The following is a 56973-nucleotide window of genomic DNA, read 5'->3' on the forward strand; positions in this document are numbered from 1 at the left end:
TCAGCACTCATCTTCAAACGCCCACGCTTATCGGCTGTTAATTTTTAAAGAACCAAGAGAACCGAAGCTCATCTTGCCGCCATCAACTTGCGTCAACAGCACAGAAGCGAGATTATGACTGATTTTCTTAATACTCGTCAAGCAGTTTGCTTGATTTGTTTTGAATCTCAATTCCAATCGAATCGCTTCGATCCCCACCGCACACAGCAGCGAGACTCTTTCGAATCCAGCAGCACAACCACCAGAAGCAGTCTTTGCGAGCAGCGAAGCCCTCTACTGTAGCACAGGAATTTTCGGCTCTGCAAAGAAAATCTGAAGCGGAAGTGAGGCCGCCTGAACTCGGCGGCCGCCAGTTCGCGCTGGCCTTGGTCAGGCGAAGCGCTCCTGAGCCCTCTTCAGTCAGTCTTCCTGAAAGGCCTCTTCGCGCTTGCTCTTGATCGACGGCAACATCACCACAACGACCATCAGCAGCGCCGCAATCAACAGCCCCGCTGAAAGTGGACGCGACATGAAGGTGGTCCAGTCCCCTCGTGAAAGGAGCAAGGCCCGGCGCAGGTTCTCTTCCATCATGGGACCCAAGATGAAACCCAGCAGCAGAGGCGCCGGTTCACAGCTGAGCTTGTAGAAGAGATAGCCCACGACGGCGAATCCTGCGGTCACAAAAACGTCAAAGCTGTTGTTGTTCAGCGTGTAGGAGCCGATGCAGCAGAAGGTGACGATGGCCGGAAACAGGAATCGATAGGGCACGGTCAGCAGCTTGATCCAGATGCCGATCAGGGGTAAGTTCAAGATGATCAGCATCAGATTGCCGACCCACATGGAGGCAATCAAACCCCAGAAGAGCTCCGGATTGCTGCTCATCACTTGTGGGCCTGGCTGAATGCCCTTGATGGTCATGGCGCCGACCATCAAGGCCATCACGGCATTCGGAGGAATGCCCAAAGTCAGCATGGGAATGAAACTGGTCTGAGCGCCGGCATTGTTGGCAGCCTCAGGGCCGGCCACGCCTTGAATGGCTCCACGGCCAAACGGAACCCGGGGATTGCGAGCGACCTTCTTTTCCAGGGTGTAGGCGGCAAACGATGCCAGCAAAGCACCGCCGCCTGGCAGCACGCCAAGAATTGAACCAAGTGCAGTGCCACGGATCACCGAAGGCCAAGCTTCCTGGAAGTCCTGTTTGGTGGGCCACAGGCCTTTCACGTCCTTGGTGAACACTTCACGGTGCTCGGCCGGCTTGCCGAGGTTAGAGATGATTTCTCCGAAGCCGAAGATGCCCATGGCAATGACCACGAAGCCCAGCCCGTCGGTCAGTTCCGGAATATCGAATGAGAACCGGGGCGTACCTGAAATCACGTCGGTGTTGATCTGGCCAAGCAGCAGGCCCAGCAAGATCATGGCGATTGCTTTCAGCAGAGAGCCCGATGCCAGTACCACCGCACCGATCAAGCCGAGCACCATCAGCGAGAAGTACTCTGCCGGCCCGAACTTGAAGGCCAATTCGGTCAATGGCGGAGCGAAGGCAGCAATGATGACGGTGCCAACGCAACCGGCGAAGAATGAACCGAGGCCAGCTGCCGCCAAGGCCGCGCCCGCCCTGCCCTGCCGGGCCATTTGGTAGCCGTCGATGGCGGTGACCACCGAGCTGGACTCACCGGGCACATTGATCAAAATCGCTGTGGTCGAGCCACCGTACTGAGCGCCGTAGTAGATACCGGCCAGCATGATCAGAGCCGGTGTCGCGTCCAAGGCATAGATGGAGGGCAGCAACATGGCAATGGTGGCCACCGGGCCGAGGCCAGGCAAGACGCCAATCAAGGTGCCCAGCAAGGCGCCACCAAAGGCGTAGAGCAGATTCTGCAGAGTCAGGGCCGTGTGAAAGCCGAGCGCGAGATTGTTGAGCAAGTCCATGCGTCAGCCCTCAGTTGCCGAAAATGACGGGCCACACCGGAATCACCAGCTTCAAGCCCCAGACAAAAATCACCCAGCTTCCCAGGGTCAGCACCACGCTATTCAGAAGGGCATCGCGCCAACGAAACTCATCACCGGCCGCCGCAGCGAGGGTCACGACCATGGGCAAGGTCATGGCCAGACCCAGTCTCGGCAAGCACAGGCCGAACAAGACAATCGCTGCCGTGATGACCAGCAAGGGGCGCCAGGCGATCGCACCGATGGGGTCGCCCCCTTCGGATTCAATCGTCAAAGCCTTGAACAGGACCAAGGCACCCAGCAAGGCAAGCAGCACGCCCAGCCCAAACGGGAAGTAGCCCGGCCCAGGCCGCGCGGAGGAGCCAAAGCTGTATTCCGTGGAAGCCCAGGCGAACGTCAGCCCGAGCAACACGAACATCAAGCCGGAGAAGAAGTCTCTTTGACTCTTGATCTTCATGGGTGCGCCCTCTATTGATTCTGTCGATGACGGGCGATTCTAGGCAGCGCCATCCCGGCTCGGCCTGTGGGTTACACGTAATCTCGACAGACTGTGCCGCTGCGCGATTCAAGCGCGCGGCTGGCTCAGGTCTGCCACTGCGGCGTGCTGCGCAGGATTTCTTCCAGCGTGGTCACACCTTCTGCCACCTTCATCGCCCCAGCCAGTCGCAGGGGTCGCAGGCCCTCTTGCATGGCCTGGCGCCGCAGCGCCGAGATATCGGGGGTCGGGTGAAGATGGGCCTTGACCGCTTCTCCCACCGTCAAGAGCTCGTACAGACCCGCCCGGCCTCGGTAGCCCGTGTTCCGGCATTCCAGGCAACCGACCGGCTTGTAGGGCTTGACGCCGCCATTCATGCGCCAGTGCTTGAGCATGTCATTCAAGGTGTCGCGGGTGACACTGGGGTCGGGCACCTTGCAGTGATTGCACAAGGTGCGCACCAGGCGCTGGGCCAGCACGCCGATCACCGTGGCGCTGATCAAATAGGAAGGCACGCCCAGATCCGTCAAGCGCGTGATGGCTGCGGCGGCGTCGTTGGTGTGCAGGGTGCTGAACACCAAGTGCCCCGTCAGCGCCGCCTGAATCGCCATCTCGGCCGTGGCCAGATCGCGGATTTCGCCGACCATGATGATGTCCGGGTCCTGGCGCATCAAGGCCCGCAAGCCCTCGGAAAAACCGAAATCCAGTGCGCTTTGCACCTGGGTCTGGTTGAAGGCGGGCTCGATCATTTCGATCGGATCCTCAATCGTGCAGACATTCACCTCCTCCGTCGCCAGGCGCTTGAGTGTGGAGTACAGGGTCGTGGTCTTGCCGCTGCCGGTCGGGCCGGTCACCAAGATGATGCCGTGCGGCTGGGTCACCAGCTTTTCCCAGCGCTCGTTGTCGTGGCTGGAAAAACCCAGCATGGACAAGTCCTTGACCGCGGTGTCCGGGTCGAAGATCCGCATCACCATCTTTTCGCCAAAGGCCGTGGGCAGCGTCGACAGACGCATTTCCACCTCATCGCCCGCCGGGTTGCGCGTCTTGATGCGGCCGTCCAGCGGCCGGCGGCGCTCCACCACGTCCATGCGACCGAGCAGCTTGATGCGCGAGGTCATCGCGCTCATCACCGTGGGCGGTAGCTGGTAAACGGTGTGCAGCACCCCATCGATGCGGAAACGAATCACGCCCATCTCGCGGCGCGGCTCCAGATGGATGTCACTGGCGCGCTGGTCGAAGGCGTACTGCCAGAGCCAGTCCACCACCTGCACAACGCCCTGGTCGTTGGCATCGAGCTGCTTGTTGCTGCGGCCTAGTTCTACCAGCTGCTCGAAGCTAGCCACTTGGCTGGACTCGCCTGCCTTGGCCGCGGCGCGCACCGAACGGGCCAGCGTGAAGAACTCGGTCGTGTAGCGCGCAATCTCCAGCGGGTTGGCCACCACCAGCTTGATGGGCTTGCGCACATGGGCCTCGATCTGCGCCACCCAGCTGGTGTCGAAAGGCTCCGAGGTCGCGATGGTCACATCATTGATACCCACCAACAAAGGCAGACAGCGCTTGGCCTCGGCATAGCCGACCGACATCACATCGGACACCCGGCCCACATCGACCTTGAGCGGGTCGATGCGCAGGTAAGGCAGCTTGGCACGCTCGGCCAGCCACTCGGACAGCGCGTCGACATCGAGCGGCTTGCCATTGCTGAGCCGACTCAAACCGCCATGCCCCAAGCGCACCAGCGGGTGCAGGGAGCTGTCCCCGGCTGCGAAACGGGCCTCGGTGCGCAGCACCTGTTCGTCATCGATCAAGCCATCGTCGCGCAGCCAATGCAGCAAGGCACGCCACTCGAGCCGTCCTTCGGCAGGAAGAGCGGCCGAGGCAGCGGCGGCAGAAGCAGAAGTAGAGGATGCGCTGGTCTTGGACTTGGCACTCATGGCGATGGGTCGCTCCGCGCTCATTGGGGGTTGAGAATGCTCAAAGGCAGGGGCCGCACCATGCGCAGCCATTTGCGCGCCGGCAGCTCGAACAGCGACTCGATATTAGCCGCTCGGCACTCCAATTCCTCACGATCCGGCACCACCACGCCGCGCGCCGCCACCAGCACAGTGTTGCCCTCCTTGGTCGGCGTCAGGCTCCAGACCTGGTCCGAGCCGAAGATGGCCGCCACACGCCGCGCGCTGGCGGCAAAGCTGGCGTCGCGGCCGAAGAGATTCACCGTCATCAGGCCACCGTCGACCAGCAGGCCATGGCAATGGCGGTAGAAGTCTTCATCGTCCAGCACCGGGCCGGCGGCCTCGTGGTCGTAGAGGTCAATGTTGAGCACATCGACCGTTTGCAAATGCTCCGGGTTCGCCACCCACTGACCGGCGTCCTCATTGATCACCGTCAGGCGCTTGTCGTCCTCGGGCAGGTGGAACCACATGCGGCAGGCCTGGATCACCGTGGGATTCAGCTCCACGGCCGTGGTCTTCATGCGCAGCACCTTGTGGCAAAAGCGGGTGATGGCCCCCGCCCCCAGGCCCAGCTGCAGGGCGTGGCCGCTGCGCAGCTCGGCGCTCGGGCGCCAGAGCATCCAGGCCATCATGCGCTGGATGTACTCCAGCTCCAGATGCTGGGGCTTGCGGATGCGCATCGCGCCCTGCACCCAGATGGAATCGAGGTGCAGAAAACGCACTCCGTCGAACTCCGACATGGTGGCTGGCGCCCAGGGCATGGCGCCGGTCTTGGATTTGCTGTTGGTCTTGGACTTGTTGGAAAGGCTCATGCCTCAAGTGTCGCCCATGGCCGCCTGCAGCGAAGGCCCGAGCTGGGCCCAGACGGCCAGCTTCTTCGCATAGCTCAGGGTGTAGGCCGGACTGGACGAGGGCAAGGCATGGATGCGCCAGCGCCCCGCTTGATCACCCAGCTGGCGCAGGCCCAAGCGCGCGGCCGTGCCGCCGTTGAAGGCGATGGCGCGCAGGCGTGGCAGGCGCGCCGCGATCAAGCCCAGCAGATCGCTGGCCTCTGGGTTGCGAATGTCGCTGTCCAAGCTGCCGCGCCGCTGCGTCGTCTGGATCACATCCCACAGCCCCACGCCAGCCTGCTGCAAGAGCGCCAGCCGCTCGGCATAACCGGCCGACGCCAGGGCCAGGCCCAGCGATTCGCCGAGCAGGCGCCAGAATTGGTTCTGCGGGTGGCCGTAATAGGCCTGCGCCTGCAGCGAGGCCACGCCGGGAAAGCTGCCCAACACCAGCAGCCGGGTGTCGGCGAACACATGGGGTGCCAGGCCTTGCAGGCGCGGCACTGACTTGCTGTCCATCTCAGCCATGCGCGGGCAAAGCCAAGCGCGGCAAGGCTGCGCGCACATTGGCGCTGGTGATGGCCGCCGTCTCGGCCAGGCTCCAGCCGCGCAGCGCGGCCAAGCTCTCGGCGATACGTGGCAGCTCGGCCGGCTCGTTGCGACCCGTGGCCTCGCCGGCCGCGCGCTGCTCCGCCGTCTTGTAGAGCCAGTGTGGCGGGATGTCGGGCGCGTCGGTCTCCAGCACCAGGCTGTCGGCCGGCAGCTCGGCCGCCAGGCGGCGGATCTGCTGTGAGCGCTCGAAAGTCAGCGTGCCGCCAAAGCCCAGCTTGAAGCCCAGATCCACGAAAGCCTGGGCCTGCTGCGCGCTGCCGTTGAAGGCATGGGCGATACCGCCGGATACCGGCAGGCGCCGCAGCCCGGCAAGCAACTGGTCGGCACTGCGACGCACATGCAGCAGCACCGGCAGCTCAAAACGCCGCGCCAGCTTGAGCTGCTCCAGATAGAAAAAGCGCTGCCGCTCGGCATCCAGGCCGGGCACAAAGAAATCCAGGCCGATCTCGCCGATGGCCACCAGGCGCGGGTCGCCGTGGTGACGCGCCAATTGCTCGGCCAGCAGGGTCAGGTCTTGCTCGCTGGCTTTTTGCATCACATACAGCGGATGGATGCCCAGGGCGTAGACAAAACCGTGGGCATGGGCCAGTTCGCGCACCGTGTCGAAATCAAAGGCGGCCACCGCCGGCAGCACGATCTGCTGCACACCGGCCGCGCGAGCACGCGCCACCACGGCGGCACGGTCGCCATCAAACTCGGGCGCGTCGAGGTGGCAGTGGCTGTCAATCCACATGCCAAGGTCTCCGCGAACGGTGAACGATCAGCGGAACACCACCGTGCGGCGGCCGTTCAGCAAGATGCGGTGCTCGGCATGCCACTGGATAGCGCGCGCCAGGGTCACGCACTCGGTGTCGCGGCCGATGGCCACCAGCTGCTCGGGCGGCAGGCTGTGGTCGATGCGAGCGACCTCTTGCTCGATGATGGGGCCTTCGTCCAGGTCCGAGGTCACGTAATGCGCGGTCGCGCCGATCAGCTTGACGCCGCGCTCATAGGCCTGGTGGTAGGGCTTGGCGCCCTTGAAGCTGGGCAGGAAGCTGTGGTGAATGTTGATGGCCCGGCCCGACAAATCACGGCAGAGCTCGGGCGAGAGGATCTGCATATAGCGAGCCAGCACCACCAGATCGATCTGGTTCTCGGCCATCACCTCGCGGATCTTGCGCTCCTGGGCCTGCTTCTGCTCCGCGCTCGAGTTCAGCAGCGGGAAGTGGTGAAAAGGAATGTTGTGCGAGGCCGCGAGTTGGTAGAAATCGCGGTGGTTGGAGACGATGGCCGGAATCTCGATCGGCAGATGCCCGGTCTGCACACGGAACAGCAGGTCGTTGAGGCAGTGGCCCAGTTTGGACACCAGCAGCAGCACGCGGGTCTTGGCCGAGCGCGCCACCAGCTCCCAGTCCATCTGCAGGCGTTCGGCCAGGGGCTGGAAAGCCGCTTGCAGCACCGCAGCTTCGGTCAGCGCCGCGCACTCGAACTCGATGCGCATGAAAAAGCGCTGGTGGTCGGCATCGCCATGCTGGGCCGAGGTCAGGATGTTGCCGCCCTGCTCCAGCAGAAAACCGGTCACGGCATGGACGATGCCGGCGCGGTCCGGGCAGCTGAGCTTGAGGATGAAGCGGTTGTCTTGGCTCATGGTCACTCGTGAGAACAGGGAAACAAGGGAAAAGGAGAAGGGTCAGGCCAAGGCCGGCTGCATGGTGCCGCCGACCAGGCTCAGCTGCTGCTGGCATTGCGCGGCGAGCGTCTGATCATGGGTCACCAGCACAAAGGCCGTGCCCAGCTCGCGGGCCGTGGCCAGCATCAGCTCGAACACCGCTTGTGCGGTGCTGCGGTCGAGGTTGCCGGTGGGCTCATCGGCCAGCACACAGGCCGGCTCGGTCACCAAGGCGCGGGCAATCGCCACGCGCTGGCGCTCGCCGCCCGAAAGCTCCGCCGGCCGGTGCGCCAGGCGTGCGCCCAGGCCCACACGCTGCAGCATGGCCGCCGCGCGGGCCCGCGCCTGCTCCTGGGTCTGGCGGCGGATGCGCAAGGGCATGGCCACATTGTCCAGGGCGCTGAACTCGGGCAGCAGATGGTGGAACTGGTAGACAAAGCCCAGATGCTGGTTGCGCCAGCGGCCCAGCTCGGGCTCGCCCATCTCGGCCAGGTTGCGGCCCATCAGGCTCACGCGGCCGGTGCTGGGTTTGTCCAGGCCACCGAGCAAATGCAGCAAGGTGGACTTGCCCGAGCCCGAGGCACCGACGATGGCCAGGGTCTGGCCGCGGCGCACCTGCAGGTCCACGCCTGAAAGCACCTGCACATCGAGATCGCCTTCGCTGAAGCGGCGGCTCAGGCCCCGCCCTTCCAGAATCAAGGACGATGAAGGATCACTCATAGCGCAGCGCCTCAGCGGGTTGAACGCGGCTGGCGCGCCAGCTCGGATACAAGGTGGCCAGGAAGGCCAGGATCAAGGACGTCACGCCAATGGGCACGATATCGCCCCACTGCGGGTCGCTGGGCATGCGGCTGATCAGATAAATGCTGCCGGGCAAGAAGCTGACATTGAGCAAGCGCTCGATGGCCGGCACGATCACATCGATATTGAAAGCCACCAGCAGGCCCAGGCCGACACCGGACAGGGTGCCGATCACGCCCGAGGCGGCGCCCTGCACCATGAAGATACCCATGATGGAACGCGGGCTGGCGCCCAGGGTGCGCAGGATGGCGATGTCGGCCTGCTTGTCGGTCACCGTCATCACCAGGGTCGAGACCAGGTTGAAGGCCGCCACCGCGACGATCAGTGTGAGGATGATGCTCATCATGCGTTTCTCGACCACGACCGCATCAAAGTAATTGGCGTTGGTCCGTGTCCAATCCCTCACGTAATACTCCGGGCCCAAATTTCGGCCGAGTTCTGCAGCGACTTCGCGCGCCTGCAAAGCGTCTCGGATTTTCAACTGCACGCCCGTCGGGCCTTCGACCTGGAAGAAGCGCGCCGCATCGTCGACATGGATCAGCGCCATGCCGGTGTCGTACTCGTAGTGCCCGGCATGAAAGGTGCCGACCAGGGTGAACTGTTTGAGCCGCGGCGCTACACCGGCAGGCGTGACCTGGCCGTTGGGCGCCACCAAGGTGATCTTGTCGCCCTCGCGCACGCCCAGGGCACGCGCCAGCTCGGAGCCGAGCAAGATGCCCCACTCGCCCGCGCGCAGGCGCGCCAGCGGCCCGTCCTTCAGCTCGGCCGCCAGCGGCGTGACCGTGGCCTCCTCGGCCGGCGAGATGCCGCGCACCATGGCACCGCGCATGTCCGCGCCACGGGCGATCAAGGCCTGGGCGGCAATGAAGGGAGCCGCGCCGATCACGGCCGGGTTCTGTTTCGCCTGTGCGGCGGTGGCCTGCCAGTCGGGCAAGGCCTGACCCTGGTAAGACTGCAGCTCAATATGGGCGATCACCGAGAGCATGCGGTCGCGCACTTCCTTCTGGAAGCCGTTCATCACCGAGAGCACGATGATCAACGCCGCCACCCCAAGCGCAATGCCCAGCATGGACACCCCGGAGATGAAGGAAATGAAGCGGTTGCGCCGCCCTCCCCGCCCGGCCCGCGTGTAACGCCAGCCGATTTGCAATTCATAAGGCCAATTCATGGCCGCGATGCTAACCGAGGGCCTGAGCCGCTCCGGCGCCGGCAAAGAAAAACCCGCCGGGCTGCAAAGCCGGGCGGGTCAGATCGAAGCCGAGAAGAACGATCAGGCGCTCTTGCGGCGGCGGGCCACGGCGGCCACGCCCAGCAGGCCCAGGGCCATCATGCCGTAGGTGCTGGGTTCCGGAACGGGGACGGCGACACCGAAAGTGAGGCTGCCCGAGTTCCAGACGCCGTCGGGGTTGACGCCGGTGTCATCAAAGCCTTCGTGGAACTCCAGGCGCAGGATGCCATCGGCGCCGACCTGGAAGGACAGACCCAGATCCTCCAAACTGGCCGAACCGCTGTAGGTATTGGTGCCGAAATCGTCATCACCATAACCGGGGCTGAACACAACACCATCACCGCCGGCCGAGCTGCCAAAGGCCACGGTCATTTCCGACAACCAGCTGGGGTTGTTGGCGGTCAGGTTGACGTTCCAGTCCACGGTGGTGATGGTGGCATTCGCGCCAACGAAGAAGCTCAGCACCACATTGCCAGCGGCGCCGTACTGGCCCAAGCTCTGAATGCCGGTCACGTCCACCAATTGGGAGGACAGGGAATTGACGCTGGACTCAAAAGCTGCGCCGCTGATCGGAATCGCACGGTTGGCGAATTGGCTGAGTGCCGAGCTGTTGGCCTTGACATCAGCGTGAGCGGCGCCGGTCATGGCCAGGGCGGCTGCGGCCACGGCACCGAGAACCAGCTTGCGTGCGGTTTGCATCGTTGTCATCTTGAATTCCTTGGATGAGAGATAAATCGTGCCCACAACTCCCCGGGCTGTGAACAATTTCTCATATCCACCGGCGCTGACCTAGAGGGCGCACCCTGAGTGCGGCGGCCTTCGCTCATCCAGATGATAGGGATTTTCCCTGGGCAAGCTGTTCAGTCTGAGCCAATCAGCTGCGCCCCAGCCCCGCTTCAAGCCGCACTCAATGCGCCTGTTCCCAATTCGGCCCCACACCCACCTCGGCCAGCAGCGGCACCTTGAGCTGGGCCACTCCAGCCATCAGACGCGGCACCTCACGGCGCACCCAGTCCAGCTCGGCCTCGGGCACTTCAAACACCAGTTCATCGTGCACCTGCATGACGATGCGGGTGGACTTGCCCTGGGCGTCCAGCTCGGCTTGCACGGCGATCATGGCCAGCTTGATCAGGTCGGCCGCCGTGCCCTGCATGGGCGCGTTGATGGACTGGCGCTCGGCACCGGCCTTGCGCGGGCCGTTGCCGCCCTTGATCTCGGGCAGATAGATGCGCCGGCCGAACAAGGTCTCGACATAGCCCAGCTCGCCAGCACTCGCCTTGGTGCTGTCCATATAGTGCTTCACGCCGGCGAAGCGGTGGAAGTAGAGCTCGATGTAATCGCGTGCGGCTTTTTGCTCGATGCCCAGAGACTGGGCCAGGCCAAAAGCGCCCATACCGTAGATCAGGCCGAAGTTGATGGTCTTGGCATAACGGCGCTGCTCGCTGGTGACATCGGCCAGCGGGGTGGAGAACACCTCGGAGGCGGTGGCGCGGTGCACGTCGAGGCCCTCGCCGAAGGCGCGCAACAGGCCCGGGTCTTCGCTGATGTGCGCCATGATGCGCAGCTCGATCTGCGAATAGTCAGCGCTGACCAAGCAGCAGCCCGGTGGCGCCACAAAGGCCTCACGCACGCGCCGGCCTTCCGCCGTGCGCACGGGAATGTTCTGCAGATTGGGCTCGTTGCTGGACAGGCGCCCGGTCACCGCTACCGCCTGCGCGTAGTTGGTGTGCACCCGGTGCGTGCGGGCGTTCACCATCAAGGGCAGCTTGTCGGTGTAGGTGCTCTTGAGCTTGGCCAGGCCGCGGTATTCCAGCAGCTTGGCCGGCAGCGGGTAATCCAGGGACAGCTTTTCCAGCACCTCTTCGTCGGTGGACGGCGCGCCCGTGGCCGTCTTCTTCACGACCGGCAGGCCCAGCTTGGTGAACAGAATCTCGCCGATCTGCTTGGGCGAGCCCAGATTGAAAGGCTGGCCGGCGATGTCGTAGGCCTCCTGCTCCAGGGCCAGCAGGCGCTGGCCCAGCTCATGGCTTTGCGCCTGCAGCAGCTCCGGGTCGATCAGCACGCCGGTGCGCTCGATCCGCGCCAGCAAGGCGCTGGTTGGCATCTCGATGTCGCGGTAGACCTTGAGCAGGCCAGGCTCGGCCTCGATCTGCGGCCAGAGGATCTGGTGCAGCTGCAAGCACATGTCCGAGTCCTCGCAGGAATACTCGGAGGCCTTGGCCACATCGACCTGAGCGAAAGGAATCTGGTGCACGCCCTTGCCGCAGAGCTCCTCATAGCTCACGCCCGCGCGGCCGAGATAGCGCTCGCCCAGAGCGCCCAGGCCATGGGTCTTGTGCGCTTCCAGCACATAGCTTTGCAGCATGGTGTCGTGCTGCACGCCGCGCAGGGCGATGCCGTGGTTGGCCAGCACATGGGTGTCGTACTTGAGGTTCTGGCCCAGCTTGGGCGCAGCCGCGTCCTCCAGCCAGGGCTGCAGCGCGGCCAGCACCTCGGCCAGGTCCAGCTGGGCGGGCGCATCGGGGCCTTCATGAGCCAGCGGCACATAGGCCGCCTCGCCCGGCGCCACCGCGAAGGAGATGCCGACGATGCGGGCCTGCATCGGGTCCAGGGAATCGGTCTCGGTGTCCAGGGCCACCAAGGGCGCGGCGGCGATGCGGGCGATCCAGCCCTGCAGCTGCGCCATGTCCAGCACCGTCTCGTAGCGACGTTCCACCTCAAGCGCCGAGACAGGCGCCTCGGCAAACAGATCACCGCTGACCGGCGCAGCGGCGCCGGCCCTGGTCGACGTGGCCGTGGCCGTGCCGCCACTGATCTCCTTCAGCCAGGTCTTGAAGCCATAGCGGGTGTAGAAATCCTGCAAGCCGACGCGGTCCACCTCGCGCAAGGCCAAGGCCTCCAGCGCCGGCCAGTCCGGCACATGGCCGCTGAGGTCGCAGTCCAGCTTGACGGTCACCAGCTTGCGGCCCATGGGCAGCCAGTCCAGGGCCTTGCGCAGGTTCTCGCCGGCCACGCCCTTGATCTTGTCGGCGCTGGCGATCACGCCGTCCAGCGAGCCGTACTCGGCAATCCACTTGGCCGCCGTCTTGGGGCCGACCTTCTCGACCCCGGGCACGTTGTCCACGGTGTCGCCCATCAAGGTCAGGTAGTCAATGATGCGATCGGGCGGCACGCCGAACTTGAGGCCCACCGCCGCCGGGTCCAGCACCTCGCAGTCGATCGCCGGCCCGCCCCAGGGCGCCAGGGTGCCGGGCGCAGCGGCGGCCTTGTTCATGGTGTTGATCAAGGTGGTGTCGCTCGTCACCAGCTGGGCCAGGTCCTTGTCACCGGTGGACACCACCACCGCGTGCCCGGCCTCGGCCGCCACCCGGGCCAGGGTGCCGATGGCGTCGTCCGCCTCGATGCCCGGCACTTCCAAAATGGGCCAGCCGAGCAGGCGCACCACCTCGTGGATGGGCGTGATCTGTTCGCGCAGCGCGTCGGGCATGGGTGCGCGCTGCGCCTTGTACTCGGGGTACCACTCGTCGCGGAAGGTCGGGCCCTTGGCGTCGAAGACGCACACCGCATGCTCGGCCGCCACCTGCTCGCGCAAGCGCTTCATCATGGCCACCATGCCGTGGATGGCGCCAGTGGCCACGCCCTCGGGGCCGCGCAGATCGGGCATGGCGTGGTAGGCGCGGTAGAGGTAGCTGGAGCCATCAACCAGCAGCAGGACGGGCTTTTTCGATTCTTCGCTCATGCGCGGCATTGTCGTGCACAAGCCCAGGGCCTCAGCCCGGCTGAAGAGCGGGCGCGACATAGAATCCGCCCATGACCCACACCGCCTCCGCCACCTCCCCGAGCCGCCCGCAAAACCGGGCACTGGCTGCCACCTTGCTGGCTCTGGCGCTCGGCATCTGCTGCCCGGCCAGCCAGGCCCAAAGCGCCAGCCCACGGGAGGAGTCACGCCAGGAGATCCGCCGCGCCGCCGTGGCCGAGGCCCTGGTGGAAGAGGCGGTGATCGAAGACGACAGCACCCGCATCGAAGAGACGCGCGTGCGCGGCCAGACCCAAAAGGTCACGGTCCAGCCCAAGAACAGCAAGCTGCCCGGCTACGAAATCCTCATGGTCGATGGCGGCCGCGACCTCTCAGCCGGCCCGGGCTCGACCCGCGGCGGCGGCGGCAAGCGCGTCTGGAACCTCTTCAACTTCTGAAGACTGCGCGCCGGCCGGCCTCCGAGGCACCGGCCCGGCGCTGCGGCTTCACCCTTCCTGCTCCGGCAGTGCTGACATGGCTGTATTTACTGAAGTGACGCTGGATCAGGCCCAAGCCCTGAGCACGCGCCTGAACCTGGGTGCGGTGCTGGGCTTGCGCGGCATCGGCGCCGGCATCGAGAACACCAACTATTTCCTGAGCACCGAGCGCGGTGAGTTTGTGCTGACCCTGTTCGAGCGACTGAGCTTCGAGCAGCTGCCCTTCTACCTGCAGCTGATGAAACACCTGGCCACGCGCGGCCTGGCCGTGCCGGACCCGCAGGCCGATGCCGGCGGCACCATCCTCTTCGAGCTGCAAGGCAAGCCGGCCGCCGTGGTCAACAAGCTGCGCGGCGGCCACCAGCTGGCGCCCGACCTGCACCACTGCCAGCAAGTCGGCGCCGAGCTGGCCCGCATGCACCTGGCCGGCCAGGATTTCCCCCTGCAGCAAGCCAATCTTCGCGGCCTCGCCTGGTGGAATGAAACCGTGCCCGTGATCCTGCCCTTTCTGGCGCCGGAACAAGCGGAGCTGCTCAGCAGCGAGCTGGCCTACCAGCAGCAGCTGGCGGCCTCGGCCGGCTATGCGGACTTGCCGCGCGGCCCCATCCACGCCGATCTGTTCCGCGACAACGTGATGTTCGAGCCGGTGCCGCACGATGCCGGTGTCCAGACCCTGCCCGGGCGCGAGCGCTTGAGCGGCTTCTTCGATTTCTACTTTGCCGGCGTCGACACCTGGCTCTTCGACCTGGCCGTGTGCCTGAACGACTGGTGCATCGACCTGGCCAGCGGCCGCCTCGACGAAGCCCGCGCCCAGGCCTTTGTGAAGGCCTATGAAACCGTGCGCCCCTTGAGCGGCACCGAGCACCGCCTGCTGCCGGGCCTGCTGCGTGCCGCGGCCCTGCGCTTCTGGATCTCGCGGCTCTGGGATGTGTACCTGCCGCGCCAAGCCAGCATGCTCAAGCCCCACGACCCCGCCCATTTCGAGCGCGTGCTGCGCGAACGCATCGCGCGTGCCTGGCATGCGCTGCCGGCCTGAGGCCGCCTCCCCCACCCAACATCGAGTGATCTGACGGAATGAGCGAAGCCAGTCGCCCCACCAACCCCATGGTCCTGCACCTGCAGACCGTGCCCGCCCGCAATGGCCAGCTGTGGATACGCCATGGCATGAAGGTCTTCCAGCGCCGGCCCATGGCCCTGGCCAGCCTGTTCGCCACCTTTGTGTTCCTGGCCTTCGCCTTGCTGCTGCTGCCCGGCGTCGGCATCGTGATGGTGCTGATGGCCGTGCCTTTGCTGTCCCTGGGCTTCATGTTGGCCACCCACCTGGTTCTGCAGGAAAAAACACCAACGGCCGCGGTCTTCCTGGCGCCGCTGCGCCTGACCCGGGAGCGGCGCAACACCCAGCTGATGTTGGGCGCCCTCTATGCCCTGGCCACGGTCGGCATCAGCCTGCTGTCCGAATGGGTGGACGGCGGCACACTGGAGCAGTTGCAGGTGCTGATGAGCAAGGGAGCACCGGCCGCCGAGATCGAAGCCGTCACGTCCGACCCGCGCCTGTTCTGGGGCGCCGTCACACGTCTGGGCCTGGCCGGCCTGGTGTCGGTGCCCTTCTGGCACGCGCCGGCTCTGGTGCACTGGGGCGGCCAAGGTCTGCTGCAGGCGCTGTTCTCCAGCACCCTGGGCGTCTGGCGCAACAAGGGCGCTTTTGCCTACAACGCCTTGCTCTGGGCCAGCGCGGTCCTGGGTTTGTCGGGTGTCTTGAGCGTCTTGCTCGGCATCCTGGGTCTGGGCCAGTACGTCGCCCTGCTGGCCATGCCGGCAGGCCTGCTGCTGACGACGGTGTTCTACGCATCGCTCTACTTCAGCTTCATCGACTGCTTCATGTTCGGCGCGCCCAAGGATCTGCCGGCCGCCAAGAACGAATAAGCCCGCACGGGGCCCCAGGCCAACTGGCGGCCCTGGCGGCCCTGGCGGCCCTGGCGACAACCCTAGCTTTGCGTCTCGCGCAAACTGTTAACGTTCACCTCAAATAACAGGCCTGCAACATACCCGCAGGCCATCACTGAGGAGACGAGACCATGACGCCGACAATTCCGCACCCGAGCTTCTGGCGCCCCACGCTTTTGGCCCTGGCCTGCAGCCTGGCCTTGCAGGGCGCGCAAGCCCAGGACAGCAGCAGCTATGCCGAGCTGCGCACGCGCTGGCAGCAGCAACTCACCGGCGCCGGCCGCGCCGCGCCCACCTTGCCCGAATGGCAGGCCGCGGCGACGGAGCTGGCCGACAAGGCCGAGCTGCACTGGCAAAGCATGAACCCGGCCAGCACCACGCCGGGCATGTGGCCCGATCTGCAAAGCAGCAGCGACGCCTCGGTGCTGACCAGCCACTACGCGCGCCTGCTGCTGATGGCGCGCGCTTACGCCTCGCCGGGCTCGCGGCTCCAAGGCCGCACAGACCTGGCCGCGGCCATCCAGGGCGGCCTGGCATGGATGCATGCGAACCGCTACCGCCCCGGCCTCGCCCGCTACGGCAACTGGTGGGATTGGGAGATCGGCGCGCCTCAGGCCCTGACCAGCATCCTGACGGTCATGCACGCCGCGCTGAGCGCCACCGAGCGCGAACGCGACCTGGCCAGCGTGGACTTCTACGTGCCCGACGCCACCTACCGCGGCAACCAGCCCAGCCTGGAAGAGACCGGCGCCAACCGCCTGGACAAGGCCTTGATCATCGGCGTGCGCGGCGCGCTGGGCGACTCGGACGAGCGCCTGCGCCACGCCCGCGATGCCATCAGCCAGACCCTGCCCGATGTCACCCAGGGCGATGGCTTCTACGCCGACGGCTCCTTCATCCAGCACAACTATGTGGCCTACACCGGCAGCTACGGCCTGGTGATGCTGGACAGCCTGTCGCGCCTGCTGCTGCTCTTGAACGGCAGCCTCTGGGCGCCGGACGACCCGGAGCTCAGCCATGTCTACGACTGGACCGAGCGCGCCTTCCGCCCCCTGGTGCGCGACGGCGCCATGGCCGATTCGGTGCGCGGCCGCGCCATTGCCCGCCGCAGTTCCAGCAACCACTCCGCCGGCCGCAGCCTGATGGGCTCGCTGCTGCGCCTGGCCGAGGGCGCGCCTGCGGCCCAGGCGCTGCCGCTCAAGGAAATGGTCAAGGGCTGGCTGCAGCGCAACCGCTATCTGGGCCCGAGCTGCTACAGCGGCCAGACCCTGAGCCCGGAAAGCGCCTGCGCCAAGTTCTCGCTCCATGAAATCAGCCTGCTGCACAGCCTGCAAGCCGACACCGGCATCACGCCAGCGCCGGAGCGCGCCGGCGCCCAGGTCTTCGCCAGCATGGACCGCGCCGTGCTGCGCCATGCCGATTTCAGCTTTGATTTGAGCCTGTTCTCCAACCGCATCAGCGCCTACGAATCGGGCAATGGCGAGAACCTGCGGCCCTGGTGGACCGGCATGGGCATAAGCAGCCTGCACAACGCCGACCAGCAAGCCTTTGATGGCGACTACTGGGCCACGGTCGACCTGCTGCGCCTGGCCGGCACCACCACCGACCGCAGCAGCGCCGCCCTCAAGAACTGGGCCCTGATCAAGAACACCAGCAACTGGGTCGGCGGCGCCCAGCTCGAAGGCCGCTACGCCATCGCCACGCTGGACTTCGGTGCGCTCAACGTGACCGGCAGCTCGCTCAAGGGCAAGAAAGCCTGGTTCCTGTTCGGCGACAAGATCTTCGCCCTGGGCGCTGCCATCAGCAGCGGCAACAGCCTGGCCGTGGAGACCGTGGTCGAGAACCGCAAGCTCAACCCGGCCGGCAGCAATGCGCTGACCATGGGGGGCCAGCTGCAGCCGAGCACACCGGGCTGGTCGCAGAGCTTCAGCGCCGCCGCCTGGGCCCATCTGGCCGGCAGCCAGGCGGGCGCGGACATCGGCTATGTCTTCCCCGACCGGCCCACCGTGCAGGCCCTGCGCGAGACGCGCAGCGGCAACTGGAAGGCCATCAAATCGCAAGAGGCGGCCGACACGGTCAGCGCCAACTACCTGAGCCTGGCCATCCCGCACGGCCTCAAGCCCACAGCCGCCAACTACAGCTATGTCATCCTGCCCGGCCGCAGCGCCGCGCAGACCGCCGCCTTCGCGGCCCAGCCCGCGCTCAAGATCCTGGCGCGCAGCACCGACCTGCTGGCCGTGCAAGACAGCAGCCTCGGCCTGGTCGGCGCCAACTTCCTGACCAATGGCAGCAAAACGCTGAACCTCGACGGCAAGGCCCTGCTGACCAGCAGCGCCAAGGCCTCGGTGCTGATGCGCGAGAGCGGCGACGAGCTGGCCCTGAGCGTGGCCGACCCCACCCAGGTCAACACCGGCAGCATCACTCTGGATCTTCAGCGCGCCGCCAGCGCCGTGCTGGCCAGCAGCCCCGGCATCACTGTGCTGCGCCTGGCGCCCACCGTGCAGCTGCAGGTCAATGTGGCGCAATCGGCGGGGCGCTCCTTCGAGGCGCGCTTCCGGCTGCAGCGCTGAGCTCAGCCCTTGGCAGCGCTGGCCGCCGGCACCTGCGCGGCCAGCAGCTGGCGCCAGCGGTAAAAGGTCGTGTCCGAGAAACGGCCGTGGCGGCAGGCCTGGGTGACGCTCATGCCGGCCTCTACCTGCTGCACATAGAAACGCATCACCGCTTCAGGCAGGGGCAGGCTGGGCCGGCCGCGTGCGGGCGTGACGAACAGCTCGTCCATCACCACAGCTCCGCCAGCGTCGGCGCCATGTCCACCACCTCACCCGCTTGCGGCAGGCGGGCGCAGAAGTCGGCGCTCAAGGCCTGACCGGCCTCGGGCTGCAGCTCCAGCACGGTCAGTGTGTTGCGGCCTCGGCGCAGCAGCGGCCAGGGCAGATAGAGCGCCAGCTGCGGGCCGCGCACCCAGTGCCGGCCGAGGTTGAAGCCGTTGATCCAGACCTGACCCTTGTGGCCACCGTTCAGGCGCACAAAGCAGTCACCCGGCGCGCCCACCTCAAAGTCGGCGCTGAAGAACTGCGGCAGGCCGCTCTGCACCGAGGCCGCTGCGCGCACCTGCGTGGCGCCCGCCGGCAGCTCGGCCAGGGGCAAAGCAAAGTGCTCCCAGCGCTGCAGCACATTGATGCCCAGGCGCACCCAGCCCAGCAAACCCTTGCGGTCATGCAGCTGCGGGCCGTAGTTGACCCGGCCCTGGTTCTCGACCAGCAGCTCCAGCGTGGCCTCGCCGCCGGGCCATTCCAGCGCCAGGCTCAAAGCCCCGTTGCGCTCCAGCAAGCCCACGGGCCGGCCGTCCACAAACACCTGGGCGCGGTCATACACCGCTTGCACCGACAGCGTCACCGGGCCTTTCGGGTGGCGCACGCGGCAGCGGTAGAGCGTGAAGCCGTAGTCCTGCCCCAGCTGCTCCATGCTGCGCGGGCACACGTCGGTGCGCGTCGGTGCCAGGCCTTGCAAGGCCTCGAACCAGGGCTGGCAAGGCACCAGGGCCAGGCCTTGCAGATCGAAGCGCGGCACCTCGGGCGGCAGCGGCGGCAGCTCGGGCGCAGGCAGGCCGCGGGCCTGCGCCTGCTGGCGCAGATGGGCCAGGATCACCGCCTTCATGGCGATGAATTTGGGCGTCACGCTGCCGTCCTCGGCCAGGGGCGCGTCGTAGTCGTAGCTGTTGACCGTGGGCTGGTAGGCCCCGGTCTTGAGATCGGTGTTGGCCCCGTTCATGAAGCCGAAGCTGGTGCCACCGTGCACCATGAAGATGTTGACCGAGGCACCCGCCTCCAGGATCTGGCCCAGGCAGCGGGCGGCGTCTTCGCCGTCGCGGGTGTGGTGGGGCTCGCCCCAGTGGTCGAACCAGCCGTTCCAGAACTCCATGCACATCAGCGGGCCGCGGGGCTGGTGCTCGCGCAGCTTGGCCAACTCCGAGGGCACGCGCGAACCGAAGTTGCCGGTCTTGAGCAGATGCGGCAAGCTGCCGTGGGTCAGCATGTGATCGGTCGGGCCGTCCGAGGTGAAGAGCAGCACGCGCACGCCGTGACGGCGCAGGCTGGCCTCGGTCCAGGCCAGGTAGTCCTTGTCGCTGCCGTAGCTGCCGTATTCGTTCTCCACCTGCATCGCGAGGATGGGGCCGCCTTCGGCGATCTGCAGCGGCGTGAGAAGCGGCAACAGCGCGGCAAAGAAGCGGTCCACCGCCGCCAGATAGGGCGGATAGCTGCAGCGCAAAGCCATATCACTGTCCGCCAGCAGCCAGGCCGGCAGGCCGCCGAACTCCCATTCGGCGCAGATATAGGGCCCTGGCCGCACGATCACCCACAGGCCCAGGCGCTGGGCCAGTTGCACAAAGGCCACCAGGTCCAGCCCGCCCTCGAAACAGAACTCGCCCGGCCGCGGCTCGTGCAGGTTCCAGGCCACGTACGTCTCCACCGTGTTCAGGCCCAAGGCCTTGAGCTTGAGCAGGCGGTCTTCCCACTGCTCGGGCAGCACGCGGAAGTAATGCAGCGCGCCGGACAGCAGCTGCACGGGCTGGCCGTTCAGCACGAAGTCATCGCCGCAGACGGCAAAGGTCGAGGGGGAAGGGGATTCGCTGGGGGACTGCATGGCATGAACGCAGCGCCAATCGATCGAACGAAAGAACGATCACACGCTGGAAAAGGAAAGGAACAAGCAAAGACAAAAAAGGCGCCGCCGCCGGCCTGATGCACCGACGGCAGCGCCCGCACCCACCATCAATACTTCAGGCGCAAACCGACGTAGAACTGGCGGCCGCTGCTGTACAGCGCGGTGGTCGCATCAAAAGGCACGGTGGCATTGGCCGCGTTGTAGAAGCGGGTCACCGGCTTGTTGAGGTTCAGGCCTTCAAAGGTCAGGGTCACCGTGTCGTTGAGCTTGTAGTTGGCCGAAGCGGCCAGCGTGCCCGAAGCCGCCAGGTAGTTCTGCGACAGGCCGTACAGGCCCACACGCGAAGCGCTGCGGTGCGCATACGCCAGGCGGGCGCTGAAGGCCTCGTCTTCGTAGTAGGCGCCCAGGTTGTAGCTGTTCTTGGACGCACCCAGCATCGCGTTGCCGTTGGCTTCCTTGGCATTGGCGTAGGTGTAGTTGGCCGTCACGCCAAAGCCGCCCCACACCGGCTGCTCATAGCCCAGCTCCAGGCCGCGCGAACGGCCAGTGGTGGCCGCCGGCGAGCTGACCAGGGTGGGCACCACGGCCGGGCCGCCCAGGGCCAGGGGGATGGCCGTGTTCAGCTGCTGCTGCATGGAGCTGCCCGCGCCGATCAGCGAGTCGAAGTCCATCATGAACACTTGCGCCGACAGCACCGAGCGGCGCGCGAAGTACCACTCCAGGCCGAGGTTGTAGTTCTTGGCCACCACGGGCTTCAGCTCGGCGTTGCCACCGGCCGCGGTGGACGGCGGGTTGTTGGCCGGGTTGTAGGCAAAGGCGCTGAGCGTCGAGCCCAGGGCGCTGTAGTCCGGGCGGGCCATCACCTTGGCCGCCGCCACGCGCAGCAGCAGCTTGTCGCTCAGGTCGTAGCTCAGGCTGGCGCTGGGCAGGGCCTGGGTGTCGCTGCTCTCGGTGCTCTTGATGTAGAAGTTGCCGAAGCGCGAGCCGGTCACCAGGCTGGCGCCCTCGGGCACAAAGCCCTTGCAGGCCTCGGCCTGGGCCGGGCTGCCGTAGCTCAGGCCATTGCTGGCGGTGACGGCGCCGCAGGGCACGCCGGTGTTGGTGGTGACTTGCGTGCGGGTGCGCACCAGGCGCAGGCCGAACTCGGCGCGCCAGTCCTCACGCGCCAGCTTGGCCAGGCCGTAGGCCGCGCTGACGTTTTCCTTCACCGTGAACACGCCGGACACCGGGCGGTTGAACACCGGGTCGGCCGAGAAGTTGGCGTCCGACCAGGCCACCACCGCCGCCGGGTCGATCAGGGGCACGCCCACGCCGCCGGGGTTGCCGCCCAGGCCGTTGCCAAAGTTGCCGGGGAAGCTGGCGCCGCCCCAGGCCGGCAGGCTGGTCAGTGCAACCTGGCCGTTCTTGGTGGCGTTCATCGCAGCGGCGCCCTTGACCGGGCGGCTGCCCTCGCGCTCATGCTCGGCCATGCGGGCACCGAACTTGAGGGCCGAGATCAGGCTGCTCTCAGCAAAACGGTACTCGCCGTCGATCTGGCCGTAGTTCTCGCGGTCCTTGCTGCGCTGCTGGCTGAAGCTGTTGTCTGCCCCCGAGTTGCCGGGCAGATAGCTGAGCTTGCTGCCGTCAAAGCCATTGGGCAGGCTCACCTGCACCGGCTTGTCCATGCCCTGGAAGCTGTAGCCCGTGGCCGTGTTGGGCAGGAAGGCGTAGTTCCAGTACAGGAAGGTATCGCCCTGCGCGCGGGTGTGGCCCACCTGGCCCTTGAAGCTCAGCGCCTCGCTGGCGCGGTAGTTGAAGTCGGCATTCAGGTACTGGGTCTTGGAAGCAGCCAACGGGTTGGCCTGCGTCTCCAGCTGGGCGCCCATGGCATTGCCGGTGTTGTTGAAGCGCGCGGCGTTGATGCGCTCGCCGTCCAGGCTCACTTCGCTGGGCACCACGCCGCCGCTGGCCGCCACCGAATTGCCGGGGCGCACAAAGAAGCGGGTGTTGGTATAGCTGGCCTTGAGCTCGCTGTGGAAAGCGTCAAGGTTGACCGTCAGGTCCGGCGAGACCTTGAACTCCGCGCCCAGCACCGCGCCCTGGCGCTGGCGCTTTTGCTCGAACAGGCTGTTGATCAGGCCGCTGATGTAGAGCTTGTTGCCCAGCTGGCCGCCATTGGCCTGGCCGGCCGGTGTGGCGGGCGAGAGGCGGGCCCAGGTGATCTCGGACTGGCCGTCGCGGCGGATGTGGCGGGTCTGGTCAAACACCTGCAGCATCACACCCGCGTCGTTGGCCTCGTTCTTCCAGTTGAACAAGGCATTGAACTGCGGGTCGGTCTTGCCGGCCTGGTCGGCGTACACGCCTTGCAAGCCGATCTCGGCCGAGAAGCGCTTTTTGAACTCCAGCGGGCGGCGGGTGATGATGTCCACCGAGCCGGCCACGCCGCCCTCGAGCTGGTCGGCCGAGGCGCTCTTGCGCACCACCACCTGGCTGACGATTTCCGATGGCAGCAGCAGGAAGCTGACGCTGCGGGCCGCGCCCGAGCTGTTGGAGCCCGTGCCACCGGCGATCTGGTCGCCCGGGTCCCAATCGGCCGACGCCACGCTGTGGCCGTTGATGGTGGTCAGCGACAGGCTGGGGTTGGTGCCGCGCATGCTGACCCGGTCGTTCTCGTCATAGCCGCCCTGGCCGCCGCTGCCGGCGGTGGTGGTCACGCCCGGCAGCTTCTGCAGCGCATCGGCCACGTTCTTGTCCGGCATCTTGCCGATGTCTTCGGCGCTCACCACCTCGGTCACGCCATCGGCAAAACGCTTGGCGTTGAGCGACTTTTCCTTGGACGCGCGGATGCCGCTGATCACCACCGTGTCCAGCTGGTTCTGCACCGGCTTGGCCTCAGGCGACGCTGCTGCAGGCGCCGTGCCACCTTGCGCCGCTGCAGCGGGCGCTGTGTTTTGCGCAGCGGCGCTGCCGGCGGCCAGGGCCAGGAAGCTGGCGGCGGCGATCGCCACGGCGTGCGGCACGGTCGGAAAAGCAGAAGCGGAACGAGGGGCAAACAAAGTCTGAGTCGAGGGTCGCATGGTCGTGTCTCCAGTGTAGGTTTTGATCTGATCTGCGCAGCGAAACGAGGGACGGTGGAAGGAGAAAGGTCGAACGGGAAGCAGGGAAAGGGAGAAGAAAAGAACGAAAAACTAGCGGGCGCTTGCTTGCAGCTCAGTTCACGGGGTGGTGCTTGGGGGTGCCAAAACGGGGTGCCAGAACGGTGTCCAGTGCCGGGCGCGGCGGGCCAGGGCTTCGAGGAAGAAGAAGTCGCCCCACAGGCTGGCTTCGTCCACGCCCAAGCCATCGGGCTTGCTGTAGACGCCGTGGCGCAGCAAGGCATTGCCGGGCGCGTCCCAGCCGGCGCAGTGGCGCAGCAGGCCGTCGAGGATGCGGTCGGCCGCCTGGCGGTAGGCTTGGGCGCGCTCGGCCTCGGCCGCGGGCAGCTGCTCGGCAATGTCCATCAGGCCGCAGGCCGCAATCGCGCTGGCCGAGCTGTCCCAGGGCTCACCCGCCTCGGGCGGGAAGCTCATGTCCCAGCAGGCGATGCCATGCTCGGGCAAGAGGGCCAGGAAGTGGTCGGCCAACTGGCAGGCCGTTTGCAAAAAGCCCTGCTCCGGCACCCAGCGGTGGTTGAGCGAGAAGCCGTACAAGCCCCAGGCCTGGCCACGCGCCCAGCAGGATTGGTCCGAAGCGCCTTGGGCCGTGGTGCCATGCCGAGGCGCGCCGGTCTCGGGGTCGAAGTGGAAGGTGTGGAAGCTGCTGTGGTCGGGCCGCACCAGGTATTCACGCGAGCGCTGGGCGTGGCTGATGGCGGCCTCGCGCATCTCGGCCGCGCCGCCCTGCCCCGCGGCCCAGTGCAGCAGGGGCAGGTTGAGCAGGCAGTCGATGATGATGCGGCCGCGCTGAGCCGGGTCTTCCAGCCGGCCCCAGGCCTGCACCACACCGGCGCGCGGCAGGTAGCGCGTCATCAGCAAGGCCGCCGCTTGCAAAGCCGTGGCGTGCGCCAGCGGCTGTGGCCCCTGGCGCAACGCCGCCACGCAGGAGGGCATAAAGAGAAAGCCCAGGTCGTGGTGGTCCACCACAAAACGCCGCTCCAGTCTGCGCGAGTAACCCTCCAGCTGGGCGGCTGAGGCCGTGCCAAAGCGGGCATCGCCGCTCAGCTCATGCGCCATCCAGAGCAGGCCGGTCCAAAAACCCGCTGTCCAGCTGCTGTTGACGCCGTCCGGCTCATCGGGCCAGACCGCCGGCGCAAACACATTGCCGCTGCTGGTGTCGCCCGGGAACTGCGGGCCCAGCTGCTGCAGGCAGCGGCCCAGCTGGGCGCAAGCGGCCACGATGGCCTGCTCGGCGCGCACCACCATGGAGGGCTGCGCCGTGCTGGCCGCGCTGGCCTCGGGGTTTTCAACAACAGAAGCGTTGGTCGTCATGTCTCGATCAGGCATGGGGCGCCGCAGCGCAGCGGCTGCGGGCATGGGTATGGGTTTGGATTCGGGGGCTTTGCGGTCGCTGCTTAGCGGGCCATCCAGCCGCCATCGACGACCAGCAACTGGCCGTGCATGTATGCAGACGCAGGAGACGCCAGGAACACTGCGGCGCCCACCAGGTCTTGCGCCTGGCCCCAGCGGCCGGCCGGGATGCGCTCCATCACCTGGCGGCTGCGCTCGGGGTCGGCGCGCAGCGGCGCGGTGTTGGCGGTTTCGATATAACCGGGGGCGATGGCGTTCACGCCCACGCCTTGGCCCGCCCACTCATTCGCCAGGGCGCGGGTCAGGCCCAGCAGCGCATGCTTGGCCGCGGCGTAGGCCGGCACGCGGATGCCACCCTGCAGGCTCAGCAGCGAAGCGATGTTGATGATGCGTCCGCTGCCCTGCTCCAGCATCTGGTGGCCGGCGCCTTGGCACAGGCGCCATGCGGCGTCGAGGTTCAGGTCCATCACGGCGTCCCAGTCCTCGTCGCGCACCTCGACGGCCGGCGCGCGGCGGATGATGCCGGCGTTGTTCACCAGCACATCGATGCGCCCGTAGTGTTTCAAGGTTTGGGCCAGCACTTCGGCCGGCGCCTCGGGCCGGGCCAGGTCGGTGGCGATCACCAGGCATTGGCGGCCCAGGGCGCGCACCGCCGCCTCGGTGTCATCGCTGCTCTGGCTGTGGCGGGTGATGGCAACATCGGCGCCCGCTTGCGCCAGGCCGATGGCTAGGGCCTGGCCGATGCCGCTGGCCCCTGCCGTCACCAAGGCCACGCGGCCCTGCAGGGAGAACAGGGATTGAAGTTGGGATGGGGTGTTGGTGCTCATGCTGGTCTCACTCACTCACGCATTCATTCGTTCATTCGCTCAGCACATGCCGACCAGCTTTTGCGTCCAGGCCAGCTCGGGCTGCAGGGCCACACCCTGGCGGCGGCCGTCACCGGCCAGGAACCACAAGTAGTAGCTCTTGGCGCCCGGCGCGGCGGCGTAGGTGTGGTAGCCGTAGGGAATCGACAGCAGGCTGTCGTCGCGCACCGTGTGGGTGTGGTCGAAGCCATGCTCGGGGCTGAAGTGGCGCGCCAGGCCAAAGCCTTCGGGCGAAGCCACGCGGAAGTAATACATCTCTTCGTGGAAGACCTCGCCACCCTCCTCCCGCTCATGCTTGTGCGGCGGGAAGGTGCTCCAGTTGCCCGACGGCGTGATGGTTTCGCCGACGATCAGGCTGCTGGCCGGGCGGCCATCGGGCTGGGTCAAAATCTCGCGGAAATGCCGCGTGTAGTTCAGCGTGCCCCAGGTGCCGGTGCGCACCGCCTCGGGCCGCACCTCGTAGGCCTCGGTGTCCAGGCTGGACGGCGCGCTCACCAGCACCGCCTCAATGCGGCTGCCGGCCGTGACTGTGAAGCGGCTGCCGCGCGGCAGGTACACGCTGTGCGGGTTGCCCACAAACACATTGGCCCGGCCGCCCACATTCGCAAAGCGCGGGCCACCTGCGACTTCCACCGCCTCGGCCGTGCCCGAGAGCACCACCAACATCTGCTCGCGGTCACCCGCCACCTGGCCGCTGTGCGCCTGGCCCGGCAGCAGCACCAGCTTTTCAAAGCCCAGCAGCCGGCAGCTCGCGCCTTGCAGCACATGGTGGCCCGGGGCGGTGGGGATGGCGTGGAAGTGTGCGTTGCTCATGTTCGCTTATGTTCAATGTGTGATAACGATAACATGTTAAACACAAGCGGGGGCTAGGGCAAGCCCTGAGGTGGGGTCAGGGGTGTGACGTAGCGCACGAGGGCGATCGGAACGAGCGCCGCACATGGGCCTGCTTTGCAGTCAATGCGGGAGGCTGGCCTCGCCGGGTCGCAGGCTGCATCGCATCGCAGCCTGCAATCTGCTGCAGCAGGCTCACACGGTCAGCACCGCATGCGACCTAAACACCTTGGCACCAAATTTGATACGACCAATGAAGCAGCCCAAATCTGAACGACTTCGGGATACATGGCTAGGGAAGCTCTGCATCAATCAGCCCGGCCCTGCTAGCGCGGCCTCGGGCGGTCTGCGGCGTTGCACTTCTCGCCAATAGCTACGGCTATTGGCTTCAAACTGCGCCTTGCAGCCCATCCCGATCCGCACCACATCGTCTCGCCCCGATTGATGCAGAGCTTCCCTAGACGGCCGGAGCGGCAAGCGACATAATCCAACTTTACGAACTTTCCGTAAAAGGGGTGTTGATGATCGTCTTGAAAGCAACACAGGACAAGGTGCTCTCAGCTCTTCAAGCTGTAGCCGGCATCATCGAACGCCGCCACACGCTGCCCATCTTGGCTGGTGTACTCATCAACCGCAGCAAGTCTCTCGCCGCCATCTTCAACGCCGGCCCGGAGAACCTTCGGATCCTCCGCCTGCTGCCCTTGCGCAAGCACGCGCCGAAGCCCACCAACGCTCACCCCATCGCCGCTTGTGGCCGTGCCCTGGCTGGCTTCTTCAGCCCTGCCAAAGTGAACGCCCGCAACGCGCCCTGATTCGAATTCACTCATGAAGCCCGCCACCACCTCCATTTCCACCGTCCGCAACACCGCACGCGTGGTCAAGGCCCCCAAGCGCCCCTCGCCCTATGTCTCGGCCGCCCAGACCAAGTCGCTCCTGGCCAGCAGCCTTGCTGCTCGGAATGAACGTCTGCAGGCCTCGGACATGGTCAACACCGACGACGCGGCCAGCATCGCCGCCACCACACGCGTGACCATCAACGCCTGGATCGCCAAGGGCCGAGCCATCGGCCTCACCCAGACCCGCCGAGGATTTCGGCTGCCCGTTTGGCAGTTCGACCCGCAGTTCTGGGAGGTCATCCCGAAGCTCTCGAAGGCCCTGGGCACCACCGAAGGGTGGACCATCCTGTCGTTCCTGGAGACCCCTCTGGGAGGCCTCGACGGAAAGACACCCAAGGCGGCGATCGAGCAAGGCCTCACGGAGCGCGTGCTTGACCTGGCTGCAGCGGAAGGCACCTGACGCATCCACATGAAGCTCTCCGATCTCGAATACGCCCCGGCGTTCGATCTCCTGGCGCCCTCGGCGCTGTTCCGCATCCAGCGCAGCCGCGCGCGCGCCGGCACCGTCCGAATTGGCAGGCTGTTGCTCGCTCCCTCGAAACTCCTGAACGGACGCTTCGATGTCGCCGGCGTGCCCGTGGGCTATTTCGCCGAAGCGCCCGACACGGCAGCCTACGAAGCTCTCGCCAGACGTGAAACGACCGCCCTTTCCATTCAAACCATCGCGGGCCGAAGCCTCCTGTGCGTGCAGGCGAGCCGCACGCTGACCCTTCTCGATTTGAGGATGCACGCGTCGAGCTGGCCAGTGCTTCAGTCTTTGCGTCTGGCGCACACCCAGGAACTCGCCGCAGACGCCCACGCGCAAGGGTTTGCGGGCATCGTGTACTGCTCGGCCCAACAGAACAATATGGCCTGCTATGCGGTCTTCGACGATGCCCTTTCTTCCCTGAAGGCGGCGTGGACGGAGCGGCTGGTCGAGCCCGGCACGGGCAACCTGCACACAGTGATCGCAGCCGCGCTCAAGGGCTCCAAAGTCCCGCTGACGCCGTGAGGCCTTGAGCTTGTGGCCCTCAGGAGTGAGGGTCAGGCCTAAAGTTTGTAGCCCTCAAAAGCCATTGGAAGATGCTGCTGCTTCTGCCCGCCGGGCAAGGGCAGCTCTAAACACTTTGCGGTCGGCCGCCACCGTCAGGATCGTGCCCGGGGCAGCCGTTCGCTGGCCAGCCAAAACGTCGTAGAGGAGTAGATGGGGCCTTGAGATGTAAGGCCTGACCCTCGCGCGGTGGTCAATCCCAGGTGGAGTCACTCAAATATTGCGTAACCTCGCACGGCATGCATTCACAGGAAATAACTCGGTTTTCAGGTGGCATCCACCGACACGAGCAATCTAGGACAATGCACACGAATTACGTAAGGAAAGCCAATGAGCAACGTTGCCGCATCCCCCGTACCCATGAAACCAATTAAGGACCCTCAGCCGTCTGTAGATCGGATTGATGACTTGGCAAAGCGGATTTTGAACGGTGACATTTACCTGCCAAAGTTTCAACGGGAGTTTGTTTGGGAGAGATCTCAGGTGATCGACCTTCTCGACTCGGTAGCCCGAAATTACCCGATCGGCAGCATTCTCCTGTGGCAGAGCAGGCAAGAGCTCCGGAGCGAGGGGCGCATTGCAGACCTCGAGATCGCACAACCCAAGCCCGACTATCCAGTCAATTACTTGCTCGACGGGCAACAGCGGCTTTCTTCCATCTGTGGCGCTTTGTACTGGAGGGGCGGTGACCCAGCCAGCCCTTGGAACGTTGTCTATGACCTCAAGGCGCGGTCATTCCTTCACCTGGATACGATGGAGGAGCCGCCGCTTCACCAGATGCGTCTTAACCGCATCCCTGACCCGGCAACCTTTTTCCAGCATGTAGGGCTACTGGAGTCTTCGGGGCAGAAGGAACTTGCAGAAGCCGCCAAAGAGCTATTCAATCGTTTCAAGGACTACAAGGTTGCAACGGTCACACTAGGTGACATGCCCCTGGTTGATGTTGCGCCGATCTTCGAGCGCATTAACAGCACCGGGACGAGGCTGACGATCGTCGATCTCATGCGTGCAGCAACCTGGAGCCCAGACTTTGACCTCGTCGACTCAATCGATGCAATCCGCGAAGTGCTCGCTAAAAAGTCGTTTGAAGGTATCGACCGTAAAGCGATCCTCAGGAACGTTTCCGCGGCAGTCGGTGGTGCATTTACGGTCGAGAGCATTGACGACCTTCGAAAGCTAAAGCCTGCGGTTCTAAAGTCTGCGACCGCAGACACCGCTGAAGGCTACAAGAGAGCTGTCGATTTTCTTTCGACTCACATCAAAGTTCCGTCGTTTGCAGTTGTTCCCTACACGAATCAAGTGGTCGTCCTTGCCGAAATAATGCGACTTGTACCGACGCCAACTGCCCCACAGTGGCGTGCAGTCGAGAGTTGGTTCTGGCGAAGTGGAATTAGCGGGTACTTCAGCGGCTGGAACTCAGGAATGATGGCAGCAGACCTCGCTGGTGTGGTCGACTTCGCCAACGGGAAACTTGATGCGCTCAATATGGGCTTCCATGAATCTAGCCCAAGTGCCTGGAGTTCGCGAACGTTCCGAGGCAACAACGCCCACTCGAAAATTTTGGCGATCATTCTTGCTTACCAGCATCCGAAGGACCTCCTAACCGGACAGGCCATCGACGTCGACAAGGCTCTTGCTTGGCAAAACAACAAGGAGTTTCATCATGTCTTTCCTCAGGCATTCCTGAGGACAAAGGGCGTCGCTTCTTCCCGAATCTCATCGCTTGCCAACATGGTCTACCTCTCTTCGGCGAGCAACAAACTGATAAGTGACCGGGCGCCCTCCGAATACATGGCAAAGCTTCTGTCCGAGCACGGCTCCGATGCCCGCTCTTGGCTAGCCTCAAACCTGATCGACGACGCAGCCATTGATGCTGCATTAGCCGATGACTACGACGCGTTTCTGGCCGCTCGTGCAAACCTTATAAATGAACGCGCCAGAATTCAGGCAGGCTGGGCGATTTCTGAGTAAAACACCCGCGGCCAATATCGCTCCAACATTGTTCACGGTACCGCCTGCACTTTGGCTCACTCGACCTGCCAAGTAAACGCTATGGCGGTCATTCTCAGAGTCGCCTGACCGCAAGGCGCGAGGGTCAGGCCTTAAATCTCAAGGCCCTATCTACTCTGCGACGACCTTTTGGCTAGGCATCAGACGGGGAAGAAATCCTTGAAGTTCAACAGCAAGCACTTGTGGTCTGCGACGCTGGCACTGGTTTGGGCTCAAGGCGCCCATGCCCTCAGCATTCGTTTCGATTTCCCGCAGGCCGCGCGCCACAGCACAGCCATCGCCCAACTCGAGATAGAAGCAGCCGAAACCATCACGGCGCCATCTGGGGCCAACTGTGGGACTCGCTACTCGGCGCGAATCCTTGATGGCATCAAAGGTGTCGCGACTGGCAGCCACATTGAGTTCGGCTTCTTCACTGGGCACCCAGTCGGCGCTCAGTACTTTGTTTTTCTCAAAGATTCGGCAGTGCTGGCTCATCACAACGCACTCACGCCCGAAGCACGAATCCCGATGACGAGCCCGATCCCGTACAGAGAGGAATGCAGGAAGCTTCTCCCACGCTTCATGGAGATGGAAGAAGGACTGGGAACCCTTGCGATCCTGCCGAGCCGGCAGAGCCATGCTCCCAACGAGCCGGCCGTCACGCTGAACGCACACCTTCACCCCGTCCCCCTTAAGCTGCCAGTCGCGTACTGGCACGAGGGCCTCATTTTTGAGGGTGAGTTGTTGGGGACGGTGGAGTTCTCAGTCGAGAACTTCAGCAGATACCTGCGCATGCTCGTGGGCCCCGCCCAAGAACCTTGAGCCAGGCCTCCCGCCGAAGGGCTTGCGCCCGCAGCGCCAGTGCGACTTGCGCGACCCGTGCGCCGCTTCGTCTGACTTCACTCCGGCGCCCGATACCCCCCCGCCCCGCCGAGCCGCTGGAAATGTCGGTGCACCATCACAAAGGCCAGCGCGGCGGCCAGGGCCAGGGCGCCGCTGGCGATGAAGGTGTGGCGGTACTCGTTGCCGGTGGCGTCGAGCCAGGCGCCCATGAGCGGGGGCACGACCATATAGCCCAGGGCGGCCATCAGGCTCATGGCGGACTGGAACTGGGCGAAACGGGTGCGTGGGAACAGGTACTGGCCCAGGGCGGCGGTGCCGGTGAGGTAGATGCCCGAGAGCACGCCGTGCAAGACAAAGGCCAGGGCGAACTGGCCGCCTTCGCGCACCAGGCTGCCGGCGGCCAGCATGGCCAGGCCGTAGGCGGTGATGGCGGCCAGGCCCACGCGCAGCGGGTGCCAGCGGTCGGCCAGCCAGCCCACGGGAAGGGCCAGCAGCAGGGAGATGGCGTAGGTCAGGGCCAGGTACTTGCCATAACCGTCCAGGCCCAGGCCCACATGTTTCGCATAGAACACGCCGAAGCTGTTGACCGGGTTGCCGGCCACCAGGCCCAGGGTCATGGCCAGGAACAGCCACAGGTAATAAGGCTGAGTAAAGCACTCGCGCAGATAGCGGCCCAGGGCGCCACCACCGGCAGGGGCATCGTGCGCAGCCGGCGCCTCTTCAACCGGCGGGTACTCGCCCTCGCGCACACGCCAGCACATCAGCGCAAAGCCCAGGCCGTAGATCAGGGCGATGCCGATGAAGATGGCCGCAAAGTGCTGCTCGGCGCGGCCCATCAGGTGGAAGGTAAACGCCATGCCGGCCAGCAGGCTGGTGGCGCGGAACAGGCCGTAGAAGCGGCCCACCAGGGTGGGCGGCACCACGTCATTGATCAGGCCGCCGAACACGGCATTGGCGGTGACGGAGGCCACCTCGAAGATGCTCCACATCAGCGAGAACACGATCAGCGCGCAGACGCGCTCACCGGGTGAAGCCCCGCCCAGCACACCGTGCAGCGCCGCACCGAGCTCGGGCGTGAAGGCCATGCCCACCAAGGACACGACGATGAAGGGCGTGGGCAGAAACAGATACGGGATGCGCCGGCCCCAGCGGCCACGGTGCCGATCAGACCGCACGGCGACGATGGGCCCGAGCAGCAGGCCCAGGCCGGCCGGCACCGAGCCCACGACCAGGGCGATGAACAAATCGCTGGCCTGCATTTGTTTCAACAGCACCTGGGCCACGGGCGTGACAGCCCGCTCCTTCAGGCTCCAGGCGAAATCACCGAGCAGCAGCAGGGCAAACAGCAGCACCAGGCCCGAGCTGCCGTAGACGAGCGTGCCATTGTTCCAGCGGCTCTGCGTCCAATGATTGCGCCAGCGATCGCGGCAGTTGGTAGCACCAGGCACAGGGCCCGAGGACACGGTGGGCGGTGACGCAGACGACGACGCGGGCGTGGGCAAGGAACTCATGAGCGGGGGGCAGGGACAAAAGAGAGCTGAAGAACAGGCCGCCCCGCACGCCGCATCGTGGCGCTGCGCTGTGCTGTGTTGCTTGGGCGGCCTAACGTTTTTTGCGTTCGGGCTGGGCAGGAGCGGAAGCCACCTTGCGCGCAGCGGTGGTTGAAGACGAAGACGAGGAAGCAGAAGCGCCGCGCGTGGCCTTGGCCGCCGGCGGCACCGCAGTGGATTCACGGATCACCAGGCTGCTCTGCAGCTCGACGCGGATGCCGCGCTGCACACCCGCCTCGACCTGCTGCAGCAGCAGGCGCACGGCGCTGCCGCCCAGCTGCTCATAGTCTTGCTGCACGGTGGTCAGGGCTGGGTGGGTGTGGGCGGCGGCGGGGATGTCGTCGAAGCCGACCAGGGACAGGTCCTTGGGCACCTGCAGGCCGCGGGCACGGGCGGCGTCGAGCAGGCCCAGGGCCATCAAATCATTGGCGCAGAACACGGCGGTGGGCGGCTCGGCCAGGTCCAGCAGCTGCAGGCCTTGCTCAAAGCCCGAGCGCTGGCCGAAGTTGCCCTCCACCACCAGCTCGGGCGCAGGCGCCAGGCCGGCATGGCCTAGGGCCGCGGCGAAGCCACGCTCGCGCTCCTGGCTCTGGCCCGAGTAGGCGGTGCCGCGCACAAAGGCAATGCGGCGGTGGCCCAGGTCCAGCAGGTGGCGCGTGAGGGCGTAGGCGCCCTCGTAGTTGTCGGCGCGCACCACCGGCAGCGGCGTGGGCGCGCGCCAGTAATTGACCAGCACGACGGGCAGCTCGGTGCGCTGGAAATGCTCCAGCTGCTCGGCATGCTGGCCGGGCAGGATGAGCAGCAGGCCATCGCACAAGCTGCTGAGCAAGGGCACCACCTCGGGCCGCGCCTGGCCGCCCTCGTTGGGGGCGATGTCGTAGATGATCAAGTCCATGCCGGCCTGTTTCACCACGCGGCTGATGGCGTTGATGATGGCGGCCACCACGGGGGATTCGAAATCGGTGACCAGCAGGCCCAGCACATGGGTGCGCCCGCCCTTGAGCGCCTTGGCGCCCAGATTGGCCACATAGCCCATGGCCTGGGCCATGGCCAGCACCCGCTCGCGCGTGGCCTCGGCCACATAGCCCTTGCCGCTGAGCGCACGCGAGACCGTCATCACCGAGACGCCGGCACGGGCGGCGATGTCGCTGACGGTGATGCGGCCGGACTGGGTGGGCTCTGCGGCCGGTGCAGCGGGTGAAACGGCGGGCGCAGCCGCTTCGCCTTCGCGCGGCGCGCGGCGCTTCGGAACAGGCTTGTTGCTCTTCATCGTTGACATGCTTTTCTCTCCCTCAATGGACGCGGGCCCGGCGCCGCGCGGAGCGCGAGGCCTGGCGGGCGGGATTGTCGCGCCAAGCCTGGCGCGCCCACCCCGGAGGAAAAGCGACTTGTGTTCATGCCCAAGGCGTGCCCGCGCGCAGGGCCACCGCATCGAAGGCAAAGCGGCCCACAGGCGCGCCGGCCACCGGCAGATCGGCCACGAAGAGGCCGCCGGCCAGGGGCTCGCGCGCCAGCTGCGCTTCGCTGAGGCCGGTGCGGGCGCTGGTGATGAAGAGCTGGCGGCCATCGACGCCGCCGAAGCTGCAGCTGGTGACCTGGCTGACGGGCAGATCGATGCGGGCCAGGGGCTCGCCCTGCGGGCTGTAGCGCGTGACGCGGTGGCCGCCCCAGTGGGCGATCCAGAGCGCGCCTTCGGCATCGACACACATACCGTCGGGCACGCCTTCTTCGGGCGGGAACTGGCGCCAGAGGCGGCGCGGCGCCGTGCCTTGCTGCGCGCCTTGCAGTTCACCGCTTTCATCCAGCGCATAGGCCCAGACGCAGCCCAGGCCGCTGTCGGCATGCCAGAGCGTGCGGCCGTCGAGGCTGAAGCAAGGGCCGTTGCCGATGCGGTAGCCGCGGTCCATGGTGTGCAGCTGGCCGCGGCTGTCCAGGCGCAGCAGCTCGGCGCGGGGCTGGCTGGGGTCGGGCTCGTAGAGGCCGCTGAACCAGACCCGGCCCCAGGGGTCGAGCTTGGCGTCGTTCAAGCGCAGGCCCTGGCCCGGGGCTGCGGGCTCATGGATGGGCAGGCCGGGGCCCAGCACTTCCAGCTGCGGCCACAGGCGCAGGCGCAGCACGGCATCGACACGGCCGGCGAGGAAGACGCCCTCCTCCGTTTTTCTGTCAGCGCCTTCGCTGGCGATCAGCCAGGCCACGCGCCAGGGCAAGGCCCAGCGGTGGCGCTGGCCCGCGGGCAAGTCCAGGCCGTGGACGGCGGCGCCGTGGATGTCCAGCCAGAGCAGTCGGCCGGCCGAGGTTTGGGCCGCATCGGCCAGCCACAGCGGGCCTTCGCCGAGCTGGCATTCGGCCGGCCAGAGGCAGCGAGCGCTGTAGCGCGGCAAGGTATCGGGCCTGTTGGCTTGCGCGCTCATGTTCAAGTCCAACCGGCGTCGATGACGAACTCTTGCGCGGTGATCATGCGGCTGTCGTCGGCCGCCAGGAACAGGGCCAGCTGGGCCACATCGCTGCCGCCGATGCGGCCGGGCAGGCAGTGGTGTTCGTCCATGGCGCGCTCGCCCTCGGCATCGACCCAGGTGCTGAGCTGCTTGTCCGTCATCACCCAGCCGGGGGTCAGCGTGTTGACGCGCACACCGGCGGGGCCGAACTCGCGCGCCAGGCTGCGGGTCAGGCCGGTCATGGCCGATTTGCAGGTGGCGTAGGCGGCGTAGCCGGCCACCTTGTTCTTCCAGCTGGTGGAGCCGAGGTTGATGATGCTGCCGCCGCCGTGGCGCTGCAGGCTGGGCAGGGCTGCTTGCGCGGCGAAGAAATGCGCACGCAGATTGATGGCCACGCGGCTGTCGAAGTACTCGGGCGTGACCTCGAGAAAGGCGTGGCGGTTGTCATCGGCCGCGTTGTTCACCAGCACGCTCAGGCCCAGGGTCCAGGCATCGGCCTCGGCCACGGCATCGCGCAGCTGGGCCACATCGCTCATGTCACACCGTAGGAACAAAGGCTTGTAGGTGGCGCCGCTGCAGTCATCCAGCACCTGCTGGGCGGAGGCGGCATTGCGGCCGGTGAAGGCCACGCGCGCGCCCTGGCGGGCAAAGGCACGCACCATGTCGCCGCCAATGCCGGAGCTGCCGCCAGTGACGAGGACACCGCGGCCGCGCAGGCTGGGGTAGCTGGCCAGCGGGATGGCGGCGGAAGATGGGGAATCAATACTCATGTTCATCGCGGGTGGCTCAGATCAATGGGATTCGCGCGCCACATGGTCGCCACGCTGGCCGACGAGAAAGTCCATGTCCGCGCCCTTGTCGGCCTGCAGCACATGGTCCACATACAAACGGGCCCAGCCCGAGGCCGGCTTGGGCGGCGGCGCCCAGGCCTTGCAGCGCTCGGCCAGCGTGGCTTCGTCCACATGCAGATGCAGGCGGCGCTCGGCCACATCGAGGGTGATCAGGTCGCCGCTTTGCACCAGGGCCAGCGGGCCGCCGGCCGCGGCCTCGGGCGCCACATGCAGGACCACGGTGCCGTAGGCGGTGCCGCTCATGCGCGCGTCCGAGAGGCGGATCATGTCGGTCACGCCTTGCGCCAGCAGCTTGGGCGGCAGGCCCATATTGCCGACCTCGGCCATGCCGGGGTAGCCCTTGGGGCCGCAGTTCTTGAGCACCATGATGGAGCTGGCGTCGATGTCCAGCGCGGGGTCGTCGATGCGGGCCTTGTAGTCCTCGATGGTCTCGAACACCACGGCGCGGCCGGTGTGCTGCATCAAAGCCGGCGAGGCGGCCGAGACCTTGATCACCGCGCCATCGGGCGCCAGATTGCCGCGCAGCACGGCGATGCCGCCCTGGGCCACCACGGGGCGCTCGAGCGGGCGGATGACTTCGTCGTCAAAGCACTCAGCCGCCTCGATGTGCGGGCCGATGGCACCGCCGGCCACGCTGGGCGCCTCGCGGTGCAGCAGGCCGGCCTCGGCCAGGCGGCGCATGACCACGGGCAGGCCGCCGGCGTAGCAGAACTCTTCCATCAGGAAACGGCCGGCGGGCAGCAGGTCGACCAGGGTGGGCACGTCGCGGCCAAGGCGGTCCCAATCGTCCAGGTTCAGCGGTACTCCCAAGCGGCCGGCCAGGGCCAGCAGGTGGATGACGGCATTGGTCGAGCCGCCGATGGCGGCGTTGACGCGGATGGCGTTTTCAAACGCCTCGCGGGTCAGGATGTCGCTGGGCCGGCGGTTCTCTTGCACCAGGGCGACGATGCGGCGGCCGACCTGGCGGGCCAGCTCGTGGCGGCGCGCGTCCACGGCCGGCAGGGCCGCGTTGTCGGGCATGGCGATGCCCAGGGCTTCGACCATGCAGGCCATGGTGGAGGCGGTGCCCATGGTCATGCAGTGGCCGGCGCTGCGTGACATGCAGGCCTCGGCGCTGCGGAACTGGGCTTCGCTCATCTGGCCGGCGCGCACGGCCTCGGAGAATTTCCAGACATGGGTGCCCGAGCCGATGGCCTGGCCGCGGTAACGGCCGTTGAGCATGGGGCCGCCCGAGAGCACCAGGGTGGGCAGGTTGACGCTGGCCGCGCCCATCAGCAGGGCCGGGGTGGTCTTGTCGCAGCCGACCATGAGCACCACGCCGTCCATGGGGTTGGCGCGAATGGACTCTTCCACCTCCATGGCGGCGAGGTTGCGGAACAGCATGGCCGTGGGGCGCAGATTGCTCTCGCCCAGGGCCATGGCCGGGAACTCCAGCGGCACACCGCCGGCTTGCAGGATGCCTTCGCGCACCTTGTCGACCAGGCCGCGGAAATGGGCGTTGCAGGGCACAAGGTCGGAGCCGCTGTTGCAAATGCCGATGATGGGCCGGCCGTCGAAGGCCTCGCTGCCCAGGCCCTGGTTGCGCATCCAGGATCGGTGGATGAAGCCGTCCTTGCTGTTGCCACCGAACCAGTGCTGGGAGCGGCGCGCCGGTTTCTTGAATTGGTTGTCGTTGTCGTTGTTGTTGTTGCTGTTCGAATCGTCCGACATGCGGGGCCGCCTTTGCTGCTTGAGCTTGTTCTTGAACGCATCCACACCCGCCTTCAGGACAGTTGTGATTGCAATGTGTTAACGTTATCTCATTGTGCGCAGCTTCGCGCTGCATGACAAGGGCCAAGGCCCGTGAACAGACTGGGGTTTACGATGAGATGTATCGCAATTGACTGGGGCAGCAGCAGCCGGCGCGCCTATGCGCTTGATGAAAACGGCCAGCTGCTGGCCGAGCGCCACGACCAGGCCGGCGTGCTGCACGCCGCGCTGAACTGCAAGCCCGGGCTGCGCCGCGATTTCGGCGCCGAGCTGACCGGCTTCATCGGCGACTGGCTGCGCCTGGGCCCGCGCACGGTGTGGCTGTCCGGCATGATCGGCAGCCGCCTCGGTTGGCGTGAAGCGCCTTACCTGCCGGTGCCCCTGGCGCTGGATCAGCTGGGCGCGCAGGCCTTGGATCTGGACTGGCCCGCCGCCCGCATGGTGTGCGCCGAGCCGCCGCGCCTGCGCCTCTTGCCCGGCCTGAGCCAGCTGCCCGAAGCCGGCCCGGCCGATGTGATGCGCGGCGAAGAAACCCAGCTGCTGGGCGCCTGGCGGCATTGGCAAGCCAGCGGCACGGCGGCGGGCGATGAAGCCCTGTTCATCCTGCCCGGCACGCACAGCAAATGGGCCCATCTGCGCAGCGATCGGGGCCTGGCTCAGGTGCTGAGCTTCCAGACTTTCATGACCGGCGAGCTGTTCCGCCTGCTGAGCCAGCAAGGCGCTTTGGGCAGCCTGATCGACAGCACCCTGCCCCTGCTCGAGCACCCGCTGGCCCAGCAAGGCTTTGATCAAGGCGTGGACTGGGCGCAGGACGAAGCTTCATCGCTGCTGGCCCAGCTCTTCCGCGTGCGCGCCGAGGCCTTGCTGGCACCGCCGGCCCGGCGGCCGGGCAGCGCAGTGGACGAGATGCGCCTGCAGGCCGCGGCCCGCCTCTCGGGCCTGCTGATCGGCAGCGAGCTGGGCCAGTTGCGGCGCCAGCCCACCCTGCGCGCCCTGCCCTTGCTGGCCGTGGGCGAGGCGCGGCTCTGCGCCTGGTATGCGCGCGCAGCCGAACGACTGGGCCTGAGCCTGCAATGCCTGGATCCGCGCGAAGCGCATCTGGCCGCGCTGCGTGCGCTCGAAGGCCTGGGCGAATGATTGAAAGGACCGCGATGAAAGCGAACCCCAACCCCTTTGCACCCACGCCCGCCTACCCGCCCCTGGTGGCCATCTTGCGCGGCTTGCAGCCCGAAGAAGCGGCCGAGGTCGGGCTGGCCCTGTATGAGGCCGGCCTGCGCCTGATCGAGGTGCCGCTGAACCGCCCCGGTGCCTTGCAAGCCCTGAGCCTGATGCGCCAGGCCTTGCCGGCCGATGCCCATCTGGGCGCCGGCACGGTGCTGAGGCCCGAGCAAGCGGACGCCCTGCGTGAGGCCGGCGGCACGCTGGCCATCTCTCCGCACCTGGACCCGGATCTGGTGCGCCACAGCGTGGCCCTGGACCTGTGGACCATGCCCGGCGTGGCCACGGTCAGCGAAGCCTTTGCCGCTCTGCGCGCGGGCGCCCATGCGCTCAAGGCCTTCCCCAACGACGCGCTGCCGCCCGAGGCCTTGCGGGCCTGGCGCACGGTCTTGCCCGAGGCCCTGATCTACCCGGTCGGCGGCATGGGCCTGCACAACCTGGCGGCCTACCGCCGCGCCGGTGCCACAGGCGCCGGCCTGGGCTCGGCGATCTACCGCGCGGGTGACAGCGCGAGCGTGGTGGGGGAGCGGTCGAGAGAGTTGGTGAGCGCCTGGAACGCCTCAGCGGACTGAGGCGAACCGCCTGATGACAGCCTGGCGACGACTCAGCGGACTGTCACAAAACAGGGGCGCCCAGCGCCCCGGCGGTCATCAGGCTGACATGTCACTTTTTTACAGTCCGGGCTGCAAGCACCTCCCCTAGGTCTGCGCTGACCAGCAGCCGAACCCAGAGGCAGGGCCGAGATTCCACCCCCTTTGACTGAAGTTCTGACATGTCCAAAACTCCCCAAACCTCCCGCCGCCAGGCCCTGAAGTTTCTGAGCACCCCCTTGATGCTGCCCCTGGGCGGCCTCGGCGCCAGCCTGAGCCTGACGGCCTGCGGCGGTGGCGATGATGACTTCCCGGCGCCCACGCCCGTGCCGGTGCCGGTCAATTACGTGTCCGCGGCCTTCACCGCCATGGCTGCCCTCGACCTGAGCAAGCCTGCCGCCATGGCCACCACCACGGTGGCGTCCACGCTCGACGTCAGCCTGTCCAACGGCAGCAAGCAAAGCTTCAAGCTGGCTTACCAAGCCTTCTTCCTGACCGGCGACGCCGTGCCGGACGGCAAGGGCGGCACCATCCAGGCTGGCAGCTACTACGACATCAACAACAAGCCCATCATCGACACGACCGTGGCTGGCAAGGATCGCCAGTTCTTCTCGGACTCGCCCGATGGCACTTCGCTGCTGAGCGTGGCCAACCCCACGGTCACCGGCATCAAGGGCAAGGCGGTGTTCGCCGTCGTGCAATTCGAATACACGACCTGGGCGCAAGACGGCAAGACCGATATGTACGGCAAGCTGCCCTCGCCCATCGCCGTGCTGACCCTGGACCAAGACCAGACCACCGGCAAGCTGAGCCTGGTCAAGTACCACAACGTCGACACCTCCTCGGCCAACGGCCTGTGGATCACTTGCGGCTCCAGCCTGTCGCCTTGGGGCACCCATCTGTCCTCGGAAGAGTACGAGCCGGATGCCTTCACCATTGCCTCGAACACCATGTTCAAGGCCTTCAGCAAGAACCTGTTCGGCGACGAAACCAAGGCCAACCCCTACCACTACGGCCACATGCCCGAAGTGACGGTCAACCCCGACGGCACCGGCAGCATCAAGAAGCATTACTGCCTGGGCCGCATCTCGCACGAGCTGATCGAAGTGATGCCGGACAAGCGCACCGCCATCATGGGCGATGACGCCACCAACGGCGGCTTCTTCATGTTCGTGGCCGACAAGGAAGCGGATCTGTCTGCCGGTACCCTGTACGTCGCCAAGGTCGGCGCCGGCTTCTCCATCGACCCGGCCGCTGCTGGCGCCGCGCTGACCTGGATCAAGCTCGGCTCTGCCACCAGCGCCGAGATCAAGAAGCTGGCCGACACGCTCAAGCCCACCGACATCATGGATGTGGCCACGGTGGACCCCAAGGACGCCAGCTTCACCAAGATCTACTTCAGCGGCAAGGTGCAGTGGGTCAAGCTCAAGCCCGGCATGGAAAAGGCCGCCGCCTTCCTGGAAACTCACCGCTATGCAGCCCTGATGGGCGGCAGCATGGCCTTCACCAAGATGGAAGGCACGACGGTCAACATCAAGGACAAGATTGCCTACTCGGCCCTGCAGAACATGCAGAGCTCCATGGTCAAGGGCAATGCCGCCAACAACCCGGACTACGGCGTGGTGATCGACAAGACCGTCAACGCCGGCGCCGTGCTGGCTCACACCTTGAGCGGTGGCCAGAAGGACACTGCCGGCGCAGCCATCAGCAGCGAATGGGTGCCCAGCCTGACCAAGGCCTTGCTGGTCGGCGAAGACATCGCCGCCGATGCCCTGGGCAATCTGGCCAACCCCGACAAGATCGGCGCTCCGGACAACCTGAAGTTCTCGGAAAAGCTGCGCACCCTCTTCATCGGTGAAGACAGCGGCTACCACGTCAACAACTTTGTCTGGGCCTACAACGTCGACACCAAGGTGTTGAGCCGTCTGGTGTCCATGCCCTCGGGTGCCGAAGCCACTGGCCTGGGCGTGGTCGACGATCTGAACGGCTGGACCTACATCACCAGCAACTTCCAGCATCCTGGCGACTGGAGCGCCAGCCTGCACAGCAAGGTTCAAGCCACCCTGGACCCGCTGGTGCGCGCCAACTACAAGGACCGTTTCGGAGCCGCCGTCGGCTACCTGACGGCCGAAGCCACCAGCATCAAGCTGAACAAGCTCTGATCCCCTGCGGCCTCGTGCCGCTTGGAGAGTGCAAAACAAAGGCCCGCTTGCCTCCTTGGCAAGCGGGCCTTCTTGTTTTGGGCGGCGCCGCGGCAGACCCGTCGATCAATCGATCGGCGTCAGCTTGGCCACCGACAGCGCCAGCCACTTCATGCCGTGGCGGCCGAAGTTGACTTGGGCGCGGGCATCGGCGCCGCTGCCTTCCAGGGTTAGCAAGACGCCCTCGCCGAACTTGGTGTGGAACACGCCCTTGCCGACCTTGAGGCCGCCATGCTCGTCGGCCACCTTCTGGGCGGCGGCCTGCTTCATGCTCTTGGGCACAGGGGTGGTGTCGTAGGCGGGCTTTTCGACCCGGCCGGCGCCGACCATGGACTTGAGGCCCGAGCCGCGCTCCCAGGCGCTTTGGTATTCCTTGGCGAAGCCGGAGCCGAAGCCCTGGTTGCGCGGGGTCAGCCATTTCAGGCAGGCCTCGGGCAGCTCGTCGAAGAAGCGGCTCTTGACGTTGTAGCGGGTCTGGCCGTGCAGCATGCGGGTCTGGCTGAAGGCCAGGTAGAGGCGCTGACGGGCGCGGGTGATGGCCACATACATCAGGCGGCGCTCTTCCTCCAGGCCGTCGCTGTCGGACATGGAGTTCTCGTGCGGGAACAAGCCTTCTTCCAGGCCGGTGATGAAGACCGCGTCGAACTCCAGGCCCTTGCTCGAATGCACCGTCATCAGCTGCACGGCGTCCTGGCCGGCCTGCGCCTGGTTGTCACCGGCTTCCAGCGAGGCATGGGTCAGGAAGGCGGCCAGGGGCGACATGATCTCGCCGGTTTCGGCATCGGGCGTGAAGTTGGCGGGCGCCACGGCGGCGGGGAAGCCCTCCGAGATGGCGCCGGGCGACAACTCATCGACCGGCAGGGCCACGGCGTCCTTGCCGAAGCCCTCTTGCGTGACAAAGGCTTCGGCGGCGTTGATCAGTTCGCCCAAGTTCTCCAGGCGCTCGGCGCCGTCCTTGTCGTTGCGGTAGAACTCGTTGAGGCCGGAGATCTCGAGGATCTGCTCGATGATCTCGCGCAGGGTGTGGCCTTGGGTCAGATTGCGGGTCGAGTCGATCAGGCCGGTGAAGGCCTGCAGATTGCTGCCGGCCTTGCCGGCCACCGCGCCCACGCTCTGGTACAGGCTGCGGCCGGACATGCGGGCGGCGTCCTGCAACAGCTCAATGGCGCGCGCGCCGATGCCGCGGGTCGGGAAATTGACCACGCGCAAAAAGCTGGTGTCGTCGTTGGGGTTCTCAAGCAGGCGCAGGTAGGAGAGCGCATGCTTCACTTCCGCCCGCTCGAAGAAGCGCAGGCCGCCGTACACACGATAAGGAATGCCGGCATTGAAGAGCGCCGATTCGATCACCCGTGACTGCGCATTGCTGCGGTAGAGCACGGCGATTTCCTTGCGATCGATGCCCGAACGATGGAGGGCTTGCGCCTCCTCGATCAGCCACTGGGCTTCCGCGAAATCACTGGCCGCCTCGAACACCCGCACCAGCTCGCCGGCGCCAGCATCGGTGCGCAAGGTCTTGCCCAGGCGGCGGCTGTTGCGGCTGATCAGCTCGTTAGCGGAATCGAGGATGTTGGAGAAGCTGCGGTAGTTCTGCTCCAGCTTGATGACCTTTTTGACGCGGTACTCGCGCTCAAAATCGGCCATATTGCCGACCCGCGCACCGCGGAAGGCATAAATGCTCTGGTCGTCGTCGCCCACCGCCATCACCCCCTGGCCACGGCCCGGGGGCGCGAACATCTTGAGCCATGCATATTGCAGCTTGTTGGTGTCCTGAAACTCGTCGACCAGGATGTGGCTGAAGCGGCGCTGGTAATGGTCACGCACGGCCGGGTTGTCGCGCATCAGCTCGTAGGAGCGCAGCATCAGCTCGGCGAAGTCGATCACTCCTTCGCGCTGGCATTGGTCCTCGTAGGCCTTGTAGATCTCGATCAGGGTCTTGGTCTGCTCGTCGCGCGGCTCGATGTCACCGGGGCGCTGCGCGTCTTCCTTGGCGCCGGCGATGAACCAACTGACCTGCTTGGGCACGAAGCGCTCTTCATCGAGCTTCATGGCCTTGATGACGCGCTTGATGGCCGAGACGGAATCGGAGGCATCGAGGATCTGGAAGCCTTGCGGCAGGCCGGCCAGCTTCCAGTGCGCGCGCAGGAAGCGGTTGCACAGGCCGTGGAAGGTGCCGATCCACATGCCACGCACCTGCACCGGCAGCATGGCGCCCAAGCGCGTCTGCATTTCCTTGGAGGCCTTGTTGGTGAAGGTCACGGCCATCACGCTGCCCGGTGTCAGCTGGCCGGTCTGCATCAGCCAGGCGATGCGGGTGGTCAGCACCCGGGTCTTGCCCGAGCCGGCGCCGGCCAGGATCAGGGCCGGCTCCTGCCCCAGGGTCACGGCGGCGTACTGCTCGGGGTTGAGGTTCTTGAGCAGGCCGCTGGCTTGGGGCTGGACCAGGGGCTCAGGCACGACCTCTGCCGCGAACTCGGCCTCGGCAAACAAATCCTCGTTCAGTTCTTCGGGCGGGGCTTCGGGGCGCGGGTCGTGGGGCATGTTCATCGTGGCATTTTAGGTTTGCGGCATCATGCGGCCGATGAATGCGCCAGAAGACCTGCCCTGCCCCTGCGGCCATGCCGCCAGCTACGCCGCTTGCTGCGGCCGCCTCCATGCCCACTTTGCTGCCAGCGGCGAGCTGATCGCAGACAGCGCCGAGGCCCTCATGCGCTCGCGCTACAGCGCCTTCGTGCGCGACGAGCTGGCTTATCTGCAAGCGACTTGGCACGCCAGCACGCGGCCCGCCGAGCTGTCAGCCAATGAGCCGGGCCTGAAGTGGCTGGGCCTGAACGTAAAAAAGCATGGTGAGCTCGACGCTGACCATGCTTGGGTGGAGTTCGTGGCCCGCTGCAAGCTCGGCGGACGGGCCCAGCGCCTGCAGGAGCGCAGCCGCTTTGTGCGCGAGAACGGGGTGTGGTTCTACCTGGACGGCGAGCTCAGCTGAAGCGGCCGATCAAGCAAATTCCTGTCGCACGCTGCGGGTGTTGAGGGTGTGTACCGTCCACAGGAGGGCGGCACTCCAGGCCAGGCACAAAGCTGCCAACACCAAGTGCGATCCAGTCACCCAAAGCAGCAGCGGCGAGGCCAGCAGCAAGCAGGCCAGCAAACCCAGGCAGAGCCGACGCGCCCATTCATAGCGGCGCAGCAAACCTTGGCCACCGACCAGCGCGGCGGCCGAGCTGCCGGCCATTGCCAGCAAGAGGCCCAGACCCAACCAGCTGCGCAAGCTGGGCAGGCCCGAACCCACGCCGCTGCCCAACCAGTAACCCAGCAAAGCCAGACCGGCCAGGCCCAGCGACATCAAGACCCAAGCCACGGTGCTGACCCAGGGCGAGCGGTATCCGACATGGAAGATTTGAGGCATGGTCTTGGTCTCCTTGGTACCTAGGGTTGGCACTGAGAGGGATGATGAATTCGGCGTGTGACAGCATTGTTTCGACCGCGGCGCGGCAACACCACACCCCCCGAAGTGGGGTTCCGGGCTTTACAGCGCTGTCCGAGTGAAGAAATCGCCATGCACCCGGGCCTGGCCACCTCGGAGCCGGTAATACTCACCCCCTCCATGTTGCAGATCATCCACATCGACGAGCACCTCGTCGCCATCGCCAAACCCGCCGGCTTGCTGGTGCACCGAAGCCAGCTGGCGGCACAGGAGCAGGTCTTTGCTCTGCAGATGCTGCGCGACCAGCTGGGCCGCCAGGTTTGGCCCGCGCACCGCCTGGACCGCGGCACCTCGGGCCTGCTTTTGTTCGCGCTCGATGGCGACACCGCCTCGCTGCTGGGCCAGACCTTTGAACAGGGCCAGGCACGCAAGCGCTACCTGACTCTGGTGCGCGGCTGGCCGGCGACGAACGAAGGTTGCATTGAGCACCCGCTGGCCCGCGACCCCGAGCTGCCCTCGGCCGGCCAAGCCTTGCTGGAATCACGCACCGACTGGCGCGCCCTGGCACGGGTGGAATGGCCTCTGGCCCTGGACCCGCGCTTTGCCACCAGCCGCTACAGCCTGCTCGAAGCCCGCCCACTGACCGGCCGCCGCCACCAGATCCGCCGCCACCTCAAGCACATCGCCCACCCCATCATCGGCGACGCCACCCACGGCAAAGGCGCCCACAACCGCGCCGTGGCCGCCTTTCTGGGCGAGCAGCGGCTGTGGCTGCATGCGCTGGAGCTGAACATCCGGCACCCATGGACTGGAGAGGCGCTGCAGCTGCGCGCAGCGCCGGGGCCGGAGTGGGGAGCACTGATGGCGCGCGGGGATTGGCGCAAGATGGACGGCCAGCCCTGGGCGGGCTCGGCCGAGCAAGCCGAGTTGATGCAACCAGGCTAAGGCCGATCAGGGCCCTTCGATCACCCGCATCTCCAGCTGCGACGCCCGCTCGCCCGAGCGGAACAAGGTCTGCGTGGCCGGCTGGAAATCCTCGGGTGCCGCGTCCTTGATGCGCACAAAGCGCTGAGGGTTGCGGTCCAGCAGGGGGAACCAGCTGCTTTGCACCTGGACCATCAGGCGGTGGCCGCGGCGGAAATTGTGGTTGACGTCGGGCAGCTCGATGTCCAGGGCCATGACCTCGCCGGGCACCACGGCCTCGGGCTTGTCCAGGCCTTTGCGGAAGCGGGCGCGCAGCGGCTCGCCGCGCACCAGCTGCTGGTAGCTGTTGAGGGTCTGACGCGGCGGGGGCACGTCGCTGGGCGGCGGGCCGGAGGGGCTTTCGTCTTCCATGTCGTGCGGGTAGACGTCGATCAGCTTGACGATGAAGTCGCTGTCGCTGCCGGTGGTGGACACATACAGCCGAGCCTTGATCGGGCCGGCCACCGTCAGGTCACGATCGAGCACCTCGGTCTGGTAGACCAGCACATCGGGCCGGGTGGCGGCGAAGCGCTGATCGCCCACCATGTACTCGGCGGGCATGCCCTGGGCGGCATAGCTGGTGAAGGGCACGGGCTTGCTGGGGTCGCTGACGTAACGATCCATTGCCTCGGTGCCTGCAGCTGCAGCCGGCAACTGCCAATCCAGCTTGCCGCCTGCCTGGAAATAGAGGCGACGCGATTTCGCCTCGGCCGGCGGCCAGGCCGGGTAGTGGCGCCAGACATTGCTGCCGGTTTCGAACATGGTGGCTTCAGCGATCTTTGCCTCTCCCTGGCCGCGCAAATGCTGCTCGAAGAAAGGCAGCATCACCTGCTTCATGAAGTACTCGCTGTTGTTGCCGCCGAAGCCCACGGATCCCAGGGACTTGCCCGCGGTGCGGAACCAGCCGCCATGGCGCCAGGGGCCCATGACGATTTGGTTGCTGATGCCGGGGTTGCGGGTTTCGATGCTGCGGTAAATGGCCAAGGGGCCCGGCAGGTCCTCGGCGTCGAACCAGCCGCCCACGGTCAGCACGGCGGCGCGGATGCCGTTCAGATGCGGGGTGATGGATTTCGGCTTCCAGTGCTCGTCGTAGCTGTCGTGCTCGATCAGGTCGTTGAAGTAGGGGTTGCCCGGCGTGCCCAGGCTCTTGGCGATAGTGCTGAGATTGCCCAGCTTAAGAAAGTAGTTGTAGGCATCGCCGCTGCTGTAGCGGAAATCACCCCAGCGCGAGGGCTCGGAGGTGGGGTTGGGCTGGGGCTTGAAGCTGGTGAAGAAGCCGTAGTTGTGAGCCAGCATGAAGGCGCCGCCGTGGTAGCCGTCGTCGCCCTTGTAGTAATCGGCGATGGGCGCTTGCGGCGAGGCGGCCTTGATGGCCGGGTGCGAATCGATGATGGAGGCCGCGCTGTAGAAGCCGGGATAGGAATTGCCCCAGATGCCGACCCGGCCGTTGTGGCCCGCCACATGGTCGAGCAGCCACTGCACGCTGTCGTGCATATCGCTGCTCTCGTCGACATCGTTCTTGCTCTTCTTGTTCGGCACATGGGGCGTCATCTCGACGAAGCGCCCTTCGGACATATTGCGGCCGCGCACGTCCTGGCAAACAAGGATGTAGCCGGCCTTGAGGAAATCCTCGCTGGGCGCCAGGCGGCCGCTGTAGCGGTCGGAGCCATAAGGCGCGCAGCTGTAGGGCGTGCGCGTCATCAGGACGGGGTACTTCTTGCTGCTGTCCTTGGGCACGTAGACCGTGGTGGCCAGGCGCACGCCGTCGCGCACCGGGATGCGGTATTCGTACTTGGTGTAGTTGGCTTTGAAGTCGTAGGGCGCGGCGGCGCCGGCGGAGGTCGGCGCCGGGGCCTGGGCTTGAACGGCCCCCGGGCTCAGCAGGATGGGCCCGAGGATCAGTGCAGCGGCAAGTGAACGAGGGAGCATGGTCTGGCCTTGAATGACAAAAATGAGGTGCCAGCGCGCTCAATTGCGGGCGTCAAGGCAAGCTGTCGCAAGACCTGACCCCCGCGGGCGGCGCGCCACGGCTGCCGCGATTGGGCCACGTGACATCCAAGCTGCGCACCCCGTGTTTGCCCGAGCAGAGTTTCCCGATCGACGGCAGCAAGAGACCCAAACTTCGGGCCGACAATGGGGCATGAACAGCAGCGGCAGCCCTTCCAACAGTCTCAGCCGCGGCGTGCTCTTCGCCGCCCTGTCCTACACCCTCTGGGGCTTGTTCCCGCTCTACTTCAAGCAGATCGCTCAAGTGCCCTCGCTGGAGGTGGTGGCCCACCGCACGCTCTGGTGCCTGGTGTTCTTGCTGGGCGTGCTGGCGGTGCTCAAGCGCTGGGCCTGGCTGGGCCAGGTGCTGCGCCAGCCCAAGGTGCTGGCGGCTTTTCTGCTCTCGGCCCTGCTCTTGTCGGTGAACTGGCTGACCTACGTCTGGGCGGTGCAGAACGACCATGTGCTGGACGCCAGCCTGGGCTATTTCATCAACCCCCTGGTCAATGTGGCCCTGGGATTCGCGGTGCTGCACGAACGGCCGCGGCCGCTGCAGTGGCTGGCCGTGGGCCTGGCCGCGGCCGGCGTGCTCTGGCTGACGCTGCAGACCGGGCGCCTGCCCTGGGTGGCACTGGTGCTGGCGGCCAGCTTCGGCGTCTACGGCCTGCTGCGCAAGATTGCCCCGCTCGGTGCGCTGGAAGGCCTGACCCTGGAAACCCTGCTGCTCGCCCCTCTGGCCGCTGCCGCCATGGCTTGGTGGACCTGGCAGGGCCAGAGCGCCCTGGCGCAAGGCGCCGAAGCGCCCTCCACCCTGCTCTGGTTGCTGTTCGCCGGCCCCCTGACCGCCGCGCCCTTGCTGCTGTTTGCCGCCGGCGCGCGCCGCATTCCCATGGCCACACTGGGCCTGCTGCAGTACATCTCGCCCAGCATCCAGTTCATGCTGGGCGTCTGGCTCTATCACGAGCCCTTTGCGGCCACGCGTCTGGTCGGCTTTGGCCTGATCTGGGCGGCATTGGCGATTTACAGCATCGAAGGCCTGCTTCGAAGCCGCCAGGTTTCCGCCACCACGAACTGAAACCAAAGCGGCGGGACACAGCCCCCCCCCAGCGCAGCTTAGAGCTTGAGAATTTTCGTAGCGAGCGGCTGTCAGGCTAGGCTGAGCTCGGACTGATCCAGTCCTGAGGACTGGATCTGCCTAGCGAAGGACTCGGCCTCTGGTCGAGGCGGACGGAGCGCAGGAACCGGAACGTACTTCCTGTACGTGAGGATTCCGACAACGCAATTGCGGCGAGACTCATATTCGCGAAGCGAATGTGATGTCGGAGCCAACACCGGACCAACGACGCATGGCAGTCGCGCAGTAGAAAATTCACAAGCTCTCAGCCGGCGGGTGCTCGTGCCAACAGCGCCGCCAGCCCGGTGCTGAGCACCGGCAGCAGCGCCACCAGCAGCGTGCCCGCGAAGATGGCCAGCATGGCCGGCAGCACCGCGCGGGCGACATAGCGGATGGACTTGTCGAACATCGCGGCAGCAAAGTAGATGTTCATGCCGGCGGGCGGGCACAGGAAACCGACTTCCATGGCCGCCAGGAAGATGATGCCGAAGTGGACCGGGTCGATGCCATAGCTCTGGGCCAGCGGCAGCAACAGGGGCACCAGCACGGCGATGGCGGCGAAGATCTCCATCAAGGCGGCGGCCAGGAACAGAAACGCGCACAGCGCCAGCAGGAACAGGTATTTGTTGGGGATCGCGCCCTGCACCCATTCCACCGCCAGATCGGGGATGCCCGCATCGACGAGGAAATTGGTCAGCGCCAGGGCCATGCCCAAGATCAGCATCACGCCACCGATCAGTTGCGCGCATTCCGAGAGGCAGCGCCCGAGCAGGCGCCAGCTGAGTTCGCGGTGGGCAAGCGCCTGGGTCAGCAAGGCATAGGCCGCCGTCAGCGCGGCACTCTCGGTCGGCGTGGCCAGGCCGCTGGCCAGCGAGCCGATCGCCACCACAGGCGCCAGCAGCTCCCACTTGGCCGACCAGGCCGCCGCCAGGGCCTGGCGCAGATTGGGCCGTACTCCCACTTCTGATGCAGCGGGCGCGCTGCCGCGCAGAAAGCCACCGAACAGCAGCAGGCAAGCCACCATCACCAGGGCCGGCAGCAGGCCCGCCAGGAACATGTCCATGATGGGCACGCGGGCGATCACGGCATACATGATCAGCGGCACCGAGGGCGCCAGCAGCACGCCCAGGGCGCTGGCACTGGTGACCAGGCCGATGCCGCGCTGCTCCGGGTAGCCGGCATTGCGCAGCAAGGGCAGCAGCAGGCCGCCAAGCGCCAGAATCGTCACGCCGCTGCCGCCGGTGAAGGCGGTGAAGGCCGAACACAGCACCGCCGCCGCCAACACTGTGCCGCGCGCGCCGCCGCCAAACAAGGCCACAAACAAGGCTCCCAGGCGCTGCGCCGCGCCGGTGCGCGCCATCACCAGGCCGGCCAGGGTGAAGAGCGGCAAGGCCGGCAGCGAAGGGTTGACCGTGATCTGGTAATGCGACAGCGCGATGGAGGCCAGCGGCAGGCCATCACTCCAGAACAAGGCCAGCGCCAAGCCGCCCAGCACCGCGAACACCGGCGCACCGGCCAGCAGCGCCAGCAGGAGCAGGGTCAGCGCCGGCCAGAGCGGGCCACCTTGACCATCAGCGGCTGCGGCCAACAGCCAGCCGGCCAGCGGCAGGGCCAAACACAGGGCCAAGCGAAGCCACAGGCCCTGAGCGCAACGGCTGGCAAGCCTCAGCCCCAGCAGGGCAAAACCAAGCGGCATGGCCGCCTGAACCCACCAGGTCGGCAGGCCGTAGGCGAGCGGATGCGCCGTCTCCAGCTCGCTGGCGACAAAACTCCAACTGGCCCAGGCCAGCATGCCGCAGAGCAGCGCGGCGCTGCCCTTGGCCGCCGCCTGCACCAGGGCCCGGCTGCGCTCACTGCCACGCTGCCCCAAGCCGCTGCCCAAGGTGCTGAGATGGCCATGACGCTCGGCCGCGACGGCACCGAACATGGCCAGCAGCAGGCCCAGATGCTGGACCAGCACGGAGGCGTTCTCGATACCGCGGCCCATCAACGGGCGCAGCGCGATCTCGGCCAGAGGCAGCAGCACCATCAGGGCCAGGGCCAGTGAAGCCAGGCCTTCGTCAAACCGGCTTAGCTTCTGAGCCAAGCTGCTGGGCGCTGATGTGTTGGAGGGGTCCGACGCCGTTTCCAAGAGCATGCTCACTGCCCCTTGCCGGCGCGGTAAGCCTTCAGGTGCAGGAACACCTCGTCAAAGGTCTCGGCCGGCACCATGCTGCCGCGGATGCGCGGGTAGAGGCGCTCGGCCAGCTCATTCCATTCGCGCATCTGCTCGGGTGAGGGTTTGTTGACCTTGAGGCCGCGCTTCTTCATGGCCTCCACCGCTTCGTCCACCTCCCGGCGCGCCTGCTGGCGCATCGCCAAGCCGGCCTTTTCGCCGCCACTCTTGAGCGCCTGCTGCGCCGCGGGGGTCATGGCGTCCCAGGCCTTCTTGGTGACCACCAGGGCGCCGACGATGGGCGCCCAGTTGATGTCCAGCATGTTCGAGGCGGTGTTGTAGATCTGGCTGGCCAGGGCGAAATACGGCGTCGACGGCACCACGCTGATCATGCCGGTCTGCATGGCCGGCAGGATGTCGGCCGTTTCCAGCGGCACCGGCGTGTAGCCGAGGTTTTTCATGATGGCCTGCTGCTCGGGCTCCGAACCCCAGGCAAAGAACTTCATACGCTTGAAGTCATCGGGCCGCGACGCCGGCTCCTTGGAGAAGAAGCGCACCCAGCCGGCATCGCCCCAGGCCACCACCACAAAGCCGCGTTCGAGAAAGCGCTGCTCCATGGCCGGGCGCATCTTCTCGCGCACATGGTCGACCTCCTCCCAGCTGCGGAACAGCAGGGGCAGGTTCTGCAAGGCGGCCACCGTCGGCTCGATCTCGCGCAAGCCCACCACCGACATCAGCGCGCCTTGCAACTGGCCGATGCGCATGCGCCGCGCCAGCTCGGCCTCGCCGCCTTGGCTGCCATCGGTGAACACCACAAAACGGGCATTGCCGCCCTGGGCCGCCCGCCAGCCCTCGCCCATTTCCATCAGTTGCTGGTGGTATTGCGAGTTCTTGGGCACCAGGCTGCCGATGCGCAGCTGCACCGGCGCTTGCGCCCAAGAGGTGGCAGCGGTGGACAGGGCCAGCAAGAGGGCGGCGGCGTGGCGGCGGTTCAATCGTGTCATGGTGGATTCGCGGTTCGGCGGAGTGAGAGGGGGCACTAGAGGCCGCGCCGGCCTCAGAACAAATCGTCGGCGCTGTCGAGCAGCCATTGCGCGCGCACGCGCATCACCTGGTTGCCCAGGCTGTTGCCGGGCACGGCCAAGGCCTGGCGGAGCAAGGCATCGAAGGCCGCGCGGTCGCCGGCCGGCTGGGCCAGGGACTCGGCCTTGCCGACGTAGACACCGGCATTGCGGCCGCCGCCGGCGGCGATGGCCTGCGCGAACAGGGCTTCAGCGCGGGCGCTGCTGCCGCCCGGGCGGGCCGCCTCCAGCGTGCCCAGCAAGGCGGCCAGCGCGCCGTCGCCATGCTCGGGCCGGGTCGCCCAGGCCAGCTCGGCCAGGCGCTGCACCGTGGGCAGATCGGCGACGGCTTCGGGGCGGTCCTTGGACAGAGAAATGGCCGCGCCCCAAGAAGCCGCGGCCCAGTAGGCCAGGCCCACTTGTTCGGGCGGCAGCGCCGGCAGCGCAGCAAGAGGCTGGCCGCCCTGCAAGGCTTTCAGCAGGGTGCCGCCATGATGTAGCTCCAGCGCCGTCATGGCGTGGCGCTGGGCGCGCTGGTACAGGCGAGCGGCGCGCTGGCGCAGCAGCTGCGCGGCGCGGGCATCGCGGCCGTCCAGGCGCTCGGCCTCGAAAGCCACAAAGGCATAGCTGTACTGCGTGAAGCCGCCGGCCACCGATTCGGCCAGGGCGAGATGGTCCGGGGTCTGGCGCAGCAGCGATTCCGACAGCTTCAGGTAAAAAGCGCCGGCCTCACGCGCCAGGCCCAGGTCTTCCTCCTCCGCCTGGCCCTGACTGGCCAACTCATCGGCCACGCCGCGCACCAGCAGCAGCCGCGGTGAACAGGCGCTGAGCAGGCTTGCCAGCAAGAGCAGACCGAGGAGTCGGGCCATCATGGGTGTGGTCGAAGAAGCGGCCGGGTCGACCAATGGCTGGCGAGTCTAGGCAGGCTTGATGAAGAAGCCGTGACGCTGTCATGAAGCTGCGCATGCGCTGTCACAGCAACGCCGCACACGGCCGTCACACGCGCCGGGGACACTTGAATCCCTATGTCGGCCGACCCAACAACTCACCCACTGCCAGCGACGGAGGAGCCGCCGCCACCTTCACCGCAACAGCGCTTGCGCGCTGCGGCCGAGGGTCTGACGACAGCACCTGTCACCCTGGCTCAGCTGGCCGCCTGGCAAGGCTCCGCCGCCTTGGGCTCGCTCTTGCTGCTGCTGGCGGCCCCTTGCGTGCTGCCGGTGCCGGGGGTGGGCAATGTCATGGGCCTGGCGCTCATGATGTTGGCACTGCCCTTGTGGCGCGGCGAGCGCCTGGGTGCACTGCCGCAGCGGGTGGCGGGTTTTCAGATGCCGGCGCGCTGGGCGCGCCGAGCCTTGCTGCTGATGGCCTGGCTCTACGGAAAAGCGGGCCGCTTCGCGCGCCCGCAGCGCCTGCCGGGCCTGCTGCCGCAGCCCGGCCCGCAACCCGGGATGGCGGCGCTGGTGGCTTTGATGGGGGCCTTGATCTTCCTGCCCTTGCCCTTGGGCAATGTGCTGCCGGCCCTCAGCGTGGCGCTGCTGGGACTGGCCCTGGCCTTGCGCGACGGCCTCTTGGTGCTGTACGCGCTGGGCGCCGGCCTGTTGGCCTGCCTCTACACCGCAGCGCTGGCTGCGGCGGCCTGGGCCTGGGGCCTGGGCCCGGTTTGGCGCAGCCTGGGTGCCGGCTGAAGCGGCAGGCGAACCCAGGCGCCAGTCCGGCTCTACTGCATCGCCACGCTCAGACCGCCGGCTGGCGCATCAGGTAATCGAAAGCGCTCAAGGCCGACTTGGCGCCATCACCAGCGGCGATGATGATCTGCTTGTAGGGCACGGTGGTGGCGTCACCGGCCGCGAACACGCCCGGCACCGAGGTCTGTCCCTTGGCGTCGACGACGATCTCGCCATGCTTGCTCAGCTCGACCACGCCCTTGAGCCACTCGGTGTTGGGCACCAGGCCGATCTGCACGAACACGCCGTCCAGCTCGATGTGCCGCGCCTCGCCCGTGGCACGGTCGGTGTAGCTGAGGCCGTTGAGCTTGTGGCCGTCGCCGGTCAGCTCGGTGGTCTGCGCCTGGGTGTGGATGCTGACGTTGGGCAGGCTCTTGAGCTTGCTGACCAGCACTGCGTCGGCCCGCAAGGCCTCACCGAATTCGATCAGGGTGACATGGGCCACCAAGCCGGCCAGGTCGATGGCGGCTTCGACGCCGGAGTTGCCGCCACCGATCACCGCCACGCGCTTGCCCTTGAACAGCGGGCCGTCGCAATGGGGGCAGTAGGCCACGCCCTTGTTCTTGTACTGCTGTTCGCCCGGCACATTGACATTGCGCCAGCGCGCGCCGGTGCTCAGAATCACGGTCTTGGATTTCAGCGAGCCGCCATTGGCCATCTTGATCTCGACCAGACCGCCGGGTTCAGCGGCCGGAATCAAACTGTCCCCGCGCTGCAGATTCATCACATCGACGCCATAGGCTTTGACATGGGCTTCCAGGCCCATGGCGAACTTGGGGCCATCGGTTTCCAGCACCGAGATGTAGTTCTCGATCGCCAAGGTGTCGTTGACCTGGCCACCGAAGCGCTCGGCGGCGATGCCGGTGCGAATGCCCTTGCGCGCCGCATAAACCGCGGCGGCCGCGCCGGCCGGGCCACCGCCGACCACCAGCACATCGAACGCCTCTTTGGCCGAGAGCTTGGCCGCATCCTTGCCAGCGGTGCTGCTGTCGAGCTTGGCGACGATTTCTTCCACCGTCATGCGGCCGGAGCCGAAGACCTGGCCGTTCAGGTAGATGCTGGGCACGGCCATGACCTCACGGGCATTGACCTCGTCCTGGAACAGGCCGCCGTCGATGATGACGGTTTGGATGCGCGGGTTCTGCACGGCCATCAGGCTGAGCGCCTGCACCACGTCCGGGCAGTTGTGACAGCTCAAGGACATGTACACCTCGAAGCTGTAGTCGCCGTCGAGGCTGCGAATCTGATCCAGCACTTCCGGCTCGACCTTGGGCGGGTGGCCGCCCACCCACAGCAGGGCCAGCACCAGGGAGGTGAACTCATGGCCGAGCGGAATGGCGGCGAAGCTCAGCTTCATGTCCGAACCGACGCGGTTCAGCGCGAAGGACGGGCGGCGTTCGGCCTGGCCGTCGGTCTTGAGGATGATCTTGTCGGACATGGCCGCGATGTCCTGCAGCAGGCCGAGCAATTCGCTCGAGGCCTCGCGCTGGTCCAGGCTGGCAATGATCTCGAAAGGCTGGGTGACGCGCTCAAGATAAGACTTGAGCTGGGACTTCAGGGCGGCGTCCAACATGGTGACTCTCCTAGGTGTTGTTCAGGCGTGGCGCTACAAAGCCACTCTGAAAACACCCTGGCGGAGGCCGGGACGCTTTCAGCGTTGCTTTGACATCAAGCCTTGCGCTGGGGGATTCGCAAGCCCTCCCGGGCCTGCGAATTCAATCTTCATTCGATCAGATCGAAGTTAAGAGACTTCTTAGATCTTGCCGACCAGGTCCAGCGAAGGAGCGATGGTCTTGGCGCCTTCCTTCCACTTGGCCGGGCACACTTGGCCGGGGTTGGCGGCGGTGTACTGGGCGGCCTTCAGCTTGCGCAGGGTTTCCGACACGTCACGGGCGATTTCGTTGGAGTGAACTTCGGCGGTCTTGATGATGCCGTCCGGATTGATCACGAAGGTGCCGCGCAGAGCCAGGCCTTCTTCTTCAATGTGCACGCCGAAAGCGCGGGTCAGCTTGTGGGTCGGGTCGCCGACCAGGGGGAACTTGGCCTTGCCCACGGCCGGCGAAGTTTCGTGCCAGACCTTGTGCGAGAAGTGGGTGTCGGTGGTGACGATGTAGACCTCGGCACCAGCCTTTTGGAACTCAGCGTAGCTGTCGGCCGCGTCTTCCACTTCGGTCGGGCAGTTGAAAGTGAAGGCAGCCGGCATGAAGATCAGCACAGACCACTTGCCCTTCAGGCTTTCGTCGCTGACGGTGATGAACTTGCCGTTGTGGAAGGCTTCGGTCTTGAAGGGCTGGACTTGGGTGTTGATCAGGGACATGACGTTTCCTTTGGGTTGAAAGACAGAACGGAACAAAAAGAACAGGACAAGCTCGAAAACCTGCGATGGACGAATCATAAAAGCAAGCCCCGGCTTGCTGGTTTGATTAATCAAATCACTGTCATTGCTTGAGCCTATTGAGCCGGACTATCGGGGGCCATGTCGGAACGTCATGCCACCGTCATGCGCGCAAAGCTTGTGAGTTTTCGTAGCGAGCGGCCGTCAGGCTAGGCGGACGGAGCACAGGAACCGGAACGTACTTCCTGTACGTGAGGATTCCGAGCACCGGACCAACGACGCATGGCGGCCGCGCAGTAGAAAACTCTCAAGCTCTCAGAAGGATTCCAGCGTCAGCAGCTCTTCCACGGTCTGCCGGCGGCGGATC

The 56973-nt window shown here is 66.1% G+C and carries 46 protein-coding genes and 1 pseudogene (1 of these 47 only partly in view); 16 read left to right on the forward strand and 31 right to left on the reverse strand.

Going from position 1 to position 56973, the window contains the following annotated elements; translation table 11 throughout:
• Positions 1 to 399 precede the first annotated feature (399 nt).
• The 11 genes from LNV28_RS07190 to polA form a co-directional block, all read right to left on the reverse strand.
• Complete coding sequence (locus LNV28_RS07190) at positions 400 to 1908, reverse strand: tripartite tricarboxylate transporter permease (RefSeq protein ID WP_263518151.1); 1509 nt, start codon at positions 1906 to 1908, stop codon at positions 400 to 402.
• 10 nt (positions 1909 to 1918) lie between these two features.
• Positions 1919 to 2383: a tripartite tricarboxylate transporter TctB family protein gene (locus LNV28_RS07195; protein ID WP_263518152.1), complete on the reverse strand. Its 465-nt coding sequence runs from the start codon at positions 2381 to 2383 to the stop codon at positions 1919 to 1921.
• A 125-nt stretch (positions 2384 to 2508) separates the two neighbouring features.
• Positions 2509 to 4332, reverse strand: coding sequence for a type IV pilus assembly ATPase TfpB (tfpB, locus tag LNV28_RS07200; protein WP_263518153.1), 1824 nt, complete (start codon positions 4330 to 4332; stop codon positions 2509 to 2511).
• A 20-nt stretch (positions 4333 to 4352) separates the two neighbouring features.
• Positions 4353 to 5162, reverse strand: a complete 810-nt coding sequence (locus LNV28_RS07205) for a spermidine synthase (RefSeq protein ID WP_263518154.1) — start codon at positions 5160 to 5162, stop codon at positions 4353 to 4355.
• Between the two features lie 3 nt (positions 5163 to 5165).
• A complete protein-coding gene (locus tag LNV28_RS07210; protein ID WP_263518155.1) occupies positions 5166 to 5696 on the reverse strand; it encodes a DNA-deoxyinosine glycosylase in 531 nt (176 codons plus the stop codon).
• A gap of 1 nt (position 5697) precedes the next feature.
• Positions 5698 to 6522 (reverse strand): TatD family hydrolase, encoded by an 825-nt coding sequence (locus tag LNV28_RS07215; RefSeq protein WP_263518156.1) that lies wholly within the window; start codon positions 6520 to 6522, stop codon positions 5698 to 5700.
• A gap of 27 nt (positions 6523 to 6549) precedes the next feature.
• A complete protein-coding gene (purU, locus tag LNV28_RS07220; RefSeq protein WP_263518157.1) occupies positions 6550 to 7416 on the reverse strand; it encodes a formyltetrahydrofolate deformylase in 867 nt (288 codons plus the stop codon).
• A 42-nt stretch (positions 7417 to 7458) separates the two neighbouring features.
• Positions 7459 to 8157 carry a lipoprotein-releasing ABC transporter ATP-binding protein LolD gene (gene lolD / locus LNV28_RS07225; RefSeq protein ID WP_263518158.1) on the reverse strand — a complete coding sequence of 233 codons (699 nt, stop codon included), beginning with the start codon at positions 8155 to 8157 and terminating at the stop codon, positions 7459 to 7461.
• The gene (locus LNV28_RS07230; protein WP_263518159.1) at positions 8150 to 9406 is read right to left on the reverse strand and encodes a lipoprotein-releasing ABC transporter permease subunit; all 1257 of its coding nucleotides are present in this window, start codon (positions 9404 to 9406) and stop codon (positions 8150 to 8152) included. The genes lolD and LNV28_RS07230 overlap by 8 nt, the downstream gene beginning before the upstream one ends.
• A gap of 102 nt (positions 9407 to 9508) precedes the next feature.
• Positions 9509 to 10174, reverse strand: a complete 666-nt coding sequence (locus LNV28_RS07235) for a PEP-CTERM sorting domain-containing protein (protein WP_263518161.1) — start codon at positions 10172 to 10174, stop codon at positions 9509 to 9511.
• Positions 10175 to 10373: 199 nt separating this feature from the next.
• A complete protein-coding gene (polA, locus tag LNV28_RS07240; RefSeq protein ID WP_263518781.1) occupies positions 10374 to 13214 on the reverse strand; it encodes a DNA polymerase I in 2841 nt (946 codons plus the stop codon).
• Positions 13215 to 13276: 62 nt separating this feature from the next.
• Here polA and LNV28_RS07245 point away from each other — a divergent pair, with 62 nt between their 5' ends.
• The 4 genes from LNV28_RS07245 to LNV28_RS07260 all read left to right on the forward strand — a co-directional run bounded on the left by LNV28_RS07245 (position 13277) and on the right by LNV28_RS07260 (position 18213).
• Positions 13277 to 13660 carry a hypothetical protein gene (locus LNV28_RS07245; protein ID WP_263518163.1) on the forward strand — a complete coding sequence of 128 codons (384 nt, stop codon included), beginning with the start codon at positions 13277 to 13279 and terminating at the stop codon, positions 13658 to 13660.
• A gap of 76 nt (positions 13661 to 13736) precedes the next feature.
• Positions 13737 to 14735, forward strand: coding sequence for a homoserine kinase (locus LNV28_RS07250; protein ID WP_263518164.1), 999 nt, complete (start codon positions 13737 to 13739; stop codon positions 14733 to 14735).
• A 38-nt stretch (positions 14736 to 14773) separates the two neighbouring features.
• On the forward strand, positions 14774 to 15622 hold the full coding sequence (locus LNV28_RS07255) for a BPSS1780 family membrane protein (protein WP_263518166.1): 849 nt from the start codon (positions 14774 to 14776) through the stop codon (positions 15620 to 15622).
• Positions 15623 to 15774: 152 nt separating this feature from the next.
• Positions 15775 to 18213, forward strand: a complete 2439-nt coding sequence (locus tag LNV28_RS07260) for a polysaccharide lyase 8 family protein (RefSeq protein ID WP_263518168.1) — start codon at positions 15775 to 15777, stop codon at positions 18211 to 18213.
• A 2-nt stretch (positions 18214 to 18215) separates the two neighbouring features.
• On the opposite strand, the gene LNV28_RS07265 is transcribed toward LNV28_RS07260, so the two are convergent.
• The 6 genes from LNV28_RS07265 to LNV28_RS07290 all read right to left on the reverse strand — a co-directional run bounded on the left by LNV28_RS07265 (position 18216) and on the right by LNV28_RS07290 (position 26471).
• Complete coding sequence (locus tag LNV28_RS07265; protein ID WP_263518169.1) at positions 18216 to 18422, reverse strand: hypothetical protein; 207 nt, start codon at positions 18420 to 18422, stop codon at positions 18216 to 18218.
• Entirely contained in the window at positions 18422 to 20287 is a 1866-nt protein-coding gene (locus LNV28_RS07270; protein WP_263518171.1) for a glycoside hydrolase family 35 protein, read from the reverse strand. The genes LNV28_RS07265 and LNV28_RS07270 overlap by 1 nt, the downstream gene beginning before the upstream one ends.
• A gap of 128 nt (positions 20288 to 20415) precedes the next feature.
• Complete coding sequence (locus tag LNV28_RS07275) at positions 20416 to 23364, reverse strand: TonB-dependent receptor (RefSeq protein WP_263518172.1); 2949 nt, start codon at positions 23362 to 23364, stop codon at positions 20416 to 20418.
• 138 nt (positions 23365 to 23502) lie between these two features.
• Positions 23503 to 24753, reverse strand: a complete 1251-nt coding sequence (locus LNV28_RS07280) for a glycoside hydrolase family 88 protein (protein WP_263518174.1) — start codon at positions 24751 to 24753, stop codon at positions 23503 to 23505.
• Positions 24754 to 24836: 83 nt separating this feature from the next.
• The gene (gene kduD, locus LNV28_RS07285; RefSeq protein WP_263518176.1) at positions 24837 to 25619 is read right to left on the reverse strand and encodes a 2-dehydro-3-deoxy-D-gluconate 5-dehydrogenase KduD; all 783 of its coding nucleotides are present in this window, start codon (positions 25617 to 25619) and stop codon (positions 24837 to 24839) included.
• A 39-nt stretch (positions 25620 to 25658) separates the two neighbouring features.
• Positions 25659 to 26471 carry a 5-deoxy-glucuronate isomerase gene (locus tag LNV28_RS07290; RefSeq protein ID WP_263518178.1) on the reverse strand — a complete coding sequence of 271 codons (813 nt, stop codon included), beginning with the start codon at positions 26469 to 26471 and terminating at the stop codon, positions 25659 to 25661.
• Between the two features lie 539 nt (positions 26472 to 27010).
• On the opposite strand from LNV28_RS07290, the pseudogene LNV28_RS07295 reads away from it, so the two are divergent.
• From LNV28_RS07295 to LNV28_RS07315, 5 genes and pseudogenes are all read left to right on the forward strand, one after another.
• Positions 27011 to 27127, forward strand: a pseudogene (locus LNV28_RS07295) (DNA polymerase III subunit beta); the annotation flags it as partial.
• A gap of 187 nt (positions 27128 to 27314) precedes the next feature.
• Positions 27315 to 27785, forward strand: coding sequence for a hypothetical protein (locus LNV28_RS07300; protein ID WP_263518179.1), 471 nt, complete (start codon positions 27315 to 27317; stop codon positions 27783 to 27785).
• A 9-nt stretch (positions 27786 to 27794) separates the two neighbouring features.
• Positions 27795 to 28376, forward strand: coding sequence for an RES family NAD+ phosphorylase (locus LNV28_RS07305; RefSeq protein ID WP_263518181.1), 582 nt, complete (start codon positions 27795 to 27797; stop codon positions 28374 to 28376).
• Between the two features lie 369 nt (positions 28377 to 28745).
• Entirely contained in the window at positions 28746 to 30386 is a 1641-nt protein-coding gene (locus LNV28_RS07310) for a DUF262 domain-containing protein (RefSeq protein WP_263518183.1), read from the forward strand.
• A 198-nt stretch (positions 30387 to 30584) separates the two neighbouring features.
• Positions 30585 to 31229 (forward strand): hypothetical protein, encoded by a 645-nt coding sequence (locus LNV28_RS07315; RefSeq protein WP_263518184.1) that lies wholly within the window; start codon positions 30585 to 30587, stop codon positions 31227 to 31229.
• 77 nt (positions 31230 to 31306) lie between these two features.
• On the opposite strand, the gene LNV28_RS07320 is transcribed toward LNV28_RS07315, so the two are convergent.
• The 5 genes from LNV28_RS07320 to LNV28_RS07340 form a co-directional block, all read right to left on the reverse strand.
• Entirely contained in the window at positions 31307 to 32761 is a 1455-nt protein-coding gene (locus LNV28_RS07320; protein ID WP_263518186.1) for an MFS transporter, read from the reverse strand.
• Positions 32762 to 32852: 91 nt separating this feature from the next.
• Positions 32853 to 34079, reverse strand: coding sequence for a LacI family DNA-binding transcriptional regulator (locus tag LNV28_RS07325; protein WP_263518188.1), 1227 nt, complete (start codon positions 34077 to 34079; stop codon positions 32853 to 32855).
• A gap of 115 nt (positions 34080 to 34194) precedes the next feature.
• Positions 34195 to 35211, reverse strand: a complete 1017-nt coding sequence (locus tag LNV28_RS07330; protein WP_263518189.1) for an SMP-30/gluconolactonase/LRE family protein — start codon at positions 35209 to 35211, stop codon at positions 34195 to 34197.
• Between the two features lie 2 nt (positions 35212 to 35213).
• Entirely contained in the window at positions 35214 to 36005 is a 792-nt protein-coding gene (locus LNV28_RS07335) for an SDR family NAD(P)-dependent oxidoreductase (protein ID WP_263518191.1), read from the reverse strand.
• A 21-nt stretch (positions 36006 to 36026) separates the two neighbouring features.
• Positions 36027 to 37796 carry an IlvD/Edd family dehydratase gene (locus LNV28_RS07340; protein WP_263518192.1) on the reverse strand — a complete coding sequence of 590 codons (1770 nt, stop codon included), beginning with the start codon at positions 37794 to 37796 and terminating at the stop codon, positions 36027 to 36029.
• A 153-nt stretch (positions 37797 to 37949) separates the two neighbouring features.
• On the opposite strand from LNV28_RS07340, the gene LNV28_RS07345 reads away from it, so the two are divergent.
• From LNV28_RS07345 to LNV28_RS07355, 3 genes are all read left to right on the forward strand, one after another.
• Positions 37950 to 38972: a 2-dehydro-3-deoxygalactonokinase gene (locus LNV28_RS07345; RefSeq protein WP_263518193.1), complete on the forward strand. Its 1023-nt coding sequence runs from the start codon at positions 37950 to 37952 to the stop codon at positions 38970 to 38972.
• 14 nt (positions 38973 to 38986) lie between these two features.
• Positions 38987 to 39625, forward strand: a complete 639-nt coding sequence (locus LNV28_RS07350) for a 2-dehydro-3-deoxy-6-phosphogalactonate aldolase (protein ID WP_263518195.1) — start codon at positions 38987 to 38989, stop codon at positions 39623 to 39625.
• A 200-nt stretch (positions 39626 to 39825) separates the two neighbouring features.
• A complete protein-coding gene (locus LNV28_RS07355) occupies positions 39826 to 41805 on the forward strand; it encodes a PhoX family protein (protein WP_263518197.1) in 1980 nt (659 codons plus the stop codon).
• Between the two features lie 105 nt (positions 41806 to 41910).
• On the opposite strand, the gene LNV28_RS07360 is transcribed toward LNV28_RS07355, so the two are convergent.
• A complete protein-coding gene (locus tag LNV28_RS07360; RefSeq protein WP_263518198.1) occupies positions 41911 to 44388 on the reverse strand; it encodes a UvrD-helicase domain-containing protein in 2478 nt (825 codons plus the stop codon).
• A gap of 34 nt (positions 44389 to 44422) precedes the next feature.
• On the opposite strand from LNV28_RS07360, the gene LNV28_RS07365 reads away from it, so the two are divergent.
• The gene (locus LNV28_RS07365; RefSeq protein WP_263518200.1) at positions 44423 to 44827 is read left to right on the forward strand and encodes a YchJ family protein; all 405 of its coding nucleotides are present in this window, start codon (positions 44423 to 44425) and stop codon (positions 44825 to 44827) included.
• A gap of 9 nt (positions 44828 to 44836) precedes the next feature.
• Here LNV28_RS07365 and LNV28_RS07370 read toward each other — a convergent pair whose 3' ends face one another.
• Complete coding sequence (locus tag LNV28_RS07370; RefSeq protein ID WP_263518202.1) at positions 44837 to 45247, reverse strand: hypothetical protein; 411 nt, start codon at positions 45245 to 45247, stop codon at positions 44837 to 44839.
• Positions 45248 to 45397: 150 nt separating this feature from the next.
• Here LNV28_RS07370 and LNV28_RS07375 point away from each other — a divergent pair, with 150 nt between their 5' ends.
• Entirely contained in the window at positions 45398 to 46210 is an 813-nt protein-coding gene (locus LNV28_RS07375; RefSeq protein WP_263518204.1) for a pseudouridine synthase, read from the forward strand.
• Between the two features lie 6 nt (positions 46211 to 46216).
• On the opposite strand, the gene LNV28_RS07380 is transcribed toward LNV28_RS07375, so the two are convergent.
• A complete protein-coding gene (locus LNV28_RS07380) occupies positions 46217 to 48157 on the reverse strand; it encodes a CocE/NonD family hydrolase (protein WP_263518205.1) in 1941 nt (646 codons plus the stop codon).
• 211 nt (positions 48158 to 48368) lie between these two features.
• Here LNV28_RS07380 and rarD point away from each other — a divergent pair, with 211 nt between their 5' ends.
• Positions 48369 to 49289, forward strand: coding sequence for an EamA family transporter RarD (gene rarD / locus LNV28_RS07385; RefSeq protein ID WP_263518206.1), 921 nt, complete (start codon positions 48369 to 48371; stop codon positions 49287 to 49289).
• Positions 49290 to 49593: 304 nt separating this feature from the next.
• Here the strand turns inward: rarD and LNV28_RS07390 are convergent, their stop codons facing one another.
• From LNV28_RS07390 to LNV28_RS07400, 3 genes are read right to left on the reverse strand one after another with little or no spacing between them, the layout of a single operon-like run.
• Positions 49594 to 51465, reverse strand: a complete 1872-nt coding sequence (locus LNV28_RS07390; RefSeq protein ID WP_263518208.1) for a TRAP transporter large permease subunit — start codon at positions 51463 to 51465, stop codon at positions 49594 to 49596.
• A gap of 2 nt (positions 51466 to 51467) precedes the next feature.
• A complete protein-coding gene (locus LNV28_RS07395) occupies positions 51468 to 52487 on the reverse strand; it encodes a TRAP transporter substrate-binding protein (RefSeq protein WP_263518209.1) in 1020 nt (339 codons plus the stop codon).
• 53 nt (positions 52488 to 52540) lie between these two features.
• Complete coding sequence (locus LNV28_RS07400) at positions 52541 to 53416, reverse strand: TRAP transporter TatT component family protein (RefSeq protein WP_263518211.1); 876 nt, start codon at positions 53414 to 53416, stop codon at positions 52541 to 52543.
• A 225-nt stretch (positions 53417 to 53641) separates the two neighbouring features.
• Between LNV28_RS07400 and LNV28_RS07405 the strand changes: the two genes are divergently transcribed.
• Positions 53642 to 54232, forward strand: coding sequence for an exopolysaccharide biosynthesis protein (locus tag LNV28_RS07405; protein WP_263518213.1), 591 nt, complete (start codon positions 53642 to 53644; stop codon positions 54230 to 54232).
• A 49-nt stretch (positions 54233 to 54281) separates the two neighbouring features.
• On the opposite strand, the gene ahpF is transcribed toward LNV28_RS07405, so the two are convergent.
• From ahpF to lysA, 3 genes are all read right to left on the reverse strand, one after another.
• A complete protein-coding gene (gene ahpF, locus LNV28_RS07410) occupies positions 54282 to 55844 on the reverse strand; it encodes an alkyl hydroperoxide reductase subunit F (RefSeq protein ID WP_263518214.1) in 1563 nt (520 codons plus the stop codon).
• A 180-nt stretch (positions 55845 to 56024) separates the two neighbouring features.
• Positions 56025 to 56588 (reverse strand): alkyl hydroperoxide reductase subunit C, encoded by a 564-nt coding sequence (ahpC, locus tag LNV28_RS07415; RefSeq protein ID WP_263518217.1) that lies wholly within the window; start codon positions 56586 to 56588, stop codon positions 56025 to 56027.
• 333 nt (positions 56589 to 56921) lie between these two features.
• Positions 56922 to 56973 carry the 3' end of a diaminopimelate decarboxylase gene (lysA, locus tag LNV28_RS07420; RefSeq protein ID WP_263518219.1) on the reverse strand. It continues 1199 nt past the right edge of the window, so only the last 52 of its 1251 coding nucleotides appear in the window; its start codon lies off the right edge, out of view; it ends in the stop codon at positions 56922 to 56924.

The organism is Paucibacter sp. DJ2R-2 (assembly GCF_025717675.1).
Classification (GTDB): domain Bacteria; phylum Pseudomonadota; class Gammaproteobacteria; order Burkholderiales; family Burkholderiaceae_C; genus Paucibacter_A.

What these genes read in the sequence shown, in the direction of transcription:
- LNV28_RS07190 (WP_263518151.1), bottom strand. Translation starts at nt 1,908, where the DNA reads ATGGACTTGCTCAACAATCTCGCGCTCGGCTTTCACACGGCCCTGACT.
- LNV28_RS07195 (WP_263518152.1), bottom strand. Translation starts at nt 2,383, where the DNA reads ATGAAGATCAAGAGTCAAAGAGACTTCTTCTCCGGCTTGATGTTCGTG.
- tfpB (WP_263518153.1), bottom strand. Translation starts at nt 4,332, where the DNA reads ATGAGTGCCAAGTCCAAGACCAGCGCATCCTCTACTTCTGCTTCTGCC.
- LNV28_RS07205 (WP_263518154.1), bottom strand. Translation starts at nt 5,162, where the DNA reads ATGAGCCTTTCCAACAAGTCCAAGACCAACAGCAAATCCAAGACCGGC.
- LNV28_RS07210 (WP_263518155.1), bottom strand. Translation starts at nt 5,696, where the DNA reads ATGGACAGCAAGTCAGTGCCGCGCCTGCAAGGCCTGGCACCCCATGTG.
- LNV28_RS07215 (WP_263518156.1), bottom strand. Translation starts at nt 6,522, where the DNA reads ATGTGGATTGACAGCCACTGCCACCTCGACGCGCCCGAGTTTGATGGC.
- purU (WP_263518157.1), bottom strand. Translation starts at nt 7,416, where the DNA reads ATGAGCCAAGACAACCGCTTCATCCTCAAGCTCAGCTGCCCGGACCGC.
- lolD (WP_263518158.1), bottom strand. Translation starts at nt 8,157, where the DNA reads ATGAGTGATCCTTCATCGTCCTTGATTCTGGAAGGGCGGGGCCTGAGC.
- LNV28_RS07230 (WP_263518159.1), bottom strand. Translation starts at nt 9,406, where the DNA reads ATGAATTGGCCTTATGAATTGCAAATCGGCTGGCGTTACACGCGGGCC.
- LNV28_RS07235 (WP_263518161.1), bottom strand. Translation starts at nt 10,174, where the DNA reads ATGACAACGATGCAAACCGCACGCAAGCTGGTTCTCGGTGCCGTGGCC.
- polA (WP_263518781.1), bottom strand. Translation starts at nt 13,214, where the DNA reads ATGCCGCGCATGAGCGAAGAATCGAAAAAGCCCGTCCTGCTGCTGGTT.
- LNV28_RS07245 (WP_263518163.1), top strand. Translation starts at nt 13,277, where the DNA reads ATGACCCACACCGCCTCCGCCACCTCCCCGAGCCGCCCGCAAAACCGG.
- LNV28_RS07250 (WP_263518164.1), top strand. Translation starts at nt 13,737, where the DNA reads ATGGCTGTATTTACTGAAGTGACGCTGGATCAGGCCCAAGCCCTGAGC.
- LNV28_RS07255 (WP_263518166.1), top strand. Translation starts at nt 14,774, where the DNA reads ATGAGCGAAGCCAGTCGCCCCACCAACCCCATGGTCCTGCACCTGCAG.
- LNV28_RS07260 (WP_263518168.1), top strand. Translation starts at nt 15,775, where the DNA reads ATGACGCCGACAATTCCGCACCCGAGCTTCTGGCGCCCCACGCTTTTG.
- LNV28_RS07265 (WP_263518169.1), bottom strand. Translation starts at nt 18,422, where the DNA reads ATGGACGAGCTGTTCGTCACGCCCGCACGCGGCCGGCCCAGCCTGCCC.
- LNV28_RS07270 (WP_263518171.1), bottom strand. Translation starts at nt 20,287, where the DNA reads ATGCAGTCCCCCAGCGAATCCCCTTCCCCCTCGACCTTTGCCGTCTGC.
- LNV28_RS07275 (WP_263518172.1), bottom strand. Translation starts at nt 23,364, where the DNA reads ATGCGACCCTCGACTCAGACTTTGTTTGCCCCTCGTTCCGCTTCTGCT.
- LNV28_RS07280 (WP_263518174.1), bottom strand. Translation starts at nt 24,753, where the DNA reads ATGACGACCAACGCTTCTGTTGTTGAAAACCCCGAGGCCAGCGCGGCC.
- kduD (WP_263518176.1), bottom strand. Translation starts at nt 25,619, where the DNA reads ATGAGCACCAACACCCCATCCCAACTTCAATCCCTGTTCTCCCTGCAG.
- LNV28_RS07290 (WP_263518178.1), bottom strand. Translation starts at nt 26,471, where the DNA reads ATGAGCAACGCACACTTCCACGCCATCCCCACCGCCCCGGGCCACCAT.
- LNV28_RS07300 (WP_263518179.1), top strand. Translation starts at nt 27,315, where the DNA reads ATGAAGCCCGCCACCACCTCCATTTCCACCGTCCGCAACACCGCACGC.
- LNV28_RS07305 (WP_263518181.1), top strand. Translation starts at nt 27,795, where the DNA reads ATGAAGCTCTCCGATCTCGAATACGCCCCGGCGTTCGATCTCCTGGCG.
- LNV28_RS07310 (WP_263518183.1), top strand. Translation starts at nt 28,746, where the DNA reads ATGAGCAACGTTGCCGCATCCCCCGTACCCATGAAACCAATTAAGGAC.
- LNV28_RS07320 (WP_263518186.1), bottom strand. Translation starts at nt 32,761, where the DNA reads ATGAGTTCCTTGCCCACGCCCGCGTCGTCGTCTGCGTCACCGCCCACC.
- LNV28_RS07325 (WP_263518188.1), bottom strand. Translation starts at nt 34,079, where the DNA reads ATGTCAACGATGAAGAGCAACAAGCCTGTTCCGAAGCGCCGCGCGCCG.
- LNV28_RS07330 (WP_263518189.1), bottom strand. Translation starts at nt 35,211, where the DNA reads ATGAGCGCGCAAGCCAACAGGCCCGATACCTTGCCGCGCTACAGCGCT.
- LNV28_RS07335 (WP_263518191.1), bottom strand. Translation starts at nt 36,005, where the DNA reads ATGAGTATTGATTCCCCATCTTCCGCCGCCATCCCGCTGGCCAGCTAC.
- LNV28_RS07340 (WP_263518192.1), bottom strand. Translation starts at nt 37,796, where the DNA reads ATGTCGGACGATTCGAACAGCAACAACAACAACGACAACGACAACCAA.
- LNV28_RS07345 (WP_263518193.1), top strand. Translation starts at nt 37,950, where the DNA reads ATGAGATGTATCGCAATTGACTGGGGCAGCAGCAGCCGGCGCGCCTAT.
- LNV28_RS07350 (WP_263518195.1), top strand. Translation starts at nt 38,987, where the DNA reads ATGAAAGCGAACCCCAACCCCTTTGCACCCACGCCCGCCTACCCGCCC.
- LNV28_RS07355 (WP_263518197.1), top strand. Translation starts at nt 39,826, where the DNA reads ATGTCCAAAACTCCCCAAACCTCCCGCCGCCAGGCCCTGAAGTTTCTG.
- LNV28_RS07360 (WP_263518198.1), bottom strand. Translation starts at nt 44,388, where the DNA reads ATGAACATGCCCCACGACCCGCGCCCCGAAGCCCCGCCCGAAGAACTG.
- LNV28_RS07365 (WP_263518200.1), top strand. Translation starts at nt 44,423, where the DNA reads ATGAATGCGCCAGAAGACCTGCCCTGCCCCTGCGGCCATGCCGCCAGC.
- LNV28_RS07370 (WP_263518202.1), bottom strand. Translation starts at nt 45,247, where the DNA reads ATGCCTCAAATCTTCCATGTCGGATACCGCTCGCCCTGGGTCAGCACC.
- LNV28_RS07375 (WP_263518204.1), top strand. Translation starts at nt 45,398, where the DNA reads ATGCACCCGGGCCTGGCCACCTCGGAGCCGGTAATACTCACCCCCTCC.
- LNV28_RS07380 (WP_263518205.1), bottom strand. Translation starts at nt 48,157, where the DNA reads ATGCTCCCTCGTTCACTTGCCGCTGCACTGATCCTCGGGCCCATCCTG.
- rarD (WP_263518206.1), top strand. Translation starts at nt 48,369, where the DNA reads ATGAACAGCAGCGGCAGCCCTTCCAACAGTCTCAGCCGCGGCGTGCTC.
- LNV28_RS07390 (WP_263518208.1), bottom strand. Translation starts at nt 51,465, where the DNA reads ATGCTCTTGGAAACGGCGTCGGACCCCTCCAACACATCAGCGCCCAGC.
- LNV28_RS07395 (WP_263518209.1), bottom strand. Translation starts at nt 52,487, where the DNA reads ATGACACGATTGAACCGCCGCCACGCCGCCGCCCTCTTGCTGGCCCTG.
- LNV28_RS07400 (WP_263518211.1), bottom strand. Translation starts at nt 53,416, where the DNA reads ATGATGGCCCGACTCCTCGGTCTGCTCTTGCTGGCAAGCCTGCTCAGC.
- ahpF (WP_263518214.1), bottom strand. Translation starts at nt 55,844, where the DNA reads ATGTTGGACGCCGCCCTGAAGTCCCAGCTCAAGTCTTATCTTGAGCGC.
- ahpC (WP_263518217.1), bottom strand. Translation starts at nt 56,588, where the DNA reads ATGTCCCTGATCAACACCCAAGTCCAGCCCTTCAAGACCGAAGCCTTC.